Genomic DNA, 56267 nt, shown 5'->3' with positions numbered 1-56267 from the left:
CCTCGACGAGCGGACCGCCAACGAGCTGCGGGACCTCGTCGCGCCCCTCCTGGTGGCCTGACCCGGGCTAGCGGGTCACATCGACCGAGCCGAGCAGACCAGCGAGCAGGTCCAGGTCCGCGCCGGTCAGGCTCTCCAGCAGGTGTACGCCGCCCGCCGGGTCCAGCGGCACCTCACTGGGCACGCCGAGCACCGCCGCGCCGGCGGCGAGCGCGCTGGCCACACCGGCCGGCGAGTCCTCGATCGCGACGCAGCGCTCGATGGGTACGCCGAGCAGCCGGGCGGCCATCCGGTACGGCTCCGGGTCCGGCTTCGGCGAGCGCACCTCGTTGCCGGCCACCACCACGTCGAAGTTGTCCGGCCCCAGCGTTTCCAGGGCGACGTCCACGAGGGGCCGGGCGGTCGAGGTGACCAGCGCGGTGGGGATGGCCGCCGCGCGTACCGCTGCCAGCAGGCCCAGCGCCCCCGGCCGCCACACCAGCCCGGTGCGGAAGAGCTCGACCATGCGCCGCTCGACCCACGCGGAGCTGGCGTCCAGGTCGCGCCACTCCTGCCCGAGGTCGGCGTGCAGGATCCGCATCGAGGTCGTGGCGTCGCTGCCGACCATCGCGATGCGGGCGGCGTCGGAGAGCGTGCCGCCGTACGATGCGGCCAACTCCTTCAGCGCGACGTCCCAGAGCTTCTCGCTGTCGACGAGGGTGCCGTCCATGTCGAACAGCACGGCGGCGAGTCCCGGCCTGGTCAGGGTCACCCGTCGATCCTCCCCGACCCGGCCGCGCGCCGCCTCCGACTGTGGCCGACGCCTCAAACGATCAGACCGGGTCGTTGACCCGGGCCGGGATGCGGAACCGCAGCGGCACCGGCTCTGGCGGGTGCTCGGGGTCGGCCACGCCGAACCGCTGCCAGAACGTGTTGTGCCCGGCCGAGCGGCGCGCCGACGCGCGCAGATGGTCGGCCAGGACGGCGATCTCGCCCTCTAGCTTCCACGCGCGCAGCGTCGAGTCGTACCGGTGGAAGTTCCAGATCCCGACGTCCACCGGGATCGGGTCGGTCTTGTCGTCGCAGACGAGGCAGGTCGGCCCGTCCCGCCCGGTGCGCAGGCCCAGCTCGAAGAAGACGTTCGGGTTGAGCCCGGACAGGTCGACGAGGACCAGTTCGGCCTGGCACAGCCCACGGCAGAACTCCGCGTGGATCAAGTCGGCCGCGGTCGCGGTAGGCAGCCACGGCTCGAAACCGGCCGCCTCGACGGCCGGTACGAACAGGCAGTCCAACACGTGGGCGAAGTGATCGGCGTCGTCGCCGTAATCGGCGACCCGATTCGACGGCGTCGATATCGGCATGCTGATGAAACACCGCGGACGCATGGAACACCCCTACAGCCGACGTGGATGGTGGACACGGGCGTCCGGAGGGCAGCGCGACAGCCTCCATTGCACGATGCCAATTACCACTATCAGCCAGACCGTGGCCGTCGACAAGTGTCCGTCGGCCCTACGCCATCTGCACATGGCAGATTTGCTACATCTTCCCTGCTCACCGGCGACATGTGCCACCTTCCGGTGACCTACCACGTCATCAGTCGTAGCTCTTGCGCACCTGCCTGATGAAGGCGATCGCGTCCTCGCCGGTCAGCCCCATTTCCACCAGATGCTCGGCCACCGCGCGGTACTCCGCGGTCACGTCCGGCAGGTCCCGAAGGATGAGGTTGCCGGACGCGGTCTCCAGGCCGACGACGTCGTCGTTGAGCGGGTCGTCGTACTCCATCAGCGCGAACGCGCCGAGCAGTCCCGGGTGCGGGCCGACGCTGAACGGCAGCACCACGACATTGACCTTTTCCCGGCTCGCGAGATCGACCAGATGGTCGAGTTGCTGCTGCATCGTGGCGGGTCCACCGACCGGGCGGCGCAGCACCGGCTCGTCGAGGATCACGGTGAATTCGGGCGGCTGCTCCCTGCCCAGCACGTCGCGCTGGCGCAGCATGCGCACCTCGATGCGGGCCTTCTCGACGTCGGCGGGCAGCCGCGTCACCCCGGTGGCCGCCATGATGGCGGCGGCGTAGTCGAGGGTCTGGAGCAGCCCCGGCACCATCGTCGGATGGTAGTGGCGCACCCGGGTCGCGTCCGATTCGGCGCCGATGAATTCGAGGTAGGGCTGCGGTAGGTACTTCTGATAGCGGCTCCACCACGTCCGCTGCCGGGTGGCCCGCGCGAGTTCCTTCAGCTCGTCGACGCGCGCCTTGTCACGCACGCCGTAAACCTGAAGAAGCGCCGCCAAATCCGAGACGGAAACGCCTACCTGACCATTCTCTATTCTGATCAATTTGGAGATCGACCACTCGACCTCGTTGGTCACCTCCTCCACCGTCATTCCCTTTGCCGTACGAAGGCTGCGCAGTTCGGCGCGAAGGCGTCGCCGGACGGTGGTTGGCCCCTGGCCGGTAGGCATGAATCTCCTTTCGAGGTCCACCGAGGGGAGGAAAATCGGAGGTGGACAAGATCGGCCACTGGCCGTCTGCACGTGCAGACGGCCATCGTACGCCAGCCACTGGCGGTCTGGTACCCGCCACGCGAGCAGGGGGTATGTCGGAGCGTAGGAGATTGAGTACAATGAGTGCCCGTTCTGGGAGGGGCGCGAATGGCGGAGATCGACCCGGCACTGGCGACGCCACGCAAAAGCTCGTACTCCGGTCAAGACGGAGACTGTGTGGAAATTGCGATCCTCGATAGCGACCGGGTGGGCGTGCGGGACTCAAAGGATCCCGACGGGCCGTTCATGACGTTCACTCACACACAGTTCGCGGCGTTCCTCGCCGCCGTCAAGAACGGCGAATTCCGGCCCCGATAATCGTTCAGCCGAGATCACACGGGTCGAGCGATTTCTCGTACCCGCTGAAGAAGGACGCGCTGCGCTGCTCGGCCGTGCCGTGGGCGTCCGGCGCGAACCAGGGCTGGTCCGGGTTGTCCCCGACCGCCAGCAGGCCCTGCCGGAACTCGTCCAGGTCGCCGTCGTCCAGGGTGAGGCTCTTGCCCCGCACGGAGTCCCCGATGTACGCGCCGGCCATGCAGTCGGCCTGCAGCTCCATCTGGATGGTGAACCGGGTCTGGATGCCCAGCCGGGCCTGCACCGCGTGCGCGTACTCGTGCCCGAGCAGGTAGAACAGGAACGCGTCGCCGATCTGGCGAAACACCGCGACCGCCCACCGCACGTCGTACGCGATGAAGTCACCGGCGGAGCAGTAGGCGGCGTTGTTGCGGGGCAGCGGCTGGCCGCCGCACGACACCTCGCCCTCCTCCTGGTACGCGAGCACGCGGCGGACCGGCTGGAAGTCGCGCACCTTGCCGTCCCAGTACTGCTCGGCCAGCTCGACGGCGCCGGTGATGTCCCGCTCGAACTCCTCCACCGTCATCGTGCCGTCTTCCGTGCTGGTGCTCCGCGGCGATGGCGCGGACGGCGACTCGGCGCAGCCCGCCGTGGACAGGACCATCACCAGCACGACGACAGGCACCCACCGCGTCTTCACGCCCCCGTTGTACCCGGCCTCCGCAACTTGTCGTACCCCTGCGGCAAGGTGTGCGGCGACGGAATTCGCGGAAGGAGATGGCGATGATCGGTCGTTTGTCCAACGTGGTGCTCGACTGCGCCGACCCGCAGGCGCTGGCGCGGTTCTACTCGGAGCTGCTGGGTTGGCCCATCACCCGGGTCGACGGCGACTGGGTCGACATCGGCGACGGCAAGGAGTTCACGCTGAGCTTCCAGCACGCGCCCGACCATGTGCCGCCGCGCTGGCCCGACCCGGCCCACCCGCAGCAGTTCCACCTCGACATCGAGGTGGACGACCTCGAGACGGCCGCGGCAGCGGTGCTCGCCCTCGGCGCGACACCGCTGCCGGTCCTCGAGCCCGAGGCCCACTTCCGGGTGTACGCCGACCCGGCCGGCCACCCGTTCTGCCTGTGCTGGTGAGCCGAGGCGGTCAGTAGGTGACCGCCTCCACCTCCTCGTAGACGGTGAAGTCGGAGGGCGCGTCGGTGCCGGCGCGCTCCTGCGCCTCCTTCAGTTGCAGGCTGTGCGCGAACGCGCGGGCCTGGTCCGCGTTGTCCCACTCGGTGATGGTGAGGACCTGGTTCCGGTCGTCCAGCGCCCGGTGCAGCCGGTGGTTCTTGGCGCCGTGCTCCTGCCGCACCGGGCGCATCTCATCGAAGACGGACTTGAACGTGTCGTAGTCCCGCACATGAAGCCGGGCGACGAGCTTGACGGTCATGGCGCACCCCCTCTACGCCCTGACGCTACGCCACAAAAGTCCTATTTGGCGTTGAAATAGTTGGCGTCCGGGTGGTGCACCACGATCGCGTCGGTGGCCTGCTCCGGCACGAGTTGAAACTCCTCCGACAGCTGTACGCCGATCCGGTCCGCGCCGAGCAGGTCGACCATCTTGGCCCGGTCTTCCAGGTCGGGGCAGGCCGGGTAGCCGAACGCGTACCGGCAGCCGCGGTAGTCGGTGCGCAGCAGGCCGGCCAGGTCGGCCGGGTCGTCGTCGGCCACCGTGCGGCCGCCGGGCAGGGCGAGCTCGGCACGGATCCGCTTGTGCCAGTACTCGGCCAGCGCCTCGGTGAGCTGCACCGACAGGCCGTGCACCTCCAGGTAGTCGCGGTACTCGTTGCGGGCGAACATCTTCGCCGTGTACTCGCTGACCGGGTGGCCGACGGTGACCAGTTGCAGCGCCACCACGTCCAGCCCGTCGGAGGTGCGCGGCGCGAAGAAGTCGGCCAGGCACAGCCGCCGCTCCTGCCGCTGCCGGGGAAACGTGAAGCGGGCCCGCTCGGCGTGCCCGTTCTCGTCCAGCACGACCAGGTCGTTGCCCTCCGAGTAGGCCGGGAAGTAGCCGTACACGACGGCGGCCTCGAGCACCTTGTCGGAGATCAGCCGGTCGAGCCAGTAGCGCAGCCGCGGCTTGCCCTCGGTCTCGACCAGCTCCTCGTAGGACGGTCCGGTGCCGCCGCGGGCGCCCCGCAGCCCCCACTGGCCGAGGAAGGTCGCCCGCTCGTCCAGCAGCGCCGCGTAGTCCGCCAAGGCCAGCCCGCGAACCACGCGGGTGCCGAAAAACGGCGGCGCGGGGATGTCGACGCCGGTGGCGACGTCGGAGCGTACCGATGTGTCGTCGAGGTCGGGCAGCGACTCCGCGACGATGGTCCGCTGCCGCTCGCGCCGGGCCCGCCGCGCGGCCAGCGCGGCCTCGCGGGCCTCGTCCACGATGGGCGCCTCGCCGCGCTTCGCGGCCATCACCCGCTCCATCAGGGACAGTCCCTCGAACGCGTCGCGCGCGTAGTGCACCTCGCCGCTGAACATCGAGCGCAGGTCGTCCTCCACGTACGCCCGGGTCAGCGCGGCACCGCCCAGCAGCACCGGCCACCGCTCGGCGACGCCGCGGGTGGCCATCTCCTGGAGGTTCTCCTTCATGATGACCGTGCTCTTGACGAGCAGGCCGGACATGCCGATCGCGTCGGCGTCGTGCTGCTCGGCCGCGTCGAGGATCGCGTTGATGGGCTGCTTGATGCCGATGTTGACGACCTCGTACCCGTTGTTGGACAGGATGATGTCGACCAGGTTCTTGCCGATGTCGTGCACGTCGCCGCGGACCGTCGCCAGGACGATTCGGCCCTTGCCCGCGTCGTCGCTCTTGTCCATGTGCGGTTCGAGGTACGCCACCGCGGTCTTCATCACCTCGGCCGACTGCAGCACGAACGGCAGCTGCATCTGGCCGGAGCCGAAGAGCTCGCCGACGACCTTCATGCCGTCGAGCAGGATCTCGTTGATGATCAGGAGGGCGGACCGGGTCTGGAGGGCCTCGTCGAGGTCGGCCTCCAGGCCGTTGCGCTCGCCGTCGATGATGCGCCGCTTGAGCCGCTCGTCCAGGGGCAGCCCGGCCAGCTCCTGGGCCCGGGTGGCGCGCGCGGAGGCGACGTCCACGCCCTCGAAGAGCTCGATGAAGCGCTGCAGCGGGTCGTAGCCGTCGCGGCGCCGGTCGTACACGAGGTCGAGGGCGACCTCGCGCTGCTCGTCGGGGATCTTCGCCATCGGCAGGATCTTGCTGGCGTGCACGATCGCGCTGGTCAGGCCGGCCTGCACGCACTCGTGCAGGAACACCGAGTTGAGCACCTGGCGGGCGGCCGGGTTGAGGCCGAACGACACATTCGACAGACCGAGCGTGAAGTTGACGCCCGGGTAGCGGCGGCTGATCTCGCGGATCGCCTCGATCGTCTCGATGCCGTCCCGGCGGGTCTCCTCCTGGCCGGTCGCGATCGGGAACGTCAGGCAGTCGACCATGACGTCCGCCAGGTCCAGGCCCCAGCGGCCGGTGAGGTCGTCGATGAGGCGGGCGGCGACGCGTACCTTCCACTCCGCCGTACGCGCCTGGCCCTCCTCGTCGATGGTGAGCGCGACGACCGCGGCGCCGTGCTCCTTGACGATCGGCATCACCCGCGCGTAGCGGGAGGTGGGGCCGTCACCGTCCTCGAAGTTGACCGAGTTGACCACGCAGCGCCCGCCGAGCATCTCCAGGCCGGCCTCGATCACGCCCGGCTCGGTGGAGTCCAGCATGATCGGGAGGGTGGACGCGGTGGCGAACCGGCCGGCGATCTCGCGCATGTCCTGCGCGCCGTCCCGCCCGACGTAGTCGACGCACACGTCGAGCAGGTGCGAGCCGTCCCGGGCCTGGCTCCGGGCGATCTCCACGCACGCCTGGAAGTCGCCGGCCAGCATGGCCTCCCGGAACGCCTTGGAGCCGTTGGCGTTGGTGCGCTCGCCCACCATCAGCACGCTGGCGTCCTGGGCGAACGGCACGTGGTGGTAGAGCGACGCGACGCCGGACTCGACCTGCGGGGTACGGGCGGCGGCGGACGCCCCGCGCAGCCGCTCGGAGACCACCCGGATGTGCTCCGGGGTGGTGCCGCAGCAGCCGCCGATCAGGGCCACGCCGTACTCGTTGACGAAGCGGTCGAGCGCCTCGGCCAGCTCGTCCGGCGTCAGCGGGTAGCGGGCGCCGTCGGCGGTCAGCTCGGGCAGGCCGGCGTTCGGCATCACCGACAGCGGCACCCGGGCGTGCTGGGACAGGTAGCGCAGGTGCTCGGTCATCTCCGCCGGGCCGGTCGCGCAGTTGAGGCCGATCAGGTCGATGCCCAGCGGCTCCAGCGCGGTCAGCGCCGCGCCGATCTCGCTGCCCAGCAGCATCGTGCCGGTGGTCTCCACGGTGACGTGGCAGATCAGCGGCACGGTCTGCCCGATCTCGGCCATCGCCCGCCGCGCACCGATCACCGCGGCCTTCGTCTGCAGCAGGTCCTGGCAGGTCTCCACGATCAGCGCGTGCGCGCCGCCGGCGATCAGGCCCGCGGCGTTCTCCTGGTACGCCGTCCGCAGCGCCGGGTACGGCGCGTGGCCGAGCGTGGGCAGCTTGGTGCCCGGTCCGATGGAGCCGAGCACGAAGCGCGGCCGGTCCGGTGTGGAGAAGCTGTCCGCCGACGCGCGCGCGAGCCGGGCGCCCGCCTCCGACAGCTCGCGGATCCGGTGCGGGATGTCGTACTCGCCGAGCGCCGCCAGGTTGGCACCGAACGTGTTCGTCTCGACACAGTCCGCGCCGGCCGCGAAGTACGCGTCGTGCACCCCGCGTACCACGTCGGGGCGGGTGACGTTGAGGACCTCGTTGCAGCCCTCGAGCCCCTCGAAGTCCTCGTCCACATCCAGGTCCGCGGCCTGCAGCATCGTGCCCATCGCCCCATCGGCGATGAGGATGCGGTCGGCGAGCGCGTCAAGCAGCGAAATCGGCACGGTCCAAGGTTAATGGCACCGCCTTTCGACCCGCCCAGCGGCGGCGCCATCGGGCCCACTCCGCACCGGCCACGTAGTCTGAGACCCGTGACCGAGTTTGACGGGCTGCCAGTGCTGCGCTCCCCCGTGGCAATAGCCGCTTTCGAGGGGTGGAACGACGCCGCCGACGCGTCCACCGCCGCGGTCGAACATCTGGAGCAGGTGTGGGAGGCGCGCCAGATCGCGGCGCTCGATCCGGAAGACTTCTACGACTTCCAGGTCAGCCGCCCCACCATCACGATGGCGGACGGCGAGACCCGCCGCATCGAGTGGCCGACCACCCGGTTCATGGTGGCCACACCGCCCGGCACCGAGCGCGACGTGGTCCTGATCCGCGGCATCGAGCCGAGCATGCGGTGGCGCACGTTCTGCGAGCAGGTGCTGGAGCTGTGCCACAGCCTGGAGATCAACCGGGTGGTGCTGCTGGGCGCGCTGCTGGCCGACGTGCCGTACACCCGGCCGCTGCCGATCAGCGGCAGCGCGTCCGACAAGGACGCCGCCGAGCGCTACCGCCTGACGCCCACCCGCTACGACGGCCCCACCGGCATCGTCGGGGTCCTGCAAGACGCGTGTACGCGGGCCGAGGTCGACGCGGTGTCCTTCTGGGTGCACGTGCCGCACTACGCCAACAACCCGCCCTGCCCGAAGGCGACCCAGGCGCTCCTGCACCGGGTCGAGGACGTGCTCGACCTGCCGGTGCCGATGGCCGACCTCGCCGAGGAGGCCGCCGAGTGGGAGCAGCGGGTACGCGCCGCCGCCGAGCAGGACGCGGAGCTGGGCGAGTACGTCCGCGAGCTGGAGGAGCGCGTCGGCGACGCCGGCATCCAGCCGCTGACCGGTGACGAGATCGCCCAGGAGTTCGAGAAGTACCTCCGCCGCCGAGGCGGCTCCGCCGGCCCGACGGCCGGCTCCTGGTAAGCAGTTTTGGCGTGTCAGGGTGAGCGAAGTCACGCCCCTAGGGCATCCTAGGAACCTATGAGCGTTAATCCGGGGGCGGCTGAGCATCCGCATCGGCAGATCGCGGCGCAGCTGCGCGAGCGGATCCGGCGGGGCGACTGGGCGCCGGGCGAGCGGCTGCCGAGCATCCCCGCGATCGCGGAGATGTACGGCGTGGCCAAGCAGACCGTCCAGCGCACCGTCGACCAGCTCCGCGTCGAGGGCCTACTGATCACCAAGCCCGGCTCCGGCACGTACGTGCGCGGCACCAAGCGCCGCCTCAACCGGCTGGCCCGAGGCCGGTACGGCGCGCACCGCGGCTACCACGCCGACCTGGCCGCCCGCTACCGCCAGCAGCTGCACGAGGTCGGCCGGGCACCCGCCCCGCCCGAGGTGGCCGACGCGTTCGGCGTACGGGACGGCACCGAGCTGCTGGTCCGCCGGCACGTCGTGCGCACCGAGGAGGTACCGGTGGAGGTGGGGGCCTCCTGGTTCCGGGTCGAGGACGCCAGCGGCACCAGCCTGGAGCGGCGCGAGGCGTTCGGCCGCCCGCTCTACCAGGAGGCCGAGGAGGAGATCGGTCGCCGGTACGCCTCGGCCACCGACACGATCAGCGCCCGCCAGCCGAGCCGGGAGGAGGCCGAGATCCTGCAGATCCGCCCCGACACCCCGGTGCTGCACCTGCTGCACGTGGCGTACGACGAGCAGCACAAGCCGATCGAGGTGGCCCAGGCGACCTGGCCCGGCCCGATGACCACGCTGACCGAGGAGTACAAAATCCCCGCCCCGCACCCAGACCCCGACCCGGATCCCGGGTTGGCGCTGGGCTGAGCTGTTAGGAGGGGCCCTTCCTATGCAGAAAGCGTTAACAGGGTGCCCTTCCTTGCATCTCTAAAGCCGCACACCCAGCAGGGCGTCAGCCAGCGTCGACATGAGGGCGGGCGCGGATGCGTCCTCGCCCGCTCCGGCCAGCGCGCTGTCGGCCCACTCGTCCAGGAGGGCCAGCGCGCCGGGCGTGTCCAGATCGTCGGCGAGCCGCCCTCGTACCCCGGCGAGAAGCTCGGCCCCCGACCGGCCGGCGCGCGCCGCGGCGGCCGCGCGCCACCGGGCCAGCCGCTGCTCGGCGGTCTTCAGCAGGTCGTCGGTCCACTGCCGGTCGGCCCGGTAGTGGTCGGCGACGAGCGCCAGCCGCAGGGCCATCGGGTCGACCCGGTCGGCCCGCAGCCGGGACACGAAGACCAGGTTGCCCTTGGACTTGGACATCTTCTCGCCGTCCAGCCCGATCATGCCGGCGTGCACGTAGTGCCGGGCGAACGGCGCGACGCCGGTGAGCCGCTCGGCGTGCGCGGCGGAGCACTCGTGGTGCGGGAAGAGCAGGTCGTTGCCGCCGCCCTGGACGTCGATGGAGTCGCCGAGCAGGTCCAGCGCGATGGAGGCGCACTCGATGTGCCAGCCGGGCCGGCCGGGGCCGAGCGGGCCGCCCGCCCACGCCGGCTCGCCCTCGCGGGCGCCGCGCCACAGCAGCGGGTCGAGCGGGTCGCGCTTGCCGGCCCGCTCGGGTCGCCGCCCCGCTCGGCGAAGAACGCGAGCATCTGCTCCCGGGACAGGTTGGACTCGTAGCCGAACCGGGGCGCCGCCGCGACGTCGAAGTAGACGTCGCCGGAGTCGTCCGGCAGCCGGTACGCGGCGCCGCCGTCCACCAGCGTGACGACCTTCTCCACGATGGCCGGGATCGACTCGACCGCGCCGACGTAGTGCGCCGGCGGGATCATCCGCAGCGCCTCCATGTCCTCGCGGAAAAGCGCCGTCTCCCGCATGGCCAGCACGACCCAGTCCTCGCCGTCCCGGTTCGCCCGCTCCAGCAGGGGTCGTCGATGTCGGTGACGTTCTGCACATAGGTCACCCGGTGGCCGGCGTCCCGCCACACCCGCTGCACCAGGTCGAACGTGATCATCGTGGCGGCGTGCCCGAGGTGGGTGGCGTCGTACGGCGTGATGCCGCAGACGTACATCGTGGCCGCCTCGCCCGGCGCGGTCGACAGCACCGCACGCCGCGCCGAGTCGAACAACGCGAGCGGCTGCCCCGTACCCGGCAACCTCGGCACCTCGTGCCCGGTCCAAGAGTCCATCAGGCAACCCTATCCGGGCCAAATGGTCGCGCTCGCGAGGCGCTGGGAGGCGCCGTCTTCCCGGCGGCGGCAACGCCCGCGCGTGGCCGGAGTCCGCGACGCCGCCAGGAAAACGCCGCCGCGCCTCGCGAGCGCTCCGGGCTCAAATGGCGGGCCAGGGCACCGCCGGCCAGTCCTCGGACGGCACCGGAAACCGCCGGCTCGCCAGCAGCTCGCCGACCCGTTCCCGGGTGCGGGCCACCTCGGCCGCGGTCAGGTGCACCGCGAGCTGCTCCCCCAGCGCACCGTCGAGGGCCGGCGCCAGCCGTTCGAGCACGTCGACCGCGTCGGCCGGCAGCGGCCGACGCGCCCAGCCCCACAGCACGCTGCGCAGCTTGTCGTCGACGTTGAAGCAGACGCCGTGGTCCACGCCGTACACCTGCGCCCCGGCCCCGACCAGGACGTGGCCGCCCTTGCGGTCGGCGTTGTTGATGACGGCGTCGAGCACCGCGAGCCGGGCCAGGCGGGGGTCGTCGGCGTGCGCGAGCGCGTACGCGTTGCCCTCCTCGTCGCGGGCGGCCGCGATGCGGAACCACCCCGCCGGCAGCTCATAAACCGGGACGAATCCGACCAGCGCCTCCGCCGCCGACGGCTCGTCGATCCAGAGCTGGCAGGCGCCGACGCCGAGCGGGCCGTCGCGCAGCACCGTGGGCGGCACCAGTCGCCACCCGGTGGCCCGGGACACCAGGTACGCCGACACCTCCCGGCCGGCGAGCGTGCCGTCCGGGAAGTCCCACAGCGGCCGCTCCCCGCGGACCGGCTTGTAGACGCAGCGGGCGGTCATCCCGTCGAGGGTGAGGAACCCGCGCAGCGTGGTGTTGGACGCGTCGACCAGCCGGCCTTCCAGCTCGAACTCCCCGCGCTCCAGCAACCGGAGCGCATCGCCCTCGTCGAGTGTGGGCTGGGCGTCGACGCTCACCGGTGATAGCCGTTGTGGCGGGGCACAGGTGCCCGCGCGGGTCGAGGGGCTGCCCACACAGCGGGCACGGTGGCCGGCCGGCCGCGAGCACCCGGCGGGCCCGGTCGATGAACGCCCGCGCCGCGGCCGGGGTCAGCCGCACCCGCAGCCGGTCCAGGTCGTCGTCGGGCTCTTCGTCCTCTTCGTCTTCGGGCAGCTCGGGGCCGGCGCCGCCCAGCTCAACCTCGACCTCGGACTCGCCGGCCGCGATCGCCTCGATCACCACGGTCGCGGTGTCGACGTCGTACGCCAGGCCCAGTGTGCCCACCCGGAACTCCTCGTCGACCGGGGTGTCCAGGGGCTCGTTGTCGGACAGTCCCGGCGGGGCCTCGGGCAGCTCGGCCCCGAACCGCCGGTGCGCCTCGGCCAGCAGCTCCTCGAGCTTTTCGGCCAGCAACGACATCTGCACCTTCTCCAGCGCGACGCTGACCAGCCGGCCGCCGCCACGCGCCTGGAGAAAGAACGTCCGCTCCCCCGGCGGACCCACGGTCCCAGCGACGAACCGCTCCGGCGGCTCGAAGGCGTGCACCTGGTGGGTCATACCTAAGACCCTATCCGCCCGTAGTCCCCGGTCTACCCCCGACCGCCGCGTCCGAATCGTTGGCACGCGGGCGCCGAGGGCGGCGCCGCTTGCGCGGCACCAGACCGGCGAGATCACCGCCGGTGTCGTTCAGCCGGAGCAGGAACGGCCGCGTCGGGGTGAAGCCGATCGCGGTCAGCGAGGCCGGATCCGCCACGATCCTTTGAAAAAGATCCAGGTGTACGCCCAGCGCGTCAGCGACGATCGCCTTGATCACGTCGCCGTGGCTACAGGCCAGCCAGACCGCGTCCGGCCCGTGCTCCGCGGTGACCCGGGCGTCCCAGCGGCGCACCGCGGCGCAGGCGCGCGCCGCCATGGCCGCCATCGCCTCGCCGCCCGGGAAGACGGCCGCGCTCGGGTGCTGCTGCACGACCGGCCACAGTGGATCCTTGGCGAGCTTCTTGAGCGGCTGGCCCTCCCACTCGCCGTACCCGCACTCGATGAGCCCGTCCTCGACGTACGCCTCGTGGCTGGGCAGCGCCAACTCGACGGTCTGCCGGCACCGGATCAGCGGGCTGGTGACGACCGCGGCGAGCGGCACCGCCTTGAGCCGGTCCCCCACCGCGGCCACCTGCGCCCGCCCGGTGTCGTCGAGCTCGACGGGCCGGTGCCCGGCGAGCCCACCGTCGGCGTTCGCGGTAGTACGCCCGTGCCTAAGAAGCAACACCGTCGCCACAGTTGCTCACCCTATGTCAGACGTTAGGAAGGGCCCCTTCCTATGCAGAAAGCGTTAACAGGGTGCCCTTCCTTGCCCCTATGTCGCGGTGATGGTGCCGCTCACCAGGAGGCAGAGCACCAGGCTGCCGAGGGCGACCCGGTACAGGACGAAGGCGTACAGGGTGTGGTGCGCCACATAGCGCAGCAGCCAGGCGATGGACACGTACCCGAGCACGAACGCGATGAGCGTCGCCACCACCATCTGCGCTCCGGACGGGGTCAGCCCTTCGCCCGAGGAGTCGAACACGTCCGGGATGCTGAACACGCCGGACATCACGACGGCGGGGATCGCCAGCAGGAACGAGTACCGGGTGGCGGTCTCGCGGGTCAGGTTGAGGAAGAGGCCGGCGGTGACGACGCCGCCCGACCGGGACACGCCGGGGATGAGCGCCATCGCCTGGGCGAAGCCCATCACCACGCCGTCCTTGAGCGTGAACTGCTCGATGGTCCGCACCTTCCGGCCCCAGTACTCGGCGAACGCCAGGACCAGCGCGAACACGATCAGCGTGGTGGAGACCAGCCACAGGTTGCGGGCCGCCGAGCGGATCTGGTCCTTGAACAGGAAACCGAACAGGCCGATCGGGATCGAGCCGAGGATGACGTACCAGGCCATGCGGTAGTCCAGTGAGGACCGCACCGACCGGTCCCACAGGCCGACGATCCAGGTCTTCGCGAGCCGGAAGATGTCCTTGGCGAAGTAGATCAGCACGGCCGCCTCGGTGCCGAGCTGGGTCACCGCGGTGAACGACGCGCCCGCGTCCTCGCCGAAGAAGATGGCCGAGGTGATCCGCAGGTGCGCCGAGGAGCTGACCGGCAGGAACTCGGTCAGCCCCTGCACGATCCCCAGAACGATCGCCTCGACCCAGCTCACTTCCCGACTCCGGCGAGGTCGAGTGCCTCGGCGACGGTACGCAGCGTGCGTACGCCGTCCTCCCGGTCGCCGACGAAGAGCGTCACCGACAGCGTGGTCACCCCGGCGTCGGCGAACTCGCGCAGTTTGTCGGCGATCCGCTCCTTCGAGCCGAGCAGCGACGTACGGTCGATGAACTCCAGCGGTACGGCGGCGGCCGCGTCCCGGTGCCGCTTGGCCAGGTACAGATCCTGCACCTCGCGGGCGGCGTCGCCGTACCCCATGCGGGTGGCGAGCTGGTTGTAGAAGTTCTGCTCCCGGCTGCCCATGCCGCCGACGTAGAGGGCGGCGTACCAGCGGACCAGCTCGGCGCAGTTGGCCACGTCGTCGCCGACCACGACCGGCACGCTGGGCACGATGTCGAAGCCCTTGACGTCCAGCCCGGCCTTCGCCCGCCCGGCCGCGATCGCGGCGAGCTGGTCGGCGGCGGTGTCCGGGGAGAAGAAGATGGCCAGCCAGCCGTCGGCGATCTCGCCGGCCAGCTCCAGGTTCTTCGGGCCGACCGCGGCCAGGTAGATCGGGATCTGCTCGCGCGGGGGTGGAAGCCCAGTTTGAGCGCCTTGCCCGGTCCGTCCGGCAGCGGCAGCGTGTAGTGCGCGCCGGCGTACTCGACCGGGCGGCGACCGATCGCCAGCTTGACGATGTCGACGTACTCCCGGGTGCGGGCCAGCGGCTTGGCGAAGCGCACGCCGTGCCAGCCCTCGGACACCTGCGGCCCGGACACGCCGAGCCCGAGGCGGAACCGCCCGCCGGACAGCGCGTCGATCGTCGCCGCGGTCATCGCCGTGGCGGCCGGCGTACGGGCCGGGATCTGCATGACCGCGCTGCCCAGATCGATGGTGGAGGTCTGGCCGGCGATCCAGGCCAGGGTGCTGGGCGAGTCCGAGCCGTACGCCTCGGCCGCCCACACCACCGCGTACCCGAGCCGCTCCGCCTCCTGGGCCATGGCCAGGTGGTCCGCGGGTGTCGTCCACGCCGTCTGATAGCCGAGACTAAGTCCAAGTCGCACGGTGGCCTCCTACACGCTCCCCCAACCCGAGGCGCACCAGGGTACGCAATCAGCCCTGGCCACTGGACAGGGACACGGGACTGAATAAGGTTCACCCATGCAACAGCGACCGCTCGGGCGGAGCGGGCTGGCGGTGTCGCGGCTCGCGCTCGGCACCATGACCTGGGGCCGGGACACGGACGCCGACGACGCGGCCGCGCAGCTCAAGAGCTTCCTGGACGCCGGGGGCAACCTGGTGGACACCGCCGACGTGTACGCCGACGGCGAGGCCGAGGCGGTCATCGGCGCGCTGCTGGGCACCCTCGTACCGCGCGAGGATGTGCTCATCGCCACCAAGGCCGGGCTGCGGCCCGGCGCCGCCCGGCGCCGCGACGGCTCCCGGTCGCACCTGCTGGGCAGCCTCGACGCGTCGCTGCGCCGGCTCGGCACCGACCACGTCGACCTTTGGCAGGTGCACGGGTACGACCCGGAGACGCCGCTGGAGGAGACGCTGACCGCCCTGGACCACGCGGTGTTCAGCGGCCGGGTCCGGTACGTGGGCGTGTCCAACTTCTCCGCCTGGCAGACCGCCCGGGCGGCCACCTGGCAGGCCGCCTTTCCGGGGCGCGCCCCGATCGTGGCCACCCAGATGGAGTACTCGCTGCTGGAGCGCGGCGTCGAGCGGGAGGTGCTGCCCGGCTGCGCCGCGCTGGGCCTCGGCGTGCTGCCCTGGTCGCCGCTGGGACGCGGGGTGCTCACCGGCAAGTACCGGCACGGGCGGCCGGCCGACTCCCGGGCCGCGTCGCCGCACTTCGAGGCGTTCGTGGCGTCGTACCTGGAGCCGCGCTGCTCCAGCATCGTCGAGGCGGTCGTGACGGCGGCCGGCGGGCTCGGGGTCTCGCCGCTGGAGGTGGCCCTGACCTGGGTGCGCGACCGGCCCGGTGTGGTCGCGCCGATCCTGGGTGCGCGGACGGTCGGACAGCTGCTCGGAGCGCTGCGGGTGGAGGAGATGACCCTCCCCGCGGAGATCACCCAAGCCCTGGACGATGTGTCCGCAATTCCGGTGGGTTATCCCGAGCGCGAAGGGTAGCGGCGGCTCCGGAGCGTGTGCAATATAGGTCGCATGGACTACGAGTACGCGCCGCTGCGGTTACCGCCAAATGTCGACCGGCTGACCGCAGCGGCGCAACTGGCGATCCAAGCGGAATTCTCCGGTTGGGAGCTGGCCCGGGTGCGGCTGTTCCGCGACGGGACGCGGCAGGTGGTGCTGCGTCGCCGGGTCGCGGCCCAGCCACAACCGGGTCTTTCTATTTAGCCCTCAGGGCGTCCGCTCGATCTCCTCGTCGATCTCGAGCGGCACGAACGGGTGCTCGTCGAGCCGGCCGACGAGCCGGTCTTCGCTGCTCGGCTGGAACGGCCCGGCCGCGTCCTCCTCGCCGAAGCTCTCCAGGTCGAGCGCGGTGTCCACCTCGCTGACCATCACCACCCCGTCGAGCGGTTCGAGCTCCGGGATGTCGAGCGCGCCCAGCGAGCCATCGCCGGCCTGCAGCAGCTCCAGTACGGCCTCGCCGACGCTCTCGACCGGCTCCGCCTCCTCCTCGTCTTCGGGCAGCCCGGAGCGCCGGGCCGCCTCGGCCGCCCGGACCAGGGCGGCGACGCTGGGCACCCGGTAGTCGCGGCGCTGGCGCACCGAGACCACGTGCGGGTGGGGTCGGACGGCTCGGCTCCGTCGAGCCCGCCGAGGCCGGCGCCGAAGCGCTCGTCCGCCTCGTCCGGGTCGATCGACTCGACATCCCAGGGCGTCACCTCGCCGAACGCGTCGAGCAGCAGCTCGTCGTACTCGTAGGAGGCGTTGTTGAGGGTGACGTATGCCTGCCAGACGTCGTCATCGTCGATGCGGCCCTCGGCGGCCTTGACGGCCGCGAGGTGTCCGCGCGCGGCTTCGATCACCCGCTCGAGAGCGGCGTCCAGCTCCGCGTGCTGGTCGGTCATGGTGGAAGGGCCCCTTCCGCAGGGTCTAGGAGTTGCGTAGGAATCGGTCGAGAACACGCACGCCGAACTGTAGTCCCTCCACGGGAACGCGCTCGTCAATGCCGTGGAACAGGGCGGAAAAGTTCAGGTCCGGAGGTAGTTGCAGGGGGCGAACCCGAAGCAACGGATGCCCAGCCGGTTGAACGCCTTGGCGTCGGTGCCGCCGGAGAGCATGTACGGCACCGGCCGCGCCGCCGGGTCCTCGGCGCGCAGCGCGGCCGCCATCGCGTCGACCAGCGCCCCGTCGAACGTCGTCTCGAGCGCCGGCTGCCGCTGGACGTGCTCGATCTCCACGTCCGGGCCGATCACCTCGCGCAACTGCTCCAGGAAGAGGTCGGCCTGGCCGGGCAGGGTCCGGCAGTCGATCGTGGCCGAGGCCCGGCTGGGGATGACATTGTCCTTGTAGCCGGCGTCGAGCCGGGTCGGGTTGGCGGTGTTGCGGACGGTGGCGCCGATGATGTTGGCGATCGTGCCGAGCTTGCCGATCGCGGCCTCCGGGTCGTCCGGGTCCAGCTCGATGCCGAGCGCCTCGGAGACCTCCTCCAGGAACGCCCGCACGGTCGGCGTGACCACCACCGGGAAGCGGTGCCGGCCGACCCGGGCCACCGCCTCGGCGAGGGCGGTCACCGCGTTGTCGTCGTGGACCATCGAGCCGTGCCCCGGGCGGCCGCGCGCGTGCAGGCGCAGCCAGTTGATCCCCTTCTCGGCGGTCTCGATCAGATAGAGGCGCAGGTCTTTGCTCACCGTGTACGAGAAGCCGCCCACCTCGCCGATGCCCTCGGTGCAGCCGTCGAGCAGGTGGCGGTGCTTGTCGACGAGGAAGTGCGCGCCGAAGTCCCCACCGGCCTCCTCGTCGGCGGTGAACGCCAGCACGATGTCGCGCGGCGGCCGGACCCCGGTGCGCTGCCACTCGCGTACGACGGCGAGCACCATCGCGTCGAAGTCCTTCATGTCGATCGCGCCGCGGCCCCACAGGAACCCGTCCTTGATCTCCCCAGCAAACGGGGGCACCGACCACTCGGCCGCCTCCGCCGGCACCACGTCGAGGTGCCCGTGCACCAGGAGGGCGCCGCGGCCGGGGTCGGTGCCCGGGATCCGGGCCACCAGCGATGCTCGGCCGGGCGCCGACTCGTGGATCTCGCTGGACACGCCCACCTCGGCAAGCTTCTCCGCCACGTACTCGGCGGCGGCCCGTTCGCCGGCGCTGGTGGCGTTGTCACCGGTGTTGGTCGTGTCGATGCGCAGCAGGTCGCGGCAGAGGTCGACCACTTCGTCGACGGATGAGCTCATCTGCCTTTCTTACCAGCCCGGGAAGGTGATCATGCAACCCAGGAGAAGCCGGCCGCGTAACTGGTGGCCGCCAGGACGGTCTGCCCGTCGGTGTCCGGGTGGAAGTAATCCCAGCCTGACAGGTGCGCGAGCGTGAACTGGAAGCCGAACACCGCGCCGCCGTCGTACTTGCAGAGCGGCCCGTACGCCGCGCACGCCGCCGCGAGCTGTGCGTTGTAGTCGATCACCCGCTGCCGTACCCGGTCGCGGCGGGCCACGTCGGCGGCGGCGGTCGAAGTGGGATTGGCCAGCATGGACTGGCAGATGCTCAGCAGCGACCAGGCGCTGCGGGCCAGGAAGTTGCCCTTGCCGACCGCCCAGAGCCGCTTGATGTCGGGGATGCTCAGCACGAGGACCCGGGCGTTCGGCAGGCCGGCGCGCAGCCGGGCCAGCGCGGTGTCGATGTGCCCGCGGAACGTCGCGACCGCCGTCATGCCGGCCTCGCTGCCCGCGCAGGCGTCGTTGGCGCCGATGAGCACGGTGACGTAGCCGACGTTCTGGCCGACCACGGTGGACATCTGGCCGGGCAGGTCATCAGCCGTCGCCCCGGACGCCGCGTCGTTGTAGTTGCGCCCCTGGATCGCCGGGTTGGCCGCCAGGAGCCGCCGGTAGTGACTGTTGACCGAGGAGTTGTCGCCGGTGCTGAACGACCGGGACGGGCAGTCGACGTAGAACCCGCAGGCGTTGAAGCCCCGGGTGATCGAGTCGCCGACGCTGGCCATGGCCGCCGGGAGCGGCTCGGCCGCGGCCGCGGGCTGCGGGAAGGCAAGGACGGCGGCGACGCTGAGGGTGAGCGCCAGCGCCGCGCCCAGGCGCGGGAGTGACATGGGTAAGCCTCCGTTACGCGGGAGAGCGGAGTTGCAGGGGGTGATCAGACGGTAATCTGTGAGTTACATCGGTGACAATGGTTAAGCGGCGTGTCGCGGAAAAACCCCCCAAACCCCACCGCTCCCCCGCCGCGTCCCGCACCCCACCTCTCGCCGCCCCCCGCCCCGGGCCGCGCCGCTGCCGGCGGCGCGTCGATCAAGGACTTTCCCGTCGATCAAGGGCAAACGGCCGTGCTTTGATCTCCGATCCACGACCATTCGCCCTTGATCGACGCCGAAGTCCTTGATCGACGCGCCGCCGGCGCAGGCGCCGGCAGCGGCGGCGAGCACCCCGCGGCGCGGGGCGCCCCAGCGGCGCGGGACGGCGGCAGCGGCGGGGTTTTGGCGTGGGGCGGCTGGGGTATCTGGCGTGCCGTGCGCCTGCCGCCGCTCCATCTGCCGCCGCTGCCGCCGGTCGCCGGCTCCCTCAGCGGGCGCAGCGTCGTGGACGTGCTCGCCGAGGAGCACCGCGAACTGCTCGCCCTGCTCGGGGCCGGCGCGGGATCGGCGCGGCGGCGGCGTGACCTCCTCGACGTTCTCGCCGCCAGCGCGTCCCGGCACCTGTGCGCCGAGCGGCAGTACCTCTATCCCGCCGTCCGCGCCGCGCTACCGGACGGCGCCGCGCTGGCCGCCCGCGAGGTCGCGGCGGGCCACGAGATTTTGATAAGCCTGCGCGACCGTGCAGACGTCGCGGGCGCGCTGCGCCGGCACGTGGACGCGACGGCCGCCCTGCTGGACCGGCTGGCCGGGGCGGTCACTGTGGAGGATCTGGTACGGCTGGGCAGCCGCGTCGAGGTCGCGGAGGAGGCCGCCCCGACCCGGCCGCACCCGGGAGCGCCCGCGACGCCGCCCTGGAACAAGGTCGTCGATCCCGCGCTCGGCACCCTCGACCGGCTCCGGGACGCGGTCACCGGACGTCCGACGTCTGCCAAAATGCTTACTCGCCGGTACGCCAATCGGCTCTTTTGATCAAGCCGTTAACCTTTCGGTTACCGGCAACCTGGCGTTTGGGGGACCTTTCACAAGCCGAAGGTCTTCCCGCGATCCCACGTTGGTCCTACCGTCACGCTATGAACCTGGAGCTGCGACACCTCAAAGTGGTGGTCGCGATCGCGGAGACGGGCAGCGTGACCAAGGCTGCTTCGCAACTGGGGCTGGCACAACCGGCGCTCACTGCTCAGCTCCAGCGCATCGAAAGGACCCTCGGCGGACCGCTCTTCGAACGGGACCGGCGCGGTGCCCGACCCACCGCCCTCGGCGAGCTGGTGCTGGCCCGCGCGCGCGTACTGCTGCCGGCGATGAAGGGCCTGCAGGACGAGGCGGCCCGGCTGGCCGGCACCGGCGACGTGATGAGCCGCTACCGGGTGGGAGGTGCCAACAGCCCGATCGTGGGCGGCCTCGTACATCGCCTCGCCATCGCCCAACCCGAGGCCCAGATCAGCACCTACGCCTCCTGGTACGCCGACGAGCTGGCCCAGATGGTGCTCGGCGGCCGGCTGGACTACGTACTCGTGGGGGTGTGTGGGGACGCGGCGCCGTCGGCGGCGCACGGCCTGGCGTGGCGGGTGGTCTCCGTCGACGCGGTCTTCGTCATGCTGCCCGTGGCCCATCCGCTGGCCCGCAACGACGAGGTCAAGCTGGCCGACCTGGCCGAGGCCCAGTGGGTGGCCGCGCCCGGCGACGGGTGCTTCGGCGACTGCTTCGCGGCCGCGTGCGCCCGCTCCGGCTTCACCCCCCGCAAGGTGTACGAGACCGACATCCGCGGCTGCATCGACATGGTCGAGTCGGGCGAGGCGGTGGCACTGTGCCAGGCCACGTTCCGGCCGGCCAGCGGGCTGGTCACCCGGCCGCTCGCCGGCGCGCCGCTGCGCTGGCGGCTGCTGCTCGGCTGGCATCCCGACGCGCTCGCCGCCAAGTTCGCCGACGAGGTGCTCGGCCACGCGGTCGCCGCATACGAGGACATGGTCGGCCGCAACCCCCTCTACTACCGCTGGCTGCGCGACAATCCCCCGTTCGGTGCTCAGGCGCTATTACCTAGCTGATATCTGCCATGGTCAATTAAACGGCCGTTAGGGTGCGCCGTACGCTCCTCAAACCCCCGAAGGAGAGCACCCTATGAAGGGAAGACTGGCCGCGCTTGCGGCCGGAATCCTGCTGCCCGTCGGCGTCCTGGCCGCGCCGGCCGGCGCCGCGCCCGACCCCGGCACGGCACCGGCGACCGCCGACGCGGCCTCCCCGGCGATGCTGAGCGCGCTCGCCCGCGACCTCGGCCTGACGGCGACCGAGGCCCGCGCCCGGCTGGCCCGCGAAGACGTCGCCGGCCGGGCCGACGCCCAACTGCGCAAGGACCTGGGCGCCGCGTACGCCGGCGGCTGGCTCACCGACGGCGCCAGCACGCTCGTCGTCGGGGTCACCGACGCCGGCCAGGCGGCCCGGGTCCGGGCGGCCGGGGCCACCCCGAAGGTCGTCGCCCGCAGCGCCGCCCAACTCGACCAGCTCAAGGCCGTCCTCGACCGCAACGCCGCCAAGGCGCCGGCCGCGTCGGTCCCCGGCTGGTACGTCGACGTCGTCACCAACAGCGTCGTCGTCCTCGCCCGCGGCAACGCGTCGGCCGCGACGGCGTTCGCGGCGCTGGCGAAGTCGGGCGCCGTCCGGGTCGTCGCCTCGAACGAGACGCCCAAGCCCTTGTACGACGTGGTCGGCGGCGACGCGTACTACATCGGCGGCGGCCGGTGCTCGGTCGGCTTCTCCGTCACCGGCGGGTTCGTGACCGCCGGCCACTGCGGCAGCACCGGCGACACCACCACCGGCTACAACCAGGTCTCCCAGGGAACGTTCCGGGCCTCGTCGTTCCCCGGCAACGACTACTCCTGGGTGCAGGTCAACTCCAACTGGACGCCCACGCCGACCGTCGACAACTACAGCGGCGGCACGGTGACGGTGGCCGGCTCCACCGAGGCGGCCGTCGGCGCGTCGATCTGCCGTTCCGGCTCCACCACCGGCTGGCACTGCGGCACGGTCTCGGCGAAGAACCAGACCGTCAACTACGCCGAGGGCAGCGTCAGCGGCCTCACGCGTACGAACGTGTGCGCCGAGCCCGGCGACTCCGGCGGCTCCTGGCTGTCCGGCCAGCAGGCCCAGGGCGTGACCTCCGGCGGCTCCGGCGACTGCACGTCCGGCGGCACCACGTACTTCCAGCCGGTCAACGAGATCCTCTCCGCGTACGGGCTCACGCTCACCACCAGCGGTGGCGGCGGGGGCGGCGGCAGCGGCTGCTCCGGGTACGAGTTCACCCGCACCGGCTCGCTGTCCGGCACCGGCGTCAGCGCGTACCAGCCGGACGGCAGCTACTACCAGTCCACGGTCTCCGGTACGCACAGCGCCTGCCTCGACGGACCGTCCGGTGTGGACTTCGACCTGTACCTGCAGAAGTGGAACGGCAGCGCCTGGGCGGCGGTTGCCAGCGGCACCAGCGCCAACCCGGACGAGACCATCACGTACAGCGGCACGGCCGGGTACTACCGGTACCGGGTCTACTCCTACAGCGGCTCGGGCAGCTACACGCTCGGCTTCAGCAACCCGTAACCCCGCTTTCCCCAAGTCACCGAGGCGGGCGCGCGCCGATCGAGGCCGCGCCCGTCACGGCTCGCGCCGCATGACTGGAACAGCACTCGCTGAGCGGCCGCGCTCGTGAGTAGGGCGCCCCTGTTCACGACATAGCGGGTATGGGGGCGCCCCCAAGGCCGGGTAGTTAAGGGAATCAGGTCCATGTCGAGCGCTGATGTGACGCGGCCATCGCCCTCGACTTTGGCGACTGTGTCGAGAAATTGCCCGCCCAGGGGCAACTGTTCGCCACAGTCGCGGCGTAGGTCGGCCCCGCCGTCGAACACATCACCGGCCCGGTCGGCGGACCCAGATCCAGCGGCCGGTTGTGTCGGATACATCCGGGTGCGGGCCCGGCCCACCCCTGGCCAAGTCGAAGCTGGCAGTAGATCTAGACGCAATGCCGCTCAGTTAAGGGTCTGGCCGGGCGTTGTTGATGGGGCCGGGGTAGACGGGCAGCGAGGCTCCGGTAGACATGGCTGTCCTCACAAGACGGTCATGATCTGTAGGGAGCCTCGCTGTCCACGTATTTTGTCACCCGCCGGATGATCAAGGTCGCTGCGGGTGTGTTCGCCCCAGGGCACGTTGGGGAGTTGACGCAGCATGTGCCGTTCGAGATGGTCGATGCCGCGTTGGCGGAGGCCGGTCTGGGTAAGTCCCGTGTGCGTGAGGTACCAGCCCGGGTTGTGGTCTACCTGCTGTTAGCCGGCGCGTTGTTCGCCGAGGTGGGCTACCGGCAGGTCTGGGACAAGCTGGTAGCGGCCCTGGACGGTGTGCCGGTGGCGAACCCGACCTCGGGTGTGCTGGCCCAGGCCCGCCAACGCATGGGACCGGCTCCTTTGCGGGCCTTGTTCGACCTGGTGCGGGGACCGGGTCCGGCGCCGCGTACCCGTGGGCGGTGGTGGCGAGGGCTGCTGGTCTGCGCTATAGACGGGACCAGCGCGGCTGTCCCGGCCAGCGCGGCGAATCTGGCCGAGTACACCCCGCATCGCTGCAACCATGGCGGGTCGGGCTATCCGAAGCTGCGGCTGCTGGTGTTGGTGTGCTGCGGAACCCGGACCGTCATCGACGCGATCTTCGGGCCCACCGGGGTGGGGAGATGCCCTACGCCAAACGGTTGGTGGCCAGCCTGCGTCCGTCGATGGTCGTGCTGTTGGACCGGGCCTTTGGGGCGGCGGACCTGATCGAGGCGATCGCGCAGGCCAGGGCATACCTGGTGGTGCGGGTCAAGGACAACCGGAAACTGCCGGTGATACAGCGGCTGCCGGACGGCTCATACCTATCGGTGATCGGCCAACTGCGGGTCCGCGTGGTGGAGTGTCAAATCCACGTGCAGACCACGGCCGGGCGTGCCACGACCATGTACCGCCTCGTCACCACGCTGATTGAGCACCACCACTATCCGGCGTTCGACCTGGTCCGGCTCTACCACGAACGGTGGGAGGTCGAAACAGCGTTCCTGGAACTGAAATCGACGATCCTGGGCGGGCGGGTACTACGAGCCAGGACCCCGGCCGGGGTCCGCCAGGAGGTCTACGCCCTGCTGGTGACCTACCAGGCCATCCGCCTGGCCATGGCCGACGCCACCGACACCCAGCCCGACCTTGACCCCGACCGGGCCTGCTTCACTACCGCCTTGAGCGCGGCGCGTGACCTGGTCGTGCAGGCGGCGAACGCCATCACCGGCGCGGTGATCGACCTGGTCGGCGCGATCGGCCGGCGAGTCCTAGCCAACCTCATGCCCGAGCGTCGGACCAGGCGCGCCCCGCGGATCGTCAAACGAGCGATCTCCAAGTACAACGCCAAAGGCCCCAACATCGACCGGAAGACCTACCAGGCCACGATCAGCATCGACATCCTCGTGCCCCAGAGCCCTTGACGACGCCACACCACGCCTTAACTGAGCGGCATTGGATCTAGACGAGTTAGGGCTCGATGTCAGCCATAACTCGTCTAGATCTACCCGCCTCGTCGTCGCATGACAGGGGGTGCCATCAGGGTCAGGTGACCGCGCCGTCCCCGATCACCCGGACGGTGACCCGACTCCTGCGGTGATCATGAAGTTGACGCCCGGGAGAGCCTTCTCCCTGCCGCTAACTTCATGATCACCGCAAGCTGGCGTCGGCTCCAACGCTGGGCAAGCGATCAGCCGCGCGGCTTGACGCGCCCAGGAATCCTTAACTACCCGGCCTTGAGGGCGCCCCACTCACGGCGGAACACCCAACAGGGGCGCCCTACTGGCTACCGACCGGGTTCGCCCTGGGCGAGGTGCGGCCGGATCTTGTACCCGTGATGCCGGAAACGTCGGAGCGCGATCAAGGACTTTCGCGTCGATCAAGGGCGAACGGTCGTGGTTTGGAGATCAAAGCACGACCGTTTGCCCTTGATCGACGCAAAAAGACGGGCGGCGGAGGGGGCAGAGTAAGGGGGTGGATCTGGTGATTGTGGATGGGGCCAATGTGGTGGGGTCGCGGCCGGACGGGTGGTGGCGGGATCGGGCGGGAGCCGCCACGCGCCTGCGGGACCGGTTGCGCGGGCTCGCCGAGGCGGAGGCGGCCGAGGTGGTGCTGGTCGTCGAGGGAAAGGCGCGCGGCGTGGAGAGCGTCGACGGGGTGCGGGTGGTCGAGGCCCCGGGCTCCGGCGACGACACCATCGTGGACCTGGTCCGCGCCGCGGCCGGCGACAGGCGGGTCGTCGTGGTCACCGCCGACCGGGGCCTGCGGGAGCGGGTCACCGATCTGGGCGCGGGCGTACGCGGCCCGCGCACCGTAAACTACTAGCACTGAGTAGTTCTAGATTCACAGTGGGCAACAACGGGCAGGGGGTCGCAGCAAGGCTGATCCGACTACCGTGGTATCAATTCCTCCTCTACCCCCCAGGAGGTCCCCCGTGGCGAGCGTCGCCGAGGTGAAGTCGGCCATCGATGCCGCGATCCAGCAGGTGAGCGAGGGCCAAGCCGCCGTACACGCGGCCAGCGAAAAGATCACCGAGGCCCAGCAGAGCCTGGCGATGGCGCTGGACGGCAGCGGTCACGAGGCGGTCAGCACCGCGCACGCCTCGCTCTCGCAGGCCACGCTCGAGCTGGAGGAGTGTCTCGCCGCCACGCAGGCCGCGGTGGAGCAGGCGCAGTCCTACGTCGCCGCCCTGTAGGGCCGCGGCCATGTCCCTGATCCAGGAGCTCGGTGCCCGGGTCCGCGCGACATCGGACGACCTACCGGTCGGCCTGGTCACGGTCGCCGTCGAACGGCTGCGGCTCGCCGGTGAGCTGTTGATGTGGGTACGCCAGGAGTCCGCCAACCCCTCGGGGTGCCCCAGGTGGCCGGCGCGACCGAGCACGCGGAGCAGGCCGTCCAGGCGCTCCGGGTGGCGCAGGACGCGCTCCTGTCGTACCTCGCCTCGATCGGGCTGGCGCACGACGGCACGGCGGGTCCGGACGGCGCCTGGCGCACCGGGCTGGACGCGGAGACCGACCGGCCCGCGCAGCCCGTGCCCGACGGCGCGCCGCCGCCCCCGCTGGGCCGCTGGTGGGCCGCGCGGGTCGCCGAGCTGACCGGCCACGGCTCCGCCGCCGAGCGGGACGAGTCGGCCGCGGCCGACGGCGCCGACCTGCTGCGCCGGGTCGCCGCCGGGGTCAAGGCAGGCGACCGTGGCCGGCTGCACCGCGAGCTGGGCGGCGTGGAGGCGCCGGTCGGGCTGGGCCTGTCGGCGCTCGCCCCGCCGGTGCTGCACCGGCTGGCCGGCGACCTGCTGCGCCACCGGCCCCGCGCCGAGGACCTGGAGCAGCTCACCAAGCAGGCCGGCCCGCGGGTCCGCGAGCTGCTGCCCAATCTGCCGCCGGAGGTGCTGGAGACCCAGTTCCGGCGGATCTGCCGGGTGCCGGCCGAGCGGGAGGAGGGTCCGCCCCCGCACCCGGCCGACGCGGCCGTGGCGGCGAGCGTGCTCACCGGCGTACTCCTGCAAATGCTGCACCGCGAGCCGGACTCGCTGGACCCGACCGCGCCGGAGCCCGTCGAATCCGCGGAGTCCCATGCCTGACGTGCGGACGTCCGTCGTCGAGTCGGTCCGCGCGGCGCTGTCGCGCGCCCGCGCCGCGGCGCGGGTGCACCTGGACGCGGCCCGGTCCGACCTGGCCGGCGCGGAGGCGCGGCTGGCCCGCGTCCAGCAGGCGGGCGAGCAGCGGCCGGCCCGCGCGGCCGCGGAGCGGGACCGGCGGCTCGCGGAGCTCGCGGACAAGCACGCGGCCGGCATGGCCGACCTGGCGCGGCGGGCCGCGGTGGCCGGCGCGCTGCGGGCGACCGGCGCGGCCGGCGACCCGTGGCCGGGCTGGCACCCGACGCCGGCCATCCGCACCGAGCCGCCCGACCTGCTGCGCGTCGGCGAGATCCGGATCCCCGGCGCCCCGCCGGTGCCGGCGCTCGTGCCGCTCCTGGACCGCGGCCACGTCGCGCTGGTCGGCCCGCACACCGGCCCTGGCGCCGGCGCTGTCTGGACTGAGGAGCGAAGCGACGAGGGAAGACAGCGCCTCCAAGGCGCGGGGGCCAGCGCGAGCGGAGCGAGCGCCAGCCAGCACAGCCTGGTCGCCACGTTGCTGTTGCGCGCGCTCGGCCGGGCCGCGCCGGGCACGGTGCGGATCACCGGGTACGACCCGGAGCGGCTCGGCGGCGGGCTCGCCGGGTTCGCGCCGCTGGCCCCGGCCGGGCTGCTCACGTTCGTGGGGCCGGGCGGGCTGGCCGGGCTCCTCGACGACCTGGTCGACCACATCCGGCGGATCAACGAGACGGTGCTGGCCGGCGAGCACTCGTCGCTGCGCGAGATGGCCGTGGCGACCGGAAAGCGACCCGAGCCGTGGCGGGTGGCGGTGCTGCTCGGCGGCGACGAGCTGTCCCGGCACGAGCGGGCCCAGCTGGAGCGGATCCTGCGTACGGGGGCCGCGTGCGGCGTACACCTGATCGTGCGCGGCATCCCGGTGCCCGAATGGTCCACTGTGGAGACCGTGACGGTGGACGGGGACACGGCGTTGCTGTCCAGCTGCGGGCCGCTGCCCGTACTCCTGGATGGGCCGCCGCCGGCGGACCTGGTCACGGCGACGTCCCGGCGGCTGGCCGAGCGGGTGTCGACCGGGCCCGCACCGGCGGTCTTCGCCGACCTGCTGCCCGAGGAGATCTGGACGGAGAGCTCGGCGGCCGGCCTCACCGCGCCGGTCGGCGACAGCCCGGAGGGCCGGCCGGTGTCGGTGACGCTGGCTGACTACCCGCCGCACGCGCTGATCGCCGGGCCGTCCGGCACCGGCAAGACCAACCTGATCTACGCCTGGATGGGCGCGCTGTCGGCCCGCTACTCCCCGACCGAGCTGGAGTTCTATCTGCTGGACTTCAAGGAGGGGGTGTCGTTCGCGCGGTTCGCGCCGGGGCAGCGGGACCCGAGCTGGCTGCCGCATGTGCGCCTGGTCGGCGTGAACGTCAACACCGACCGGGAGTTCGGGCTGGCGCTGCTGCGGTTCCTCGGGCGGGAGCTGCGCCGGCGGGCCGACGCGGCCAAGCAGCACGAGGTCACCAAGCTGGCCGAGCTGCGCGCCGAGGATCCCACCGGGCACTGGCCGCGGATCGTGGCGGTGGTCGACGAGTTCCAGGTGCTGCTGACCGGGCGGGACGCGCTCGCCCAGGAGGCGGCGACGCTGCTGGAGGACCTGGCCCGGCGCGGCCGCTCGCAGGGCATCCACCTGATCCTCGCGTCGCAGGACGTGTCCGGCATCGAGGCGCTGTGGGGGCGGCCGGCGCTGGTCGCGCAGTTCACGCTGCGGATCGCGCTGCCCAAGGCGCGGCGGATCCTGGCCGAGACCAACACGGCGGCGGAGACGCTGCCCCGGCACCACGCCGTGGTGAACGCCGACTCCGGCGCCGTCGAGGCCAACCGCATCGTGCGGATCCCCGCCGCCAGCGACCGCCGTACGTGGGGGGAGCTGCAGCACCGGCTGTGGCGGGACTGGCGGGACCGGCCGGCCTCGCTCGGCGCGCCCCGGCTCTTCGACGGCGACGCGGTGCCCCAGCTGGCCACGTCCCCGGACTTCGCGGCCCTGCGCCCCGGCACGGTGGACCCGGTGGTGCTGCTCGGGGAGTCGATCGACGTACAGGCCCGGTCGGCGCGGCTGCCGCTGTCCCGCTCGCCCGGACGCAACATCGCGGTCGTCGGCACCCGCGTGGAGGAGGCGTGCGCGGTGCTCGCGGCGGCCGCCCGGTCGCTGGCCCGGCAGTCACCGGACGCCCGCTTCTCGGTGGCCTGCCTGGACCAGGACGCGGCGGCCACCGCCGAGTCGCTGCGCCCCGACCTGCCGCCGGACACCGGCTGGTACGACGCTCCCGGGCTGGCCGAGCTGTTGCCCGAGCTGGAGCCGGACCCGTCCCGCCCGCATTACCTGTTCCTGTTCGCCGCCGACGCGGCCGCCTCCACGCTCGCGGTCAAGACCGGCGGCCGTTCCGGGCACGAGCACCTGCGCCGGCTCCTGAACACCGGGCCGGAGCGGCGCACCCACGTGCTCGGGTGGTGGCGGAGCGTGGCCCGGCTGCGCGACGACCTCGGCGGGATCGGCTCGCGCACCGACTCGATCGGCGCGTGGGTGGCCCTGGACGTGCAGGGCGGCGACCTGAGCGGGTTCTATCCCCAGCAGGGCGGCCCGGTCTGGTACCCCCGGCCGTGGCGCGCCCTCTACTTCGACCGCGCGCGGCACCGCACCCCGGAGGTCGTCATCCCGTACGGACTCACCACATGAGTGAGCGCAGCGAGCGAATCAGTTGGCACAGCGCGCATGGAGCCTCGTGGCCGCCCGCAGCGAAGCGAGGACGGCCATGAGCTACCGAGCGGCGATCGAGCAGCTGGCCCGGGCGTACGCGGGGGTGGACGCCCAGCGGGCCGAGGCCACCGAGTGGTACGCCCGGCAGGTCGCCGCCGTCGAGCGGGCCACCCGGGAGGCGGCGGCCGCGGTGGCGGCGGCGACCGAGTCGGTGGCGGGGGCCCAGCAGCTCGTCGAACGGGTCGACGCCGAGGCGGACGAGGTGTGGCGCACCACGATCCGGCGGCTCGGCCCGGTGGCGGCCCGGTACGGCGGCACGCCTCCGCCGGCGCCGGCGCCGCAGGGCGAGGCGTACAACCCGCACCAGGTGCTGGAGGGCGCGCTGCGGCTGATCGACGACGCCTGGCGGCCGGGGCGGATGTCGCGGCAGGCGTACCCGCTGCTGGTGCTGCTCAGCGCGGTCGGGGCCGGCGTGGCCGTCGGCCTGCGCGAGGCCGCGCTCTGGCTGGGCCGCGAACACGGCGGCGACCTGGCCGTGGGCCTCCCCGTCCTGGCCCTGGTGGTGACGCTGGTGGCCCCCCTGGTGGGCCTGTGGCCCGCGAAGGTGGTAGCCGACCGCCGCCACGTAGCCCTGGACCCCACCACGATCACCGTCGTGGTGGCCGCGGGCCTGGCGACCACGGCGACGCTCCTGCTGGCCTTCTAGCGTTCCGGAGGGGCGCGGCGCGGTGGCTGGGCAGTCCACCGCGCCACACCCGCGCTCAGTATCGAAGACCGTCGAGGTCCCGGTCAACGCTCTTCCGGTAATCTCCCGGAAATACCTTCATCCGAGCGTGGCGGTGCTGTCCCGGACCACGAGGTCCGTCGCCAATTCGACCCGCGGTGTCTCCACCGCTTCGCCCTGGGCCAGCCGCAGCACGGTACGCGCCGCGAGCAGCCCCATCTCGGCGAGGGGCTGCCGGACGGTGGTCAGCGGCGGCGACGACCAGCGCGCCTCCGGCAGGTCGTCGAACCCGACCACGCTCACGTCGTCCGGCACCCGCAGGCCGCGCTGGCGCACCGCCTCGTACGCGCCGAAGGCCATCTGGTCGCTGGAGGCGAAGATGGCCGTGGGCGGCTCGTCGAGCGCCAGCAGCGCCTTGGCGCCCTCCAGCCCGGACTCGTGGTAGAAGTCGCCCGGCTGGATGAGCTCGTCGCGCATGGGCTCGCCGGCGGCCTCCAGGGCGGCCCGGTAGCCGTCCAGCCGGGCCCGGCTGCACAGCATCTGCGGGCTGCCCGCGATGAAGCCGATCCGCCGGTGGCCCAGCGACAGCAGGTGCTCGGTGGCGCGCAGCCCGCCGGTCCAGTTGGTCGCCCCGATCGTCGGGATGTCCAATGTGGGCACTCCGGCCGGGTCGACCAGCACCATCGGCACGTTGAGCCGGCGCAGTTCGGCGTGCACCGGCGGGGCCAGGTCGCTGGCGACCAGGACCACGCCGTCGGTGGCACGGGTACGCAGGTTTTGCAGCCACTGGCGGGTCGAAGCGGTTCGCCGGTGAATCGCGGAGACCACGGTGCCCACGCCGGCCGCGTGCGCGACGTCCTCGACGCCGCGAATGATCTCCACCGCCCATGGGCTGTCGAGGTCGTTGAACACCAGGTCGATCAGGCTCGCGCTGACCCGGGGGCGGGCCGCCCGGCGCCGGTAGCCGTGCCGCCGCAGCAGCTCCTCGACCCGCTCGCGGGTCTGCGGCGCCACGTCCGACCGGCCGTTGAGTACGCGCGAGACGGTCGGCACCGAGACGCCGGCCTCACGCGCGATCGCGGTGATGGTGATCCTGCGCCCTTCGTCGACCGTCACGATCAGCTCCTTCGTCGAGGGTGTCAGCCTACGACCGAAACACTTCCGAGCCGAAATCGACCCGCCTGCCGGCCCTCGCCCGCAATCTTGCCGCACGCCCGGGGCTTGACGACCCGCATAGACGGCCCTAGCGTTCCAAACGAGTTACGGAAGTGTTCCGGAAGCTTTTCTTCGAAGGGATTCCCATGAAGGTGACTCGCGTGGTCGCCGGCGCCGCCGTGGCCGCGGCCGTCCTCGTTTCCCTCAACGCCCAGGGCGCGCCGGCCGCGCCCGCGAAGCCCGCCGCCGCTCCGGAGGCCGCCGCCATCGCAGCCCACGGCGGCGACGCCAGCACCCTGCGCGCGCTGGCGAAGCGCACCGGCGTCCGCATCGGCACCGCGGTCGACATGGCCGCCCTCGCCGACGACACCACCTACCGCGAGCGCGTGGCCGCGGAGTTCAACAGCGTCACCGCCGAAAATGTCATGAAGTGGCAGTTCCTCGAACCGGAGCGCGGGGTCTCCGACTTCGCCGCCGCCGACGAGCTGGTCGACTTCGCCCGCCGCAACGGCCAGCAGGTACGCGGGCACACCCTGCTGTGGCACAACCAGAACCCGGCCTGGCTCACGTCGGGCGTCAACTCCGGCGAGATCGACGCCGCCGAGCTGCGCCAGATCCTGCGTCAGCACATCTACACGGTCGCCGGCCACTTCCGCGGCAAGGTGTACGGCTGGGACGTCGTCAACGAGGTCATCGACGACAACGGCAACCTGCGCGACACGTTCTGGCTGCGGATGCTCGGCCCCGGCTACATCGCCGACGCGTTCCGCTGGGCCCACCAGGCCGACCCGAAGGCCAAGCTTTACCTCAACGACTACAACGTCGAGGGCATCAACGCCAAGAGCACCAAGTACTTCGAGCTGGCCAAGCAGCTGCGCAAGGACGGCGTGCCGGTGCACGGCTTCGGCATGCAGGGCCACCTCGGCGTGCAGTACGGCTTCGACGGCACCGCCCTGGACAACGTGCTGCGCTTCGAGAAGCTCGGCCTGGAGACCGCGTTCACCGAGGTGGACGTGCGGATGATCCTCCCCGTCGACAACCCCAAGCTGCAGGCCCAGGCGGCGGGCTACACGCTGCTGCTGCAGGCGTGCCTGCTCGCCAAGCGGTGCGTCTCGTTCACCGTCTGGGGATTCACCGACAAGTACTCCTGGGTACCGGGCTTCTTCAGCGGGCAGGGCGCCGCGAACCTGCTCGACGAGAACTTCGCGCCCAAGCCCGCGTACCAGGCGGTGAGCAACAGCCTGACCCTCGCGGGCCGCTGAGGTTAGCCTGTAGCCCACCACGCATCGACGGGAGGCCAACGATCCGGACGTTCAGCAACCCCGTCATCGCCGGCATGTTCCCCGACCCGAGCGTCTGCCGGGTCGGGGAGCACTACTATCTGGCCTGCTCCAGCTTCGAGTACTTCCCCGGCGTACCGATCTTCCACAGCCGGGACCTCGTGCACTGGGAGCAGATCGGCAACGCGCTCGACCGCCCCACCCAGCTCCACCTGCCGCCGACCACCCCGTCCTCCGGCGGCGTGTACGCACCGACCCTGCGCCACCACGACGGCCGGTTCCACCTGATCACCTCCAACGTGCCGCACGCCGGCACGCTGGTGGTGACCAGCACCGATCCGGCCGGCCCGTGGTCCGACCCGGTCCGGCTCCCGGGCGTTCCGGGCATCGACCCCGACCTCGCCTGGGACGACGAGGGCACCTGCTGGTGCACGTACGCGGGCATCCGGCAGGTCCGCGTCGACCTGGCCACCGGTGCGGCGCTGGAGGCGCCGCGCCGGCTCTGGTCGGGTACGCCGGGCGCGCAGTGGCCGGAGGCGCCGCACCTGTACCGGGTCGGCGACCTCTGGTACCTGCTGATCGCCGAGGGCGGCACCGAGGCCGGCCACGGCATCTCGGTGGCCCGCGGCCCGGCCCCGGACGGCCCGTTCGAGCCGTGCCCGGCCAATCCGATCCTCACCCACCGCAGCACCGACCATCCGATCCAGAACACCGGCCACGGCGACCTGATCCAGGCGCACGACGGCTCGTGGTGGCTGGTGTTCCTCGGCACCCGCCCGCGCGGCGGCACGCCCGGCTGGCACGTGCTCGGCCGGGAGACGTTCCTGGCGCCGGTCACCTGGGTCGACGGCTGGCCGGTCGTCGGCGAGGTAGGCCCGTCGATGACCGGCGGGCTGCCCGCCCACCCGCTGCCGCTGCCGCCGGCCCGGGACGACTTCGACGGCGCCGACCTCCATCCACAGTGGATCTCGGTGCGGGCCCGCCCGGCGCTCACCCACTCGCTCAAGGACCCGCCGGGCTGGCTCACCCTGCACGCCCAGGACCGGTCCCTGGACGACGCCTCGGTGACGTTCGTCGGCCGCCGGCAGCAGCACCACTCCTGCCGGGTGCGCGCCCTCGTCGACGCCGGCGCCGGCCGCGGCGGCCTCGCCGTACGCCTCGACGAGCAGCACCACTACGAGGTCGAGGCCGGCGACGGCGAGGTGCGGGTACGGATCCGGATCGGCCCGGCGCAGCAGCTGCGCGCCAGCCGGCCGCTGCCGGGCGGCCCGCTCGTGCTGCGGATCGAGACCCAGGCGTCCGACCCCAGCCCCGACCACCCCCGCCAGGAGCCCGACGTGGTCCGCCTCGGCTACGAAACCGTGGATGGCCGTTTCGTCGTGCTGGACGAGCTGGACGGGCGCTATCTGTCCACCGAGGTCGCGGGCGGGTTCACCGGCCGCGTGCTGGGCATGTACGCCACCGCCGGCACGGTCCGCTTCGACTGGCTGGCCTACGACCCCACCGAGTGAAAGGAAGGGCACCCTGTTATCGCTTTTTGCATAGCAAGGGGCCCTTCCTAACCACTCAAACCGCAACGCGGGCAGGCGCCGCGGCGGCGGAGGTAGTGGGCCAGGGTAGCCAACGCTAGGGCGGCGCCCCAGGCGGGCCAGAGCAGCATCGGGAGGGCTAGCCACGAGCCCTCCCCCGCCGCCAGGTCCCACAGCACGCCGGAGGTGAGCAGCCCCAGGCTCGCCGAGGTCACGAAGACGGCCACGACCGTCGCCGGCACCACGGCCAGCATGACGGGCACCCGGCGGCCGGCCAGCCCGACCACCCAGCGCGGAAACACCTCGCCCCAGGGGCGTACCAGGCCGACGGTCAGCACCGCGCCCACCACAGCGAACGCGCCCAGCCCGGCGCCCACCCACACGACCGCGTCGCCGTCGAACTCCTCCAGGTGCCCGTCGGACCAGCCGAGCAGCGCCGCGGCCAGCCAGGCGAACCGGGTCAGCGCGTACGCCACCGGGATGGCCGCGGCCAGGTATGTGGCCCAGCGGCCCCAGCGGGCGGCGGACCCGACCGATGCCCACCCGCGGGCACGACCGCTCCGTCCACAGGAGACACACGCGCCGGCGGTGCGGAACTGCCAGCTCAGCAGCGCACGGGCGAGCAGCAGACCGCCTGCCACGCTGAACGCCATGTTGGCCAGCGGCCAGGTGAAGATCTCCGCGTAGTCCACGTCCGGCCAGCCGAACGGCGCGCCGATGACGAGCATCGGGGCGTACCCGGCGACGGTCAGCAGCCGCGCGTCCGGCACGACGAGCAGGAGCGCGGCCACCACCGTCCAGCCGAACGCGAGCAGGAGCGTGCGGGGCGCGCCGCGCAGGCGTACCCGCGGCTGGCCGGCCATCCCGACGGCCGCGACCGCGGTCGCGACCAGGACCGCGGCGAACAGCGGCGCGCCGGCCTCGGCGGGGAGCCCGCGCAGCAGGCTCGCGTCGCCGTCCGGATCGTTCTCCCCGAACGGAAACCCCCGCCCGGTGGCCGTCCAGAAAAGCGCCAACGTCCCGTACACCGCGGCCCACCCCGCGACAAGTCGAGCAGTCATACCCCGACCCTGCCGCCGGGCCGTGCCCCGGGTCTTCCCGCCCGCTAGTGAACGTCCTCCCCGCGCGTGGGAGGACGAAGCCGGACTCGTACGCGCGGATCACCGCCTGGGTGCGGTCGCGGGCGTCCAGCTTGGTCAGCACGTTGCCGACGTGGGTCTTGACGGTCTCGACGCCGACCACCAGCTCGGCGGCGATCTCGGCGTTGGAGCGGCCGGCCGCCATCAGCCGCAGCACCCCGGCCTCGCGCTCGGTCAGCTTGGCGCCGCGCAGCCCGTCCCGGCCGCCCCCGCCGTACGCCGCCGCGAGCCGCCGGATAGCCGTCGGGAAGAGCAGCGACTCGCCGCGGGCGACCACCCGGATCGCGTCGACCACCTCCTGCGGCCGGGCCCGCTTGAGCAGGAACCCGCTCGCGCCGGCGCGCAGGGCCTCGTAGACGTACTCGTCGTTCTCGAACGTGGTGACCACCAGCACCCGCGGCGGATCGGCGGACGTGGCCAGCAGGTGCCGGGTGGCCTGGATGCCGTCGACGGCGGGCATCCGCACGTCCATCAGCACCACGTCCGGCCGCAGCTTGGCCACCAGCGGCGGCACCTCGGCGCCGTCCGCCGCCTCGCCGACCACGGACAGGTCGGGCTGCGCACCGATGATCGCCCGCAGCCCGACCCGGATCAGCTCGTCGTCGTCGACGATAAGAACGGCCGTCATATCGGCAGCCTCACGACCACGCGCCAGCTCCCCCTTCCGGGCCGGCGGTCATCCGCCCGCCCAACAGCGTCACCCGCTCCCGCATCCCGGCGAGCCCGCGCCCTGTTCCCAAAAGGGCAGCCGTATGCCCGCCGAGCCGGGTATACGGCTGCCCTTTTGGGGCGAGAAGCGGGTTCGCCACGTCGATGTCGAGGGTGCCATTCGCCGCCGCCACCCGCAGCGTCACCGGCACCCGGCCGGCGTGCCGGGCCGCGTTGGTCAGCCCTTCCTGCACGATCCGGTACCCCTCCCGGGACACCGCCGCCGGCACCGCGTCGAGCGGCCCACGCTCCAGCCGCACCGCCACCCCGGCCGACCGGGCGTCGGCCACGAGCCGGTCCAGGTCCGCGAGCGTCGGTTGCGGCGCGCGGCGCTCGTCCTCCCGATCCCGGAGTACGCCCAACACGTAGTCGAGGTCGGCCATCGCCCCGCGCCCGGCGTCCTCGATCGCGGCGAGCGCCCGGCGCGCGAACTCCGGATCGCTGTCCAGCACCTCCCGGGCGGCCGCCGCCTGGAGCGTGGTCACGGTCAGCGCGTGCCCGACCGAGTCGTGCAGTTCGCGGGCGAGCCGGTTGCGTTCGGCGAGCCGCTCGGCGCGGGCCGCCAGGGCCGCGATCTCCTCCGCGGGTGAGGGGCCGAGCAGCACCGGCGCCATGAGGGCGGCCAGCGCGCCGAGCCCGGCGACGGCGTACGCCATGCCGACCAGGAGCAGCACCCCGAGCAGCGACAGCCAGGGCTGGCCGATCCGCAGTCCCTCGGTGGCCTCGGTGGCCACGCCAAACAGCTCCGCCACGAAGATGAACGCCATCGGCACCGCGACGAGCAGGCCCGCCGCCACGGCTCCGCCGGCCACCAGGTGGACGCCGAACCAGAGCGCACCGCGTACCCGGGTCTCCCGAGCCGGCGGCGCGGCCGGCGGGTCGGGCAGGTCGACGCCGAGCAGGGCGCGGGCGGCGGCGATCTCCAGCGACCGGGTGCCGCGCATGAACGCCGGCACGGCGGCGATCGCCCCGGTGACCGCGAGCAGCAGCAGCGCCGCGCCACGGTACTCGCGCGGGCCGGTCAGCATCCGCGCGAAGGTGACCCCCAGCAACACGTACGGCAGCAGGATCACCGCACCGAGCAGCAGGTGCACCCCGCGCCGGTACGTCCTGCCGCTGGCCAGCGGGCCGAGCAGCGTCCGGATCGTCACGCGGACCATTCTGGCAAGCGGTCCCTCGGTATAGTCACGGCCAACACCGAGTCGGGACAAAAGGGAAAATAAACATGAGTCACGATGACCTGCACGACCGCGGGCTGCAATTCGACGTGTCGACGCTGTGGGATCGGCGCCGGATCCTCGGACTTTTCGCCGGCGCCGGAGTCGCCACGCTCGTCGGGTGCGGCGACGACGAGTCGCCCACCGCGACCGCCACGTCGACCCCGACGAGCGCGACCGCGACCACGCCGGCCGCGACCTCGACCGCCGCATCGGGGAGCTGCGAGGAGATCCCCGAGGAGACGGCCGGCCCGTACCCCGGCGACGGCTCCAACGGCCCGAACGTGCTGAGCCAGAGCGGCATCGTGCGCAGCGACATCCGGTCGAGTTTCGGCTCCGCGTCGGGCACCGCGGAGGGCGTGCCGCTGACCATCAAGCTGACCCTGACGGACACCGCGAACGACTGCGCGGCTCTTTCCGGAGCGGCCGTCTATTTGTGGCACTGCGACCGCGACGGCAACTACTCGCTCTACTCCCAGGCCGTCACGAACGAGAACTACCTGCGCGGCGTCCAGGAGACCGGAAACGACGGCACGGTGACGTTCACGAGCATTTTCCCGGCCGCCTATTCGGGCCGGTGGCCGCACGTCCACTTCGAGGTCTACCCGAGCCTGGACCAGGCGACGTCGTCGGACAACAAGATCGCGACGTCGCAGCTCGCCCTGCCCGAGGCGGTGTGCAACACGGTGTACGCCACCGACGGCTACGAGCAGAGCGTCAGCAACATGAAGCAGACCACGCTGGCCACCGACAACGTCTTCAGCGACGACAAGGCCGTACACCAGTTGGCCACCGTGACCGGCAGCGTCTCCGCCGGCTACGTCGCCACCCTCAACGTCCCCGTCTAAGGAGCAAGGAAGGGCCCCTTGTTAACGCTTTTTGCATAGCAAGGGTCCCTTCCTAACACCCCTTCAGCCCTTCGTCGCCCCCGTTGCCAGGCCGCCGATGAGCTGGCGTTCCGCTACCGCGTAGAAGCCCAGCGCGGGCACCATCGCGAGCACCACGTACGCGAGCACCCGGGCCGTGTCGTCCGAGTACTGCCCTTGGAACTGCCGCACCCCGATCGGGATCGTCCACCAGCTCGGGTCGTTGAAGACCACCAGCGGCAGCATGAAGTTGTTCCAGCTCGCCACGATCGCCAGCACCGACACCGTGGCCAGCGCCGGCCGGGCCATCGGCAGGAGTACCCGCCAGAAGAAGCCGAACGGGGTGCAGCCGTCGAGGATCGCCGCCTCCTCGACCTCGGCGGGGATGGTCCGGAAGAACGAGCGCAGGATGATGATCGTCACCGGCAGCCCGAACGCGGCCTGCGGCAGGATCACGCCGAGCGGGTTGTTCAGCAGGCCCATCGTGCGCAGCAGGATGAACAGCGGCAGGATCGCCACCGCGAACGGAAACATCAGCCCGATCGTGAAGAGCGTGAAGATGAACTCCCGGCCGCGGAACGCGTACCGCGCGAAGACGTACCCCGCCATCGCGGAGACGCCGACCGTCACGAACGTGGTCACCAGCGCGATCAGCGTGCTGTTGAACAGCGGCCGCCAGAAGTTCTCCGAGACCAGGATGTCGGTGTAGTTCGACGCGACCCAGGGCGACGGCAGCCCGAACGGGTTCTCCGAGAGCTGCGCGTTGTCCTTGAAGCCGCCGATGACGCCGAACGCGATCGGCACGATGATGACCGCCGCGATCACCCAGACGATCACCTGGAGGACCACGCCCTTGACCCGGGCAGCCCCCGTCTTCACTTCTTGCCCTGCATGACCGTAACCGCTCCCTCGATGTCGCGGCGCATGATGAAGCGCTGGTAGAACAAGGCGAAGACCAGGCTGATCAGCAGCATCACGATGCTGGTCGCGCTGGCGTACCCGACGTCGGAGCGCCGGAAGCCGTCGTTGAACATCGTGACGGCGAGTGTCTCGGACGCGTGCAGCGGCCCGCCACCGGTGAGCACCCACACCAGGTCGAAGAGCTGGATGGTGCCGATGACGGACAGGAAGACACTGATCCGGATCGTGGGGCCGAGCAGCGGCAGGGTGACGTGGCGGAACGCCTGCCAGCTCCCCGCGCCGTCCACCTGGGCCGCCTCGATGAGCTCGTTCGGGATGCTCTGCCGGCCGGCCAGGTAGAGGATCATGTGGAAGCCGAAGTACTTCCAGGTCATCACGAAGAACAGCGAGTACATCACCGTCTCCGGGTCGGACAGCCAGGTCGCCCCGATGTCGTGGAAGCCGAACCAGCCCGCGATGTGGCCCGCCAACCCGCGGTTGGGCGAGAAGACCATCGTGAACAGCACGCCGGTGATGACCTCGGACAGCACGTACGGCACGAAGAACAGCAGCCGGTAGAACGCCCGGCCGCGCAGCTTCTGGTTGAGCAGCATGGCGATGCCGAGCGACAGCGGAAGCTGGATCAGCAGCGACAGCACGATCAGCAGCAGCCCGCGACGCAGGTCGCCGACGAAGATGTCGTCGGTGAGCAGGCGCTGGAAGTTCTCCAGCCCGACGAAGTCGGTGGGCCGGCCGCCGAACCCGTTCCAGTCGAACAGGCTCGTGTACATCGCGAGCAGCATCGGCAGCAGGACCAGCGTGCCGAACAGGACCAGCGCCGGCAGCAGGAACAGGACGATGGTCAGGATCCGGCCGCCCCGGTGCCGGCGCGTGGGTGCGCCGGCCTCCGGTGACGCCCCGGCGGGCGGGGGCGCCGTGCGGTCTACGACCTCCACGGCACGCCCCGCCCCGACCCGGTCACTTGTGCTGGATGACATTTACCGCTGCGCCGTCTCGGTGATGGCCTTCGTCACCTGCTCCGGACTCCTCTTGCCGGCCATGAGCTGGGCCACCTGCTCGTTGACCTCCTGGCCGACCTCGGGCGCGTACGCCTGGTCCAGGTACAGCTGGAATCCGGTCGCGGAGGCGAGGGTCTGCGCCACGACCTTCTGGTTGGCGTCGGTCAGCGCCTCCTCGGCGCCCTTCACGACCGGCACGATCGCGTTGGTCGCCGCCTCCTTCTTCTGGCTGTCGACGGAGACCAGGAACTTCAGGAAGTCGACCGTCTCCTTCGGCGCGTCCTTGCCGACCGCGAAGCCGCCACCGCCGCCGAACGCGTCGCTGGCCGACCCCTTGCCGCCGTCGACCGCGGGGAACGGGAAGAAGCCGAGGTCGGCGCCGAGGCCCTTGCCGGACGCCTCCTTCTGCACCGACGGCGCCCACTGGCCCATCAGCTCCATCGCCGCCTTGCCGTTGCCCATGGTCGCGGCCTGGCCGTCCGGGCTGCCGTACTCCGCGCCGAGGAAGCCCTTCTGGAACGGCTGGAGGTCGACCAGCTCCTTCAGGCGCGTGCCGGCGGCGACGAAGTCGGGGCTGTCGAACTTGCCGTCCACGCCGGCCTGCTGGAGCAGCTGCAGGCCGCCGATCCGCATGGCCAGGTACGCCCAGTAGTAGTGGCCGGGCCACTTGTCCTTGCCGGCGAGGGCGATGGGCGTGGCGCCGGCGCCCTTGAGCTTGGTGACCGCGGCGAGCAGGTCACCCCAGGTGGCCGGCGGGGTGGAGATGCCCGCCTGCGCGAAGAGCTTCTTGTTGTACCAGAACCCGATCATGCCCTGGTCAACCGGCAACCCGTACGACTTGCCGTCGAACTCGTACGGCCCATCGCGACCCCGGTCAGGGTGGACTTGACGTCGGCGATGTCGGCGGAGATGTCCTTGACCAGCCCGGCGTCGACCTGCTGCTTGAGTACGCCGCCGCCCCAGGTGTGGAAGAGGTCCGGCGGGGTGCCCGCCTGGGTGACCGTGGTGAGCCGGGCCTTGTACGCCTCGTTCTCCAGCGGGGTGATCTTGATGGTGACCCCGGTGTGGCTGCTCTGGTACGACTTCGCCAGCTCGTCCCAGACCGGGAGCATCGGCGGGGTGTTCGCGATGTGCCACCACTCGATTTCGGCCGTGCCGCTGGAGCCGCCGCCACTGTCGTCGTCGGAGCAGCCGCCGAGGATGACCGCGCCGGCACCAAGGCCGGCGAGGCCGAGTATGTGTCTGCGCGAGAAGTACGTGGGGTCGTCATGTGCCGTCCCTTCAGAAATGCCGGCGCGCACGCCTCGCGCCGGCCGGGGGTCCTACGTACGCCTGGACTAGGGCCGACACCGGCGCCCGGAAGTTTTCGGCGTCGGCCCGATAATTCGTCGTGATGTGGCGCACGCTACGACGGCGTGAACTGGCGGTCAAGCCCTATCGTTCGGCGGAACCAAGCGTTACCGTAAGGCAACATAGATCGCTCGACGTTCGTTAGAGTTTCCGGAAAGCTCCCGAAAAGACGTCCGAGCGTTGCGGCCGCGCAGCACGTGGGGGTGCATGCGGCTACCGGAACATGCCCAAACGACAGGAGAGCCCCTCCGTGAGCGAACAGACAACGGCCACCGTCGGGGAAGCGGTTGCCGGCCCCGGGCCCTGGCAGGACCCGAGCCTTCCCGCGGAGAAGCGGGTCGCCGACCTCCTCGGCCGGCTCACGCTGGAGGAGAAGGTCGCCCAGCTCTACAGCCTCTGGCTCGGCGCGAACGCCAACCCCGACGACCTGGCCCCGCAGCAGCACGAGATGGTCGACGACACGCTCGACTGGAACGCGCTCGTCCGCAGTGGACTCGGCCAGCTCACCCGGCCGTTCGGCACCACGCCGGTCGACGCCGCCCTCGGCGCCCGGGCGCTCGCCCGCCTGCAGGGCGAGATCGTCGCCGCCGGGCGGTTCGGGATCCCCGCCGTGGCGCACGAGGAGTGCCTGACCGGCCTGATGACCTGGGGCGCCACCGTCTACCCGACGCCGCTGGCCTGGGGCGCCACCTTCGACCCCGACCTGGTCGAGCGGATGGCCGCCCGGATCGGCGCCGACATGCGCCGGCTCGGCCTGCACCAAGGGCTCGCGCCGGTGCTCGACGTGACCCGTGACCCGCGCTGGGGGCGCACCGAGGAGAGCATCGGCGAGGACCCGTACCTGGTCGCGACCGTCGGCACCGGCTTCGTCCGGGGGCTCGAATCGGCCGGGGTGGTGGCCACCCTCAAGCACTTCGCCGGCTACTCCGCCTCCATCGGCGGCCGCAACTTCGCCCCGTACACATGGGCCGCCGCGAGCTGGCCGACGTGCTGATGCCGCCGTTCGAGATGGCGCTCCGCGACGGCGGCGCCCGGTCCGTCATGCACGCGTACGTCGACATCGACGGCGTGCCCGCGGCGGCCGACCCCTGGCTGCTCACCGAGGTGCTGCGCGAGGAGTGGGGCTTCACCGGCACCGTGGTCGCGGACTACTTCGGCGTGTCGTTCCTGCGGATGCACCACGGCATCGCCGCGAACGAGGTCGAGGCCGCCGCGCTCGCGCTGGCCGCCGGCCTCGACGTCGAGCTGCCCACCGTACGCAGCTTCGGCCCCGACCTCGTCGACGCGGTACGCGCCGGCACCGTCCCCGAGGCGCTCATCGACCGCGCCGCCAGCCGGGTGCTGCGGCAGAAGGTCGAACTGGGCCTGCTCGACCCGGAGTGGCAGCCGCTGCCGGCGAGGCTCGAAGGCGTCACGGAGGGCGGCATCGACCTCGACCCGCCGGCGAGCCGGGCGCTCGCCCGCGAGCTGGCCGAGGAGTCGGTGGTGCTGCTCGCCAACGACGGCACCCTGCCGCTGCGGCCGGACGCGCGGGTCGCGGTCGTCGGCCCGCTCGCCGACGTCATCACCGGGATGCTCGGCTGCTACACGTTCCCCAGCCACGTCGGCTCCCAGCACCCGGAGCTGTCCGCCGGCATCGACATCCCCACCCCGCTCGCCGCCCTGCGCGCCGAACTGCCCGGGGCCGCCCTCATCCACGTACCCGGATGTGATGTGGATGGTCCGGACGTCGCCGGGATCGCGGCGGCCGCGGCCGCCGCGGAGGCCGCCGACGTGTGCGTCGCGGTGCTCGGCGACCGCGCGGGCCTCTTCGGCCACGGCACGTCCGGCGAAGGCTGCGACGCCGAAGACCTCGCGCTGCCCGGCGTCCAGGGCCGCCTCCTGGAGGCACTGCTCGCCACGGGTACGCCGGTCGTCGCGCTGCTGCTGGCCGGGCGACCCTACGCGCTGGGCGCGTACGCCGACCGGCTCGCCGCGACCGTGCAGGCGTTCTTCCCCGGCGAGGAGGGCGGTCCCGCCGTGGCCGGCGTGCTGTCCGGCCGGGTCAGCCCGTCCGGCCGGCTCCCGGTCGGCGTGCCGCGCCGGCCCGGCGGCGGGACGTCCACCTACCTCGGCCCGCTGCTGGCCCACGCCGGCACGGTGACGTCGGTCGACCCGACCCCGCTGTACGCGTTCGGGCACGGCCTGTCGTACACGACGTTCGCGTGGGACGACCTGTGCGTGGACGGCGCGCCGGTGGACGCCGCGCGCCCCACCAACGTCGCCACCGACGGCGCGGTCACCGTCTCGCTCACCGTCCGCAACACCGGCGAGCGCGCCGGCGTCGACGTGGTCCAGCTCTACCTGCACGACCCGATCGCGCAGATCACCCGCCCGGTGGTCCGGCTCATCGGGTACGCCCGGGTGCCGCTCGCCGCGGGCGAGGCGCGCCGCGTGGACTTCCGGGTGCACGCCGACCTGTCCTCGTTCACCGGGCGCTCCGGCCGGCGGGTGGTCGAGCCCGGCGCGCTGGAGCTGCGGCTGTCCGCGTCCAGCGCGGACCACCGGCACGCCGTACCCGTGCGGCTGGTCGGCCCGGAACGCACCGTCGGCCACGGCCGCCAACTCACCACGGAGGTGACTATCCAATGAGGACGTTCGACGTCGCTCTCGTTGGTGCGGGCGGCGTCGCCGGCGTCCACGCGGACGCCATCCGGCGGCTCGGCGGGCGGGCGCGGATCGTCGCCGCGACCGACGTCGACCTGCGCCGGCTGGCCGCGTTCGGCGCGAAGTGGGACGTCTCCCGGCTGCACGCCGACCTGCCCACGCTGCTCGGCAGCGAGCAGCCCGACCTGGTCACCCTCTGTACGCCGCCCGGCCTGCACCGCGCCCAGGCGGTCGCCTGCCTGCAACACGGCATCCCGGTTCTGTGCGAGAAGCCGCCCACGCTGAGCCTCGCGGAGTTGGACGAGATCATCGCGGCCGAGACCGACCGCGCCCCGTTCGCCACGGTGTTCCAACACCGGTTCGGCAGCGGCGCGGTGACGCTGCGCCGGCTCGTCGGCGACCCACGGCTCGGCCCGCCGCTGACCGCCGTGTGCCACACGCTGTGGTACCGGCCCGACGACTACTTCACCGTGCCCTGGCGCGGACGGTGGGAGGTCGAAGGCGGCGGTCCAACCATGGGACACGGCATCCACCAGATGGACCTGCTGCTGTCCATCCTCGGCGAATGGCGCGACGTCATCGCCGTCGCCGCCCGCCAGGCCCGCCCCACCGCCACCGAAGACCTGTCCTGCGCGATCGTCACGTTCGCCAACGGCGCGGTAGCGTCGGTCGTCAACAGCCTGCTCTCCCCGCGCGAAACCAGCTACCTGCGCTTCGATTTCGCACACGCCACAGTGGAGCTCGAGCACCTGTACGGCTACCACGACCGGGACTGGACCGTGACCCCCGCCCCCGGACACGCCGACGCCGTCGCGGCCGCCTGGTCCGAAGGCCCGAAGGGCCGGAAGAGCGGCCACATCGCGCAGTACACCGCCATCCTCGACGCCCTGGAGGAAGGCGCCGCCCCACCCGTCACCGCCAGCGCGGCGAGGTCCACTGTGGAGCTGGTGGCGGCGGTGTACGCGTCCGCCTTCACCGGCCAGCGCGTCGCGCGCGGCGACATCCGCCCCGGCTCCCCGTTCTACTACCGCATGGACGGCGAAGGCGCCCCCTGGACCCCCACCCCCAACTCCCCGCCGCCGCCTAACCCCCGTACTCCACGCCCCGCCCACGCCGCCCCGCCCGCGCCCCGCCCGCGGCGCCGGCTGCGTCGATCAAGGACTTTGCCGTCGATCAAGGGCATACGGTCGTGCTTTGATCTCCGATCCACGACCATTCGCCCTTGATCGACGCACAAACCCTTGATCGACGCGGCGCGCGGGCGCCCACCCGGCGCGCGGCGCCCGCCCCGCAGCGCCCACCCCGCGTACGCGGGATACTGGGCTGGCCATGATTGTCGTGGGTACGTCGGGATGGCAGTACCGGGACTGGCGCGGCCGGTTTTACCCGGACGGGCTGCCGCAGCGGCGCTGGTTGGAGCACTACGCGGCGCACTTCGCCACCGTAGAGGTCAACAATGCGTTCTACCGGCTGCCGGAGCGGGACACGTTCGCCCAGTGGCGGGCCCGTACGCCCGACGACTTCTGCGTCGCGGTGAAGGTCAGCCGCTACCTCACGCACATCCGGCGGCTGCGGGAGCCGAAGGAGCCGGTGGCCCGCTTCCTCGACCGGGCGTCCGCGCTCGGCGACCGGCTCGGCCCGGTGCTGCTGCAGCTGCCGCCCACGTTGCGGGCCGACCTGGACGCGCTGGAGGAGGCGCTCGCCCAGTTTCCGCCGCACGTACGCGTCGCGGTGGAGCCGCGCCACGCGTCGTGGTGGACCGAGCCGGCGCGGGCCGTGCTGGCGGGCCACAATGCCGCGCTGTGCTGGGCCGATCGCAAGGGGCGGCCGGTCACTCCACTGTGGCGTACGGCGGATTTCGGCTACCTGCGCCTGCACGAGGGCGCGGCACGGCCCTGGCCTCGCTACGGCCGGGCCGCGCTGCGTTCCTGGCTGGACCGGATCGACCCGGCGCTCGACACGTTCGTCTATTTCAACAACGACCCCGGCGGCGCCGCCGTGATCGACGCCGGCGCCTTGGCCGGGGCGGCCCGGAGCCGAGGTCTACTCGTCAGCCGCACGCCCTGAGGGCACGGGCTGCGCCGGTATCGGGCCGGTGGGTTCGGTCGCGGCGTCCGGCACGGTCACGCCCGCCGGTATCACGCCGTCGACCGGGCGCGGGTCGGCGACCGGGGTGACCTGGCCACGGGTGAGGAACATGAGGATCGCGATGAACGCGCCGTTGACCGCGCCCACCTGCTCCTGCGTCACGTCCAGGCCGTACGCGGCGAGCAGCGCCGCGACCGCCCCCACGAAGTACGTCACCGCGGCCGGCGGGATGGGCCGTACGGCCAGCGCGTTGAGGGCGCCGAGCAGGGCGTTGAGCGCGACCACGATGAGGGCCGCCTGCTTGGCGCTGAGGAAGTCGAGGTTGAAACACACCAGGATGGACAGAACGGCCGCGATGACCCCGATCACCAGGGTCGGCTCCCGTCCGAAGATCTTGAACTTCATCGCTCCCCATTCCCCGTTCAGTTTTGGGCGAGGATAGCGCCCACCGCCTTCGCCTTGTCGCCGAGGACCTCGCGCAGCCGCGCGGCGATCTCCTCGGGCGAGTCGGCGTCCTCAATGGAGTCGTCGGCCTGGCTGATGGCGGCCAGGATGGCGCTATTCGACGCGTCGATCTGGTCGAACTCGGCGCGCAGCTGGCGGGCCACCTCGGGCCCGAGCGCGCTGACCGCGGTGCCGAGCGCCGCGATCTTCTGCTCCAGCACGCCGATCTTGGTGTTGGGCACGATCGGCGACCCGGCCGTGGGGCCCTTGAGCTCGGTCGTCCGGCCGCGTACCAGGCCCTCGACCCGCCACTTCAGAGCCTCCCAGTCGCCCTGCTGGATGTTGGCCATGTCGTCATCGTCCTCTCCGAGCGCGATCGCGAGGATCCGCTCCATCAATGCCTGGTTAGCGCAGTGGCGTCGGTCGATCGACAGGTGCCAGTGGTCGAGATGGGAGCTGCCCGCCGTGACGAAGCGGTTTTCCACGTTGTTCCACCCGGTCACCTCCTCGCCGTCGACGGTGCCGAACATCTCGCGCACCTCGTCGAGGCGGCCGGCCCTCATCGCGGTCAGCAGCCGCTGGGTGTAGATCTTCATGAGCCGGCGGTTCTCCGCCGTACCCCACTCGCCGGGTGTGAAGTCGAACCCGGCGATGTGGCGCCGCTGGGCGTCGCTCAGGCCACTCTGGACGGTGTACGCCCGCCGCGCGCAGAACTTCGAGTTGAGGATCCACTCCTGCGAGCGGTGGGCACCCCGCAGGTGCGCGATGTCGCCCTTGGTGCCGGCCGCTCCCCGGGGCCGGTGGGTGAGCCGGCAGATCTCGTCACCGAGCCAGTCCAGCTCCGTGGTGATGATCTCCCGGCCCCACCACGGCTCGGCCTCCAACTGCGCCCTCGTCGGCGCCATGGCTCCTCCTGTGGTCGCTACGACGTGTCCACAGTGTCGAGGAGCCGGTCCTGCCTGGTCTGTCAGGTCCACGACCTCAGAAGAAGGAACCCGGCAATATCAGGCGGACGGCTAGCTCTGGGTCGCCGACGCGGCGAGCAGTTCACCCATTCGGCGTACCACCGCCTCGGCGTCCAGCTGACCCGAGCTGTGCTCCACGAGCAGCGTGCGCAGGGCCGCGTCCCGCTGCGCCTCGGCCGCACCCAGTGCCTCGACCCGCGCGGTCAACGCGTCGAGCCTGGACAGGGTGCTGTTGACCCGTTCGATGAGAGCGACGCGTTCGCCCTTGGTCGGGCCACCCTGGACCGTCGCGGCACCCGTCACCAGCGCCGACAGCCGGTAGATCAGGGCCTCACCGTCGCCGCCATCCCGAAAGTCCATGTCGTCCTCCAGAAGTCCCCACGACCGCCGGTCCTGCTCCGCGGCGGCGGTCTGCCTGATCGAAAAGTGCACGTGCGCGGTGTGCGGGCTCTCGCCGTCGTACGCCTGGCGCCGCCAGCCATTGTCCTTGTCGGCGATCTGCCGGTTCCAGATCCAGTAGTGCGCGCTCGGGTGCCGCTGGAACGCCCCGATCACCGCGTCGACGTCGACGCCGTCCTTGTCCATGTCCCACGCGTCCACCGACTCGCGGGAGTTCGGATTGTGGTCGCTCGCACGCTCCTGGTGCGCGGTGTCGCCGATGGTGCCGTCGCTGGTCTTGTCCCGGCGGGGCCAACGGGTGTCGACCTCCGAACGGAGTACGGACAGCGAGGGCGCGAGGTACCAAGCCACCCGCCTTTCCTACACGCCCTCGGTGAACGGGGTCCAACCGACCCCCTACAAAGGTCAGAGCGCGCCGATGGCGTCCCGGATCGCCTGGACCTCGGCCAGCGCGTCCGGATCGAGCCGCACGGAGCCGTCGCCCTCGTCCAGTGCGGCCGCCAGGATCGCGTCCAGCCGCTCGACCAGGTCGGCCGGCACGGGCGGCTGGCCCGCGGCCGCCTTGGCGTACGTGTACGCGCCGTTCAGCACGCCCAACGTGGACATTCCGACGGGGATGCCGCCGCCGATGTACTGCCACGGCAACCGGCGCATCCTGGCCTGCACCTGCGGGTCGTCCAGGATCTTGACGAACTCGGCCGGCGTCATGGTGTCCTCCAGTAGTCCCCAGGTCCGCCGATTCTGCTCGGCGGCCGCGCTCTGCCTGATCGAAAAATGCACGTGCGCCGTGTGCGGGTTCTCCCCGTCGTACCGCTGCCGGCGCCAGCCGTTGTCCTTGTCGGCGGTCTGCCGGTTCCAGATCCAGTAGTGCGCACTCGGATGCTGCTCAAACGCCCAGATCACCTCGTCGACGTCGACGCCGTCCTTGTCCATGTCCCAGGCGTCGACCGAATCGCGGGAGTTCGGGTTGTGATCGCTCGGCCGCTGCTGGTGCGCGATATCACCGATGGTGCCGTCGCTGGTCTTGTCCCGCCGGGGCCAACGCGTGTTGACCTCCGATCGGAGCACCGAGAGCGACGGCGCGAGGTACCAAGCCATCGGGCTAGTCACGCACAACACCCGCCCGGACGCAACCGCACAAGCCGTTTCAGCCGCTCAGCAGGTCGGTCAGATCGGCGGCGTTCCGCTGCGCGTAGTCCCGATAGCAGTTGTTCATCAACACGTACGTCTGGTCGGTCTCCGCGGCCAGCTCGCGCAGCCTCGGCACCCACTCCTTGAGCTCCCGCCCGGAGTACAGGTAGCCGAACTTCTCGTGGATGTCCTTGCTCGTCCACTTGTCACTGTGCCCGTGAAACCGCACCACCGCCAGGTCGGCCGTCGCCGCCAGCACCGGCGGGACCGACGACTTGTGACCCTGCGGCATGTCCACGCCGACGTACGGCAGCTTGTGCTCGCGCAGGAAGCCGAGCGTCTCGTCCCGGTTGCTCCCGTCGAACCAGGACGCGTGCCGAAACTCGAACACCGCTCGCAGCGGCCGGACCCGCCGCTGCACCTCCAGCAGGTACTCCTTGTTGGACCGGCGGATCGTGAACCACGGCGGAAACTGGAACAGCAGCGCGCCCAACTTGCCGGCGTCCACCAGCGGCTGGAGCGCGGACAGGAACCGCGCCCACACCTCCTCGTACGCGGCCGGGCCCAGGTCGTCCGGGTACACATTGGTCTTGTCGGTCTCCGGCCGCAGGTCCTTGTAGATCGACGACACCTTCGTCGGGTGCCCGGTCAGCATGCTGAACGCCTTGACGTTGAACGTGAACCCGGGCGGCGTGCGCTGCGCCCACAGCGCCGCGGTCTGCTCGGCCGGCGGCGAGTAGTAGGTCGCGTCCACTTCGACCAGCGCGAACCGGTCCGCGTAGTAGCTCAGCCGCTTCTCCGCCGTGTCCGCGCTCGCGGGGTACCAGCCGGACGCCAGCAGGGTCCGGTCGGTCCAGGACGCGGTGCCGACCTTGATCTCACCCACGCCCCCCAGTCTCCACCAGGGCGGGGTGTCGCGGGTCGTCCACGCGCACCACGACGTCCGCGAACGTCGCGGGCGCCACCTCCGCCTCATACCGGGCATAGGCCGGCAGCGTCCACCGCTGGTCGGCCGCCGTCCGCCGGTCCAGCGCCGCCGCGGACATCACCAGATGCACCGACACGTCGAACGGCAGGCCGCCGCCGAGCAACAACTGCCCACTCACGAGTACGACGGCGGCGGCCGGCGCCGTAACATAGCCGGCTCGGGTCGCCCGGTCCGTGACCGCGTCCCACAGGCTCGGCAGGACCCGCCCGGACCCGCCCGGACCGACCGGGTCGAGCACCTCGCGCCGCAGCCCCGCCTCGTCGAGCCAGCCGGCGTAGAACGAGTCCGGATTGTCCCGCCCGAACTCGTACCGCAACGACGCGGCCCGCAAGAACCCACCGGCCGGCACATGGATGGCCGGCCGCCCACGAGCCCGCAGCGGATCGACCAGCGCGGCGGCCAGCGCATCCGGTCCCGCCGCCGGCGCCCCGTCCACCGCCACCCGCAGCCGCTCCCCCACCCGCTCCGCAGCCAGCCGCCCGGCCACCTCCTCCACCAGCAACGCCGGCGTGATCGCCCGAATCATCCCCCAGCATCCGCCACCCCCATCACCCCATCACGCCCCCGCCACGCCGCCACGCCCCACGCCCCCGCCGCGCCGCCGCGCCCGCGCCCCGCCGCCCGCCCCGCCGCGATCAAGGCTCTCCTCGTCGATCAAGGGCAAACGGCCGTGCTTCGATCTCCAAACCGCGACCATTCGCCCTTGATCGACGACGAAAGCCTTGATCGACGCACGCCCAACCCAACCCACCCCGACCCGCCCGGCGCGCCAACCGCACGCCCACACCACGCGCGCCACGTCGCGGTCAACGCGGCGCGCAGCGCCACGGCCCGCCGCGCGAGCCCCACCTCCCGGCCGGCCTCGCCGATCAAGGACCGGCGCGCGCCGATCAAGGGATTTCCCGCCGATCAAGGGCAAACGGCCGCGCTTCGATCACCAATCCGCGACCATTCGCCCTTGATCGACGGCGAAAGCCTTGATCGACGCGCGCCACACCCGCTGCGGTCAACGCGGCGCGCCAGCGCCGCGGCCTCGCGACGCGAGCCCACGGCGCCCCGGCGGGCCTCGCCGATCAAGGACCTGTACGCCGATCAAGGGCATACGGTCGTGGATTGGAGATCGAACCACGGCCGTTCGCCCTTGATCGGCGGGAAATCCCTTGATCGACGCCGAGCCCCGGCCGCGCGCGGCGCGAGCCGGGCCCGGCGCGAGCGCGGGGCGAGCGCGGCGGGGGAAGGGGACGGGTTAGGCGTCGCGGGCTATGGCGATTTGGGCGTCGTCGGCTAGGCGGTAGCCGACGCCGTACACGGTGGTGACCAGGGGGACGTGCATGCCGATCTTGGAGCGGAGCCGGCGGATGTGTACGTCGACGGTGCGCGCGCCGGCGTGCTCGTAGCCCCACACGCCGGTCAGCAGCTGTAGCCGGCTGAACACGCGGCGCGGGTTTTCGGCGAGGAAGAGCAGCAGGTCGAACTCGAGCCGGGTCAGCCGCAGCGTCTCGCCGTCGAGCAGGACCGTGCGCGAGGCGGCCATGATGTGCAGGCTGTTGGCGTCGCCGGCGGGGGCGGGCGTCTCGAAGACGGGCTCCGGGGCGGCGGGCTGCGCGGGTGCGGGCGCCAGGCTCACCGTGCCTTCGCCCCGCTCGACCAACTCGCGGGCCACCTCCAGCAGCCGGAACGCCTGCGGGGTCAGCCCGTCGTCACTCGACAGCGGGATCGAGAACGTGACGGTGAGCGTGGGCGACGTGCTGCCCGCGGGCCGGCGTGTGGCCGACGGTGGCCGGCCGGGCCCGGCCGGCTGGGACAGGTGCCACCCGGCACGCGACGAGGCGGCAACGGCCGACATGGGTCCTCCTCAGCGGATCCGCCAAATCGCTCGCGCTATTCAAACGCGAGGCGGATGGCCGGATAACTCAACATTGCCAGCGGTGATGCCGCCGTAATTCTCGGCAACATTCCGCCGGTCAAACTCTGAGCGACAGCGTGCCCGTCGCTAAGGGAGTGCGAGAGGCGAAAGAAGGCACACAAGTATCCCCAACAGACCGCATGTCACGATGGTCCCGGCCCGCCCGGTCTCGGGTCAATAGGCACGGGCGTTGCAGAAATGTGACAATCGACAAGCTCACTGGAATCGATTGCTCTCACTGCGTGCATGAAATTGCTGCTAAATGGCGTACGGGCCGGGGGCGGTCGTGGACGATCATCGTCCGGTATGGTCACCGTCCAGTGGACACGCTGACGACCTCCGGCCGGGCGGCGCGCCTGCTGGCCACGGTGGCCGCCGGTGCGCTGCTGCTCGCCGGCACGATCTGGGGCGTCGACGACGACTTCCCGTTCGGCCCGTTCCGGATGTACTCCACCGCGCCGGGGCCGGACGAGGCCGCGCCCGACACCCGGGTGGAGGGCGTCGACACCACCGGCGCCGTCGTCAAGCTCACCGAGGCCAGCACCGGTATCCGGCGGGCCGAGATCGAGGGGCAGATGGCCGCGTACGAGGCGGATCCGTCGCTGCTGCGCAAGGTCGCCGAGGCGTACGTCAGCCGCAATCCGGGCGCGCCGGCGCTGGTCGAGGTGCGCATCGTGATCCGCAAGGAGGGCGTCAAGGACAGCCGGCCGACCGGCACCCACACCGACGAGACGGTGGCCCGATGGGCGCCGTGACCGCCGTGACCAGATGGCTGTTCGAGCCGGTCCCGCGCGGACGGATCGCGGCCTTCCGCACGCTTGTTTACCTCTTTGTCATCGCGGATTTAACCGTCATCACACCATGGGTACGCACGCACGCCGACGTTCCCGGCGACCTCTACCAGCCGCTGCTCATCGGCCGGGTGCTGCCGCTGCCGACGCCCAATTCGGCGCTCGTTCACGGGATCTTCTGGCTGCTGATCGTGGCGGCGCTGGCCGCGGCGACCGGCCGGGCCCCGCGGGCGCTCGGCTGGACCGTCTTCGCGCTGTACTTCGAGTGGATGATCATCGCGATGAGCTACGGGAAGGTGGACCACGACCGGTTCGGCTTCCTGGTGGCGCTCGCCGTGCTGCCCACCGTGGGGCGGGCCCGGCACGGCGACCAGACGCCCACCGAGGCGGGCGGGTGGGCGCTGCGGGTCACCCAGATCGCGGTGGTGTGCACGTACTTTCTGGCCGCGTTCGCGAAGCTGCGCTTCGGCGGCGTCGACTGGGTGACCAGCTCGGTGCTGGCCCGAGCGGTCATCCGCCGCGGCACGGACTTCGGCGACCTGATCGCGCAGGTGCCGTACCTGCTGATCGCGGCGCAGTTCGGGATCGTGGCGTTCGAGCTGATGAGCCCGCTCATCTTCGTGCTCAAGGGTCGCCGCCGGTACGCCGGGATCGCGTTCTTCTACTCGTTCCACCTGTTCACCTACGCGGCGATCACCATCTCCTTCGCCCCGCACCTGATCGCGATGACGGCGTTCCTGCCGCTGGAGCTGGTCCGGCCCCTACAGTGGCTCAGCCGGCCCCTACAGTGGCTCCGCCGGGCGCGGCACGGCGCACGCGGCGGTGCCGCCGGGGAGGCGGTGGCGGTTGCGGGCGACCCAGCGGTACGCGGGCCAGGTGAGCGCCCGCACGGGGCGGAGCCTTAGCACGGCACCGGCCGGCCGCCAGGCCCAGTGGCTGGAGCGCAGCAGCTCGGCGATCGCGTCCGGGCCGGCGGCGACCGCCCCGGTGGCCGGGTCGACCCACTGGACGGCGCCCTCGCAGTCGGCCGCGGTCAGGCCGAGCGCGTCCAGGTCCGCGAACTGCCACGGTACGACCCGCGCCGGGGTCGGCACGCGCCGCTCGACGAACCGCGCGCACATGGTGCAGAACGCACAGTCACCGTCGTATACGAACGTGGGACGCTCCATACCCCCATGGTGCCCCATGATCGAGGACTGGCCATGCTTACCCCCGTGCGAGGGTACTGGCCGGGTTCGCCGCCATCTGGGCGGTCACCCTCGTCGGCTACCTGATCGGCCGGTACGGCCTGCTCGGCCCGGCCGGCCCCACCGTCCTGGCCCGGCTGGTCTTCTTCATCGCCACGCCCGCGCTGCTGTTCACCACGCTGGCCACGTCGTCGCTGGCCGAGGTGTTCACCGGCGCGCTCGCCGCGTTCGTGCTGAGCACCCTGATCGTGGCCGCGGCGTACGTGGCGCTCGCCGCGCGCCGGCGCCCGGCCGCCGAGGTGACGGTGGGCACGCTGGCCGCCTCGTACGTCAACGCCGGCAACCTCGGCATCCCCGTCGCCGCGTACGTCCTCGGCGACGTGTCGTTCATCGCGCCGGTGCTGCTCTTCCAGACGCTGCTGGCCGCGCCCACCGCGCTCGCCGTGCTGGACGTGGCCGCCACCGGGCACCGGCCGTCGGTCCGCCGCCTCGTCGGGCTGCCCCTGCGCAGCCCGATCATGCTGGCGTCCGGGGCCGGCCTGATCGTCGCCGCCACCGGGTGGCACCCGCCCGCCGAGGCGCTGCGCCCGTTCGAGCTGATCGGCTCGGCCGCCGTGCCGCTCGCGCTGCTGGCGCTCGGCATGTCGTTGCGCGGCAGCCGCCCGCTCGCACCCGGGCCGGACGGGCGGGACCGCTACACCGCGGTCGTTCTCAAGATCATCGTCCAGCCACTCCTGGCGTACCTGATCGGCAGGCATCTGCTCGGCCTGGATGGGCCGACGCTGCTGGCGGCGGTCGTCACGTCGGCCCTGCCGACGGCGCAGAACGTCTTCGTCTTCGCCTCGCGCTACGACCGGGGTGTGTCGCTGGCCCGGGACGCGATCGTGCTGACGACGGTGGCCGCGGCCGGCACGCTTGTCGCCATCGCGACACTCCTCGGGTAAACCGCTCGCCGACCTGCGGCGTCCTCCTCCCACCACTACCCAGGAGGACGTCATGTGGATCAAATACCCGCTCGTGCTCGCCTGCCTCGTGGCGCCGGTGCTCGGCGCGACCACCGCGGCCGCCGGACAGGCGGATCTGCCCGCACCCACCCAAACCAGGCCCATCACCGGCGCGGCCACCGCCCAGCCGGACGCGCCGTCGCCACCAACCCTCATCGGGGTACGCCACGGCCGGCACGACCGGTACGACCGGGTCGTGTTCGACTTCACCGGGGGTACGCCCGGCTACCGGGTCGAGTACGGCCCGCTCGTGGGCATCGGCACCGGCGATCCGATCCCGCTCGCCGGCCCGGCCGACCTACGGATCGTCTTCGACGGCGCGGCACCACCGAAGTACGACCTGCGGCGGGTGCTCAACCCGGGCTACCCGACGCTGCGGCAGGTGAAGTTCGGCGGGGCGTTCGAGGGGCGGATCCTCGCCGGGCTCGGCCTGGCCGACCGGGTCGGCTTCCGGGTGCTGCGGCTGACCAACCCGCCGCGGATCGCCGTGGACGTGGCGCACCAGCCGGCGCAGCCGTTCGGCACCGCGACCTTCTGGGGCGGCGGCGGCGCGGACACCGTGAACGTCGCCGGCGTGCGCTCCGGCCGGCACCCCGGGTACGACCGGCTGGTGTTCGACCTGCGGACCGCCAAGCACCCGCTGGTGAGCGTGGCGTACCAGCGGCTGCACCCGAACCGGATCCACGTGGGCCTGACCGGGCTGAAGCCGTCCGGCGCGGTGGTGTCCGGGCCGCGGCCGAGCAACGTGTCGTTCACGGTGTACGACAACGGCACCGTATCGGCCTTTGTGGACACCAACCGCCGCACCGGCTTCCGGGTGATGCTCCTACAGCACCCGACCCGGCTGGTCGTGGACGTGGCCCACTAGCTCCACCTGGGCGTCGTCGGCGAGGCGGTAGCCGACGCCGTACACGGTGGTCACCAGGGGCACCGTCTCGCCCACCTTGGCCCGGAGCCGCCGGACGTGTACGTCGACGGTCCGGGCCACGGCGTGCTCGTACCCCCAGACGGAGCTGAGCAGCTGGATCCGGGTGAAGACCCGCCGCGGGTGCTGGGCGAGGAACAGCAGCAGGTCGAACTCGAGCCGGGTCAGCTCCAGCGG

54 protein-coding genes and 7 pseudogenes (2 of these 61 running past the window's edge) are annotated in these 56267 nt (G+C 71.8%); 29 read left to right on the top strand and 32 right to left on the bottom strand.

Annotated elements, in window-relative coordinates; translation table 11 throughout:
• Positions 1–61 carry the 3' end of a serine/threonine-protein kinase gene (locus Prum_RS38690; RefSeq protein WP_173081743.1) on the top strand. 1232 nt of this gene lie to the left of the window's left edge, so 61 of the gene's 1293 nt are visible here — the last part of the coding sequence; the start codon falls outside the window, past its left edge; it ends in the stop codon at positions 59–61.
• 6 nt (positions 62–67) lie between these two features.
• Here Prum_RS38690 and Prum_RS38685 read toward each other — a convergent pair whose 3' ends face one another.
• From Prum_RS38685 to Prum_RS38675, 3 genes are all read right to left on the bottom strand, one after another.
• On the bottom strand, positions 68–721 hold the full coding sequence (locus Prum_RS38685; protein ID WP_281369147.1) for an HAD family hydrolase: 654 nt from the start codon (positions 719–721) through the stop codon (positions 68–70).
• Between the two features lie 91 nt (positions 722–812).
• Positions 813–1340, bottom strand: coding sequence for a hypothetical protein (locus tag Prum_RS38680; RefSeq protein WP_173081741.1), 528 nt, complete (start codon positions 1338–1340; stop codon positions 813–815).
• 235 nt (positions 1341–1575) lie between these two features.
• Positions 1576–2445 carry a helix-turn-helix domain-containing protein gene (locus Prum_RS38675; RefSeq protein WP_281369091.1) on the bottom strand — a complete coding sequence of 290 codons (870 nt, stop codon included), beginning with the start codon at positions 2443–2445 and terminating at the stop codon, positions 1576–1578.
• Positions 2446–2634: 189 nt separating this feature from the next.
• On the opposite strand from Prum_RS38675, the gene Prum_RS38670 reads away from it, so the two are divergent.
• Positions 2635–2844 carry a DUF397 domain-containing protein gene (locus tag Prum_RS38670; protein ID WP_173081737.1) on the top strand — a complete coding sequence of 70 codons (210 nt, stop codon included), beginning with the start codon at positions 2635–2637 and terminating at the stop codon, positions 2842–2844.
• Positions 2845–2848: 4 nt separating this feature from the next.
• On the opposite strand, the gene Prum_RS38665 is transcribed toward Prum_RS38670, so the two are convergent.
• A complete protein-coding gene (locus Prum_RS38665) occupies positions 2849–3520 on the bottom strand; it encodes a neutral zinc metallopeptidase (RefSeq protein WP_371871324.1) in 672 nt (223 codons plus the stop codon).
• Between the two features lie 83 nt (positions 3521–3603).
• Here Prum_RS38665 and Prum_RS38660 point away from each other — a divergent pair, with 83 nt between their 5' ends.
• Positions 3604–3960 (top strand): VOC family protein, encoded by a 357-nt coding sequence (locus Prum_RS38660; RefSeq protein WP_173081736.1) that lies wholly within the window; start codon positions 3604–3606, stop codon positions 3958–3960.
• Positions 3961–3970: 10 nt separating this feature from the next.
• Here Prum_RS38660 and Prum_RS38655 read toward each other — a convergent pair whose 3' ends face one another.
• Positions 3971–4258, bottom strand: coding sequence for an antibiotic biosynthesis monooxygenase family protein (locus tag Prum_RS38655; RefSeq protein WP_173081734.1), 288 nt, complete (start codon positions 4256–4258; stop codon positions 3971–3973).
• Positions 4259–4299: 41 nt separating this feature from the next.
• On the bottom strand, positions 4300–7818 hold the full coding sequence (gene metH, locus Prum_RS38650) for a methionine synthase (protein WP_173081732.1): 3519 nt from the start codon (positions 7816–7818) through the stop codon (positions 4300–4302).
• An 87-nt stretch (positions 7819–7905) separates the two neighbouring features.
• Here metH and Prum_RS38645 point away from each other — a divergent pair, with 87 nt between their 5' ends.
• Together Prum_RS38645 and Prum_RS38640 are read left to right on the top strand one after the other, a co-directional pair.
• Positions 7906–8775 carry a PAC2 family protein gene (locus Prum_RS38645; protein WP_173081730.1) on the top strand — a complete coding sequence of 290 codons (870 nt, stop codon included), beginning with the start codon at positions 7906–7908 and terminating at the stop codon, positions 8773–8775.
• Positions 8776–8832: 57 nt separating this feature from the next.
• Positions 8833–9624 (top strand): GntR family transcriptional regulator, encoded by a 792-nt coding sequence (locus Prum_RS38640; protein WP_173081728.1) that lies wholly within the window; start codon positions 8833–8835, stop codon positions 9622–9624.
• 60 nt (positions 9625–9684) lie between these two features.
• Here the strand turns inward: Prum_RS38640 and mshC are convergent.
• The 6 genes and pseudogenes from mshC to Prum_RS38610 all read right to left on the bottom strand — a co-directional run bounded on the left by mshC (position 9685) and on the right by Prum_RS38610 (position 15134).
• A pseudogene (mshC, locus tag Prum_RS38635) lies at positions 9685–10921 on the bottom strand (cysteine--1-D-myo-inosityl 2-amino-2-deoxy-alpha-D-glucopyranoside ligase).
• A 142-nt stretch (positions 10922–11063) separates the two neighbouring features.
• On the bottom strand, positions 11064–11879 hold the full coding sequence (locus Prum_RS38630; RefSeq protein ID WP_173081726.1) for an SCO1664 family protein: 816 nt from the start codon (positions 11877–11879) through the stop codon (positions 11064–11066).
• Positions 11876–12459: pseudogene (locus Prum_RS38625) on the bottom strand (DUF3090 domain-containing protein). Before Prum_RS38625 ends, Prum_RS38630 begins: the two are co-directional and overlap by 4 nt.
• A gap of 10 nt (positions 12460–12469) precedes the next feature.
• On the bottom strand, positions 12470–13174 hold the full coding sequence (locus Prum_RS38620; protein ID WP_173081724.1) for an MSMEG_4193 family putative phosphomutase: 705 nt from the start codon (positions 13172–13174) through the stop codon (positions 12470–12472).
• Between the two features lie 78 nt (positions 13175–13252).
• Positions 13253–14086 (bottom strand): undecaprenyl-diphosphate phosphatase, encoded by an 834-nt coding sequence (locus Prum_RS38615; RefSeq protein WP_173081722.1) that lies wholly within the window; start codon positions 14084–14086, stop codon positions 13253–13255.
• A pseudogene (locus Prum_RS38610) lies at positions 14083–15134 on the bottom strand (LLM class F420-dependent oxidoreductase). The gene Prum_RS38615 and the pseudogene Prum_RS38610 overlap by 4 nt, the downstream one beginning before the upstream one ends.
• Before the next feature lie 97 nt (positions 15135–15231).
• Between Prum_RS38610 and Prum_RS38605 the strand changes: the two are divergent.
• Positions 15232–16203, top strand: a complete 972-nt coding sequence (locus Prum_RS38605) for an aldo/keto reductase (RefSeq protein WP_173081720.1) — start codon at positions 15232–15234, stop codon at positions 16201–16203.
• Positions 16204–16236: 33 nt separating this feature from the next.
• Positions 16237–16428: a DUF5703 family protein gene (locus tag Prum_RS38600; protein WP_173081718.1), complete on the top strand. Its 192-nt coding sequence runs from the start codon at positions 16237–16239 to the stop codon at positions 16426–16428.
• 3 nt (positions 16429–16431) lie between these two features.
• Here the strand turns inward: Prum_RS38600 and Prum_RS38595 are convergent.
• The 3 genes and pseudogenes from Prum_RS38595 to Prum_RS38585 all read right to left on the bottom strand — a co-directional run bounded on the left by Prum_RS38595 (position 16432) and on the right by Prum_RS38585 (position 19300).
• Positions 16432–17105: pseudogene (locus tag Prum_RS38595) on the bottom strand (hypothetical protein).
• A gap of 25 nt (positions 17106–17130) precedes the next feature.
• Positions 17131–18434 (bottom strand): annotated as a pseudogene (locus tag Prum_RS38590) (M20/M25/M40 family metallo-hydrolase).
• 29 nt (positions 18435–18463) lie between these two features.
• Positions 18464–19300, bottom strand: coding sequence for an SGNH/GDSL hydrolase family protein (locus Prum_RS38585; protein ID WP_173081716.1), 837 nt, complete (start codon positions 19298–19300; stop codon positions 18464–18466).
• Between the two features lie 264 nt (positions 19301–19564).
• Here Prum_RS38585 and Prum_RS38580 point away from each other — a divergent pair, with 264 nt between their 5' ends.
• The 10 genes from Prum_RS38580 to Prum_RS38540 all read left to right on the top strand — a co-directional run bounded on the left by Prum_RS38580 (position 19565) and on the right by Prum_RS38540 (position 30435).
• Positions 19565–20308: a hemerythrin domain-containing protein gene (locus Prum_RS38580; RefSeq protein ID WP_308785409.1), complete on the top strand. Its 744-nt coding sequence runs from the start codon at positions 19565–19567 to the stop codon at positions 20306–20308.
• Between the two features lie 101 nt (positions 20309–20409).
• Complete coding sequence (locus Prum_RS38575) at positions 20410–21381, top strand: LysR family transcriptional regulator (protein ID WP_173081714.1); 972 nt, start codon at positions 20410–20412, stop codon at positions 21379–21381.
• Positions 21382–21454: 73 nt separating this feature from the next.
• The gene (locus tag Prum_RS38570) at positions 21455–22924 is read left to right on the top strand and encodes a S1 family peptidase (protein WP_173081712.1); all 1470 of its coding nucleotides are present in this window, start codon (positions 21455–21457) and stop codon (positions 22922–22924) included.
• A gap of 611 nt (positions 22925–23535) precedes the next feature.
• The gene (locus tag Prum_RS52670) at positions 23536–24126 is read left to right on the top strand and encodes a transposase domain-containing protein (RefSeq protein WP_246278382.1); all 591 of its coding nucleotides are present in this window, start codon (positions 23536–23538) and stop codon (positions 24124–24126) included.
• Positions 24042–24821 (top strand): transposase, encoded by a 780-nt coding sequence (locus Prum_RS52665; protein WP_246278381.1) that lies wholly within the window; start codon positions 24042–24044, stop codon positions 24819–24821. The genes Prum_RS52670 and Prum_RS52665 overlap by 85 nt, the downstream gene beginning before the upstream one ends.
• Before the next feature lie 550 nt (positions 24822–25371).
• On the top strand, positions 25372–25722 hold the full coding sequence (locus tag Prum_RS38560) for a PIN domain-containing protein (protein WP_173081710.1): 351 nt from the start codon (positions 25372–25374) through the stop codon (positions 25720–25722).
• A 109-nt stretch (positions 25723–25831) separates the two neighbouring features.
• A complete protein-coding gene (locus Prum_RS38555; protein ID WP_173081708.1) occupies positions 25832–26092 on the top strand; it encodes a hypothetical protein in 261 nt (86 codons plus the stop codon).
• A 165-nt stretch (positions 26093–26257) separates the two neighbouring features.
• Positions 26258–26977 (top strand): hypothetical protein, encoded by a 720-nt coding sequence (locus Prum_RS38550; RefSeq protein ID WP_246278380.1) that lies wholly within the window; start codon positions 26258–26260, stop codon positions 26975–26977.
• A complete protein-coding gene (locus tag Prum_RS38545; protein WP_173081706.1) occupies positions 26970–29708 on the top strand; it encodes an FtsK/SpoIIIE domain-containing protein in 2739 nt (912 codons plus the stop codon). Before Prum_RS38550 ends, Prum_RS38545 begins: the two co-directional genes overlap by 8 nt.
• 76 nt (positions 29709–29784) lie before the next feature.
• The gene (locus tag Prum_RS38540; RefSeq protein ID WP_173081704.1) at positions 29785–30435 is read left to right on the top strand and encodes a hypothetical protein; all 651 of its coding nucleotides are present in this window, start codon (positions 29785–29787) and stop codon (positions 30433–30435) included.
• A 117-nt stretch (positions 30436–30552) separates the two neighbouring features.
• Here Prum_RS38540 and Prum_RS38535 read toward each other — a convergent pair whose 3' ends face one another.
• A complete protein-coding gene (locus Prum_RS38535; protein WP_173081703.1) occupies positions 30553–31569 on the bottom strand; it encodes a LacI family DNA-binding transcriptional regulator in 1017 nt (338 codons plus the stop codon).
• A 185-nt stretch (positions 31570–31754) separates the two neighbouring features.
• On the opposite strand from Prum_RS38535, the gene Prum_RS38530 reads away from it, so the two are divergent.
• Both Prum_RS38530 and Prum_RS38525 read left to right on the top strand, forming a co-directional pair.
• Positions 31755–32870, top strand: coding sequence for an endo-1,4-beta-xylanase (locus tag Prum_RS38530; RefSeq protein ID WP_173081701.1), 1116 nt, complete (start codon positions 31755–31757; stop codon positions 32868–32870).
• Positions 32867–34399 carry a glycoside hydrolase family 43 protein gene (locus tag Prum_RS38525; RefSeq protein WP_308785449.1) on the top strand — a complete coding sequence of 511 codons (1533 nt, stop codon included), beginning with the start codon at positions 32867–32869 and terminating at the stop codon, positions 34397–34399. Before Prum_RS38530 ends, Prum_RS38525 begins: the two co-directional genes overlap by 4 nt.
• A 47-nt stretch (positions 34400–34446) precedes the next feature.
• Here the strand turns inward: Prum_RS38525 and Prum_RS38520 are convergent, their stop codons facing one another.
• From Prum_RS38520 to Prum_RS38510, 3 genes and pseudogenes are all read right to left on the bottom strand, one after another.
• Complete coding sequence (locus Prum_RS38520; RefSeq protein WP_173081698.1) at positions 34447–35478, bottom strand: hypothetical protein; 1032 nt, start codon at positions 35476–35478, stop codon at positions 34447–34449.
• A 67-nt stretch (positions 35479–35545) separates the two neighbouring features.
• Positions 35546–36184: pseudogene (locus tag Prum_RS38515) on the bottom strand (response regulator); the annotation flags it as partial.
• A gap of 10 nt (positions 36185–36194) precedes the next feature.
• Positions 36195–37415 (bottom strand): sensor histidine kinase, encoded by a 1221-nt coding sequence (locus Prum_RS38510; RefSeq protein WP_246278379.1) that lies wholly within the window; start codon positions 37413–37415, stop codon positions 36195–36197.
• A 74-nt stretch (positions 37416–37489) separates the two neighbouring features.
• Here Prum_RS38510 and Prum_RS38505 point away from each other — a divergent pair, with 74 nt between their 5' ends.
• A complete protein-coding gene (locus tag Prum_RS38505) occupies positions 37490–38329 on the top strand; it encodes an intradiol ring-cleavage dioxygenase (protein WP_173081696.1) in 840 nt (279 codons plus the stop codon).
• Between the two features lie 63 nt (positions 38330–38392).
• On the opposite strand, the gene Prum_RS38500 is transcribed toward Prum_RS38505, so the two are convergent.
• The 4 genes from Prum_RS38500 to Prum_RS54130 are packed head-to-tail and all read right to left on the bottom strand — an operon-like array spanning position 38393 to position 41567.
• Positions 38393–39226, bottom strand: coding sequence for a carbohydrate ABC transporter permease (locus Prum_RS38500; RefSeq protein ID WP_173081694.1), 834 nt, complete (start codon positions 39224–39226; stop codon positions 38393–38395).
• Positions 39223–40203 (bottom strand): carbohydrate ABC transporter permease, encoded by a 981-nt coding sequence (locus Prum_RS38495; RefSeq protein WP_246278378.1) that lies wholly within the window; start codon positions 40201–40203, stop codon positions 39223–39225. The genes Prum_RS38500 and Prum_RS38495 overlap by 4 nt, the downstream gene beginning before the upstream one ends.
• 42 nt (positions 40204–40245) lie before the next feature.
• Complete coding sequence (locus tag Prum_RS38490; protein WP_281369090.1) at positions 40246–41076, bottom strand: extracellular solute-binding protein; 831 nt, start codon at positions 41074–41076, stop codon at positions 40246–40248.
• Positions 41073–41567, bottom strand: coding sequence for an extracellular solute-binding protein (locus Prum_RS54130; protein WP_281369089.1), 495 nt, complete (start codon positions 41565–41567; stop codon positions 41073–41075). The genes Prum_RS38490 and Prum_RS54130 overlap by 4 nt, the downstream gene beginning before the upstream one ends.
• A 299-nt stretch (positions 41568–41866) precedes the next feature.
• On the opposite strand from Prum_RS54130, the gene Prum_RS52660 reads away from it, so the two are divergent.
• The 4 genes from Prum_RS52660 to Prum_RS38475 all read left to right on the top strand — a co-directional run bounded on the left by Prum_RS52660 (position 41867) and on the right by Prum_RS38475 (position 46329).
• Entirely contained in the window at positions 41867–42610 is a 744-nt protein-coding gene (locus tag Prum_RS52660) for a glycoside hydrolase family 3 N-terminal domain-containing protein (RefSeq protein WP_281369088.1), read from the top strand.
• Positions 42580–44247, top strand: a complete 1668-nt coding sequence (locus tag Prum_RS52655; protein WP_281369087.1) for a glycoside hydrolase family 3 C-terminal domain-containing protein — start codon at positions 42580–42582, stop codon at positions 44245–44247. Before Prum_RS52660 ends, Prum_RS52655 begins: the two co-directional genes overlap by 31 nt.
• The gene (locus tag Prum_RS38480) at positions 44244–45488 is read left to right on the top strand and encodes a Gfo/Idh/MocA family protein (RefSeq protein WP_173081690.1); all 1245 of its coding nucleotides are present in this window, start codon (positions 44244–44246) and stop codon (positions 45486–45488) included. Before Prum_RS52655 ends, Prum_RS38480 begins: the two co-directional genes overlap by 4 nt.
• A gap of 103 nt (positions 45489–45591) precedes the next feature.
• Positions 45592–46329, top strand: coding sequence for a DUF72 domain-containing protein (locus tag Prum_RS38475; RefSeq protein ID WP_173081688.1), 738 nt, complete (start codon positions 45592–45594; stop codon positions 46327–46329).
• On the opposite strand, the gene Prum_RS38470 is transcribed toward Prum_RS38475, so the two are convergent.
• From Prum_RS38470 to Prum_RS38445, 6 genes are all read right to left on the bottom strand, one after another.
• Positions 46306–46755, bottom strand: a complete 450-nt coding sequence (locus tag Prum_RS38470) for a hypothetical protein (RefSeq protein WP_178132682.1) — start codon at positions 46753–46755, stop codon at positions 46306–46308. The genes Prum_RS38475 and Prum_RS38470 overlap by 24 nt on opposite strands.
• Positions 46756–46772: 17 nt before the next feature.
• Positions 46773–47699, bottom strand: coding sequence for a hypothetical protein (locus Prum_RS38465; RefSeq protein ID WP_173081686.1), 927 nt, complete (start codon positions 47697–47699; stop codon positions 46773–46775).
• A 111-nt stretch (positions 47700–47810) separates the two neighbouring features.
• Positions 47811–48509 (bottom strand): hypothetical protein, encoded by a 699-nt coding sequence (locus Prum_RS38460; protein WP_173081684.1) that lies wholly within the window; start codon positions 48507–48509, stop codon positions 47811–47813.
• A 54-nt stretch (positions 48510–48563) separates the two neighbouring features.
• Positions 48564–49268, bottom strand: a complete 705-nt coding sequence (locus Prum_RS38455; protein WP_173081682.1) for a hypothetical protein — start codon at positions 49266–49268, stop codon at positions 48564–48566.
• Between the two features lie 37 nt (positions 49269–49305).
• Positions 49306–50175: a DUF72 domain-containing protein gene (locus Prum_RS38450; protein ID WP_173081680.1), complete on the bottom strand. Its 870-nt coding sequence runs from the start codon at positions 50173–50175 to the stop codon at positions 49306–49308.
• Positions 50168–50803: a nucleoside/nucleotide kinase family protein gene (locus Prum_RS38445; protein WP_173081678.1), complete on the bottom strand. Its 636-nt coding sequence runs from the start codon at positions 50801–50803 to the stop codon at positions 50168–50170. The genes Prum_RS38450 and Prum_RS38445 overlap by 8 nt, the downstream gene beginning before the upstream one ends.
• 177 nt (positions 50804–50980) lie before the next feature.
• Between Prum_RS38445 and Prum_RS38440 the strand changes: the two genes are divergently transcribed.
• A complete protein-coding gene (locus tag Prum_RS38440) occupies positions 50981–51565 on the top strand; it encodes a hypothetical protein (RefSeq protein ID WP_173081676.1) in 585 nt (194 codons plus the stop codon).
• Here the strand turns inward: Prum_RS38440 and Prum_RS38435 are convergent.
• Positions 51524–52123 (bottom strand): winged helix-turn-helix domain-containing protein, encoded by a 600-nt coding sequence (locus Prum_RS38435; RefSeq protein ID WP_173081674.1) that lies wholly within the window; start codon positions 52121–52123, stop codon positions 51524–51526. The genes Prum_RS38440 and Prum_RS38435 overlap by 42 nt on opposite strands.
• Positions 52124–52503: 380 nt before the next feature.
• Between Prum_RS38435 and Prum_RS38430 the strand changes: the two genes are divergently transcribed.
• Together Prum_RS38430 and Prum_RS38425 are read left to right on the top strand one after the other, a co-directional pair.
• A complete protein-coding gene (locus Prum_RS38430) occupies positions 52504–52938 on the top strand; it encodes a hypothetical protein (protein WP_173081672.1) in 435 nt (144 codons plus the stop codon).
• On the top strand, positions 52926–53879 hold the full coding sequence (locus Prum_RS38425; RefSeq protein WP_308785408.1) for an MFS transporter permease: 954 nt from the start codon (positions 52926–52928) through the stop codon (positions 53877–53879). The genes Prum_RS38430 and Prum_RS38425 overlap by 13 nt, the downstream gene beginning before the upstream one ends.
• Here the strand turns inward: Prum_RS38425 and Prum_RS38420 are convergent.
• Positions 53769–54143 (bottom strand): annotated as a pseudogene (locus tag Prum_RS38420) (thiol-disulfide oxidoreductase DCC family protein); the annotation flags it as partial. The gene Prum_RS38425 and the pseudogene Prum_RS38420 overlap by 111 nt on opposite strands.
• A gap of 56 nt (positions 54144–54199) precedes the next feature.
• Here Prum_RS38420 and Prum_RS38415 point away from each other — a divergent pair.
• Both Prum_RS38415 and Prum_RS38410 read left to right on the top strand, forming a co-directional pair.
• Positions 54200–55105, top strand: coding sequence for an AEC family transporter (locus Prum_RS38415; RefSeq protein WP_173084645.1), 906 nt, complete (start codon positions 54200–54202; stop codon positions 55103–55105).
• A gap of 52 nt (positions 55106–55157) precedes the next feature.
• Positions 55158–56033, top strand: a complete 876-nt coding sequence (locus Prum_RS38410; RefSeq protein ID WP_173081668.1) for an AMIN-like domain-containing (lipo)protein — start codon at positions 55158–55160, stop codon at positions 56031–56033.
• Here Prum_RS38410 and Prum_RS54125 read toward each other — a convergent pair.
• On the bottom strand, positions 55992–56267 hold the 3' end of the coding sequence (locus Prum_RS54125; protein ID WP_371871323.1) for a winged helix-turn-helix domain-containing protein. It continues 393 nt past the right edge of the window; only the last 276 of its 669 coding nucleotides appear in the window; its start codon lies off the right edge, out of view; the stop codon is at positions 55992–55994. The genes Prum_RS38410 and Prum_RS54125 overlap by 42 nt on opposite strands.

This window comes from Phytohabitans rumicis (assembly GCF_011764445.1).
GTDB classification, from domain to species: domain Bacteria; phylum Actinomycetota; class Actinomycetes; order Mycobacteriales; family Micromonosporaceae; genus Phytohabitans; species Phytohabitans rumicis.
Note: the sequence above shows the minus strand (reverse complement) of the source record. Positions and strands in the feature narration are given on the sequence as shown.

What these genes read in the sequence shown, in the direction of transcription:
- Prum_RS38520 (WP_173081698.1), bottom strand. Translation starts at nt 35,478, where the DNA reads ATGACTGCTCGACTTGTCGCGGGGTGGGCCGCGGTGTACGGGACGTTG.
- Prum_RS38570 (WP_173081712.1), top strand. Translation starts at nt 21,455, where the DNA reads ATGAAGGGAAGACTGGCCGCGCTTGCGGCCGGAATCCTGCTGCCCGTC.
- Prum_RS38680 (WP_173081741.1), bottom strand. Translation starts at nt 1,340, where the DNA reads ATGCCGATATCGACGCCGTCGAATCGGGTCGCCGATTACGGCGACGAC.
- Prum_RS38530 (WP_173081701.1), top strand. Translation starts at nt 31,755, where the DNA reads ATGAAGGTGACTCGCGTGGTCGCCGGCGCCGCCGTGGCCGCGGCCGTC.
- Prum_RS38575 (WP_173081714.1), top strand. Translation starts at nt 20,410, where the DNA reads ATGAACCTGGAGCTGCGACACCTCAAAGTGGTGGTCGCGATCGCGGAG.
- Prum_RS38585 (WP_173081716.1), bottom strand. Translation starts at nt 19,300, where the DNA reads ATGTCACTCCCGCGCCTGGGCGCGGCGCTGGCGCTCACCCTCAGCGTC.
- Prum_RS38540 (WP_173081704.1), top strand. Translation starts at nt 29,785, where the DNA reads ATGAGCTACCGAGCGGCGATCGAGCAGCTGGCCCGGGCGTACGCGGGG.
- Prum_RS38505 (WP_173081696.1), top strand. Translation starts at nt 37,490, where the DNA reads ATGAGTCACGATGACCTGCACGACCGCGGGCTGCAATTCGACGTGTCG.
- Prum_RS38545 (WP_173081706.1), top strand. Translation starts at nt 26,970, where the DNA reads ATGCCTGACGTGCGGACGTCCGTCGTCGAGTCGGTCCGCGCGGCGCTG.
- Prum_RS38410 (WP_173081668.1), top strand. Translation starts at nt 55,158, where the DNA reads ATGTGGATCAAATACCCGCTCGTGCTCGCCTGCCTCGTGGCGCCGGTG.
- Prum_RS38490 (WP_281369090.1), bottom strand. Translation starts at nt 41,076, where the DNA reads ATGATCGGGTTCTGGTACAACAAGAAGCTCTTCGCGCAGGCGGGCATC.
- Prum_RS38605 (WP_173081720.1), top strand. Translation starts at nt 15,232, where the DNA reads ATGCAACAGCGACCGCTCGGGCGGAGCGGGCTGGCGGTGTCGCGGCTC.
- Prum_RS38660 (WP_173081736.1), top strand. Translation starts at nt 3,604, where the DNA reads ATGATCGGTCGTTTGTCCAACGTGGTGCTCGACTGCGCCGACCCGCAG.
- Prum_RS38435 (WP_173081674.1), bottom strand. Translation starts at nt 52,123, where the DNA reads ATGTCGGCCGTTGCCGCCTCGTCGCGTGCCGGGTGGCACCTGTCCCAG.
- Prum_RS38655 (WP_173081734.1), bottom strand. Translation starts at nt 4,258, where the DNA reads ATGACCGTCAAGCTCGTCGCCCGGCTTCATGTGCGGGACTACGACACG.
- Prum_RS38670 (WP_173081737.1), top strand. Translation starts at nt 2,635, where the DNA reads ATGGCGGAGATCGACCCGGCACTGGCGACGCCACGCAAAAGCTCGTAC.
- Prum_RS38640 (WP_173081728.1), top strand. Translation starts at nt 8,833, where the DNA reads ATGAGCGTTAATCCGGGGGCGGCTGAGCATCCGCATCGGCAGATCGCG.
- Prum_RS38600 (WP_173081718.1), top strand. Translation starts at nt 16,237, where the DNA reads ATGGACTACGAGTACGCGCCGCTGCGGTTACCGCCAAATGTCGACCGG.
- Prum_RS52655 (WP_281369087.1), top strand. Translation starts at nt 42,580, where the DNA reads ATGGGCCGCCGCGAGCTGGCCGACGTGCTGATGCCGCCGTTCGAGATG.
- Prum_RS52665 (WP_246278381.1), top strand. Translation starts at nt 24,042, where the DNA reads ATGCCCTACGCCAAACGGTTGGTGGCCAGCCTGCGTCCGTCGATGGTC.
- Prum_RS38425 (WP_308785408.1), top strand. Translation starts at nt 52,926, where the DNA reads ATGGGCGCCGTGACCGCCGTGACCAGATGGCTGTTCGAGCCGGTCCCG.
- Prum_RS38475 (WP_173081688.1), top strand. Translation starts at nt 45,592, where the DNA reads ATGATTGTCGTGGGTACGTCGGGATGGCAGTACCGGGACTGGCGCGGC.
- Prum_RS38470 (WP_178132682.1), bottom strand. Translation starts at nt 46,755, where the DNA reads ATGAAGTTCAAGATCTTCGGACGGGAGCCGACCCTGGTGATCGGGGTC.
- Prum_RS38675 (WP_281369091.1), bottom strand. Translation starts at nt 2,445, where the DNA reads ATGCCTACCGGCCAGGGGCCAACCACCGTCCGGCGACGCCTTCGCGCC.
- Prum_RS38480 (WP_173081690.1), top strand. Translation starts at nt 44,244, where the DNA reads ATGAGGACGTTCGACGTCGCTCTCGTTGGTGCGGGCGGCGTCGCCGGC.
- Prum_RS38465 (WP_173081686.1), bottom strand. Translation starts at nt 47,699, where the DNA reads ATGGCGCCGACGAGGGCGCAGTTGGAGGCCGAGCCGTGGTGGGGCCGG.
- Prum_RS38445 (WP_173081678.1), bottom strand. Translation starts at nt 50,803, where the DNA reads ATGATTCGGGCGATCACGCCGGCGTTGCTGGTGGAGGAGGTGGCCGGG.